The sequence below is a fragment of the Alkalihalobacterium elongatum genome (assembly GCF_019024285.1).
Lineage (GTDB): Bacteria > Bacillota > Bacilli > Bacillales > Bacillaceae_F > Alkalihalobacterium > Alkalihalobacterium elongatum.
The window spans coordinates 1-57,671 of record NZ_WMKZ01000015.1 but is presented as its reverse complement, the minus strand read 5'-3'; the positions used below and the strand labels follow the sequence as shown (position 1 = coordinate 57,671).

The following is a 57,671-nucleotide window of genomic DNA, read 5'->3' as shown; positions in this document are numbered from 1 at the left end:
ACCTCCAAGATATTAAACATTGTTGGCCATCCCGATTATTAACCCTACAATCAACTAATCATAAATCAACCAATTCTCTTATTCATTCCACATTAAAACAGGCACTCTCTACCGCAAATTCAAAAAAATCAATCGAATTCTTACTGCTTCACCGATATGATAAATTTCTAATTTACCTTCTAAACCAATTTGAACAATCCCCAACATTAATATCAGATATTATAAACTATTATGTTAAACATAAGGCGTATGGTGAAGCTGAGATTTTCCTTACTCAATTGTCTAAAAAGTGCTCTCTTTCAAATGTATCTTTCATAAACCAATTATTAGATGAAAGTCGAAAGATAAATAAAGAAAACAAGCAATTGACTATTTTTAAACAGGTATTTTTAATGATCTATCAACGCGGCAAAAGAAAATACAAGAAAGAAGTGACTACGTGGCTTAGTTCTATTACAAACGAAAGAAGAAATCACTTAAAAAAAGATATTCTTCAACTTATCAAAGATAAGAAAAGTAATGAAACTGGTTAACGACAGTAACCCCTCTTTCCTACTTTAGGTTAAGTTGAAACCCAATAACTATAAAGTGGAACTTTTTTCACTAGGCTTTCTTTCATCTCCCACTGAAAATATTTAAATAAATTAAATAAACTCTCGTAAAATAATAAATACTATAAGCGCTAGGAAATTGCCTTCTCCTAGCGCTTATTAGATTTTTCAATAGATAGCGCATAATATGTAAACAAACTTTAGACCTCTGTAAAAATGCCCATTGACCAATTAGGAAATCACTTCCATAATACAAATCGTAATGATTACTATTTACAAAAGGAGGAAAACTAAAAAGTGAAAATTTATTTACTAAACTCTAAGTTTTTTGTCGGTCTTACTTTAATAGTCATCTTCTTATTAATTGTTGGTTGTAGTACGAATACAACATCAACAGCAGATGAACAGACAGCTAAAGATGCGGATGAAGCTTTAGAGTTTATTCAAGATGAGGTTCTAGAAGAGGAAGAAGAACTTGAAGAAGATATAGGAAAAGCTAATAACAACAGTCAAAAGGATGAAAAGAACGGGACGCGTATTGCGATTGGTTATGATGGAGGTGTCATTGTAGTAGATGGTAACTTCCAAGTCATTGAAACATTCGAAACAGAAACCAGTGCAATGGGGCTGGCTGCTGATCATCGCCATGTGTTTCTAAATAATCGTGAAGAAGGTCATTTAAAGCTACTCGATCTTGGAGTGTGGGAAGAAAATCATGGCGATCACGGACATACATATGTCGAAGCTCCTGTTGTTTCAAAGTATGAAATTACGGGTGAAAAGCCTACACATATTGTCACTCATAGTGGGGAGACAGCAATCTTTTACGATGGAAATGGTTTTGTTGAGGTCTATCCGAACAAAAGTTTAAAAACAAACAAAAAACCAGATCCAGTCGCGACATTTTCAGGGGTAGAACATCATGGTGTAGCAGTACCATTATCAAATGGTACTTACGCTGTTTCATATACTGATGAGGAGGATCCACAACCGCTTCCAGAGGGTATTATCATTTATGATGAAGCAGGCGAAGAACTGTCACGGATCCCATCATGCCCTCGTCTTCATGGTGAAGCATCCATTGGTTCTAAAGAAGAAGAAGTTATTGCATTTGGATGTGAAGGCCAAGTCCTTTTATACCTCCCTTTTACAGATGAAGCGGTAGAAATTGTATTACCTGATGAAGAAGCTCGTGTGGGGACAATTAAGAGTCATAGCGAAAGTCCTTATTTTCTCGCAAACTATAGTAGTAAAGAGAAACCAGAACTCGGACATAATGTTAGCGTTATTAATACAATCGAAAAGTCACTTAAATTAGTTGATATCTCAACACCTTATATTAGTTCCATGGTAGTCAATGCAAAGGGTGAAGGATTTGTATTAGGTATCAATGGATTACTTTATCAACTTGACCTAGCGAGTGGAACAATCCAATCTGAACTTAAAGTCATTGATCCATTTGAATTAGGTGAGGGCCATGGACATGATTATGTATACCCTAGTCTCGCTTTAGTAAATGATCATATTGTCATAACTGATCCAACGAATAACGAGCTTCTTATTGTCCATGATAATCATGTTGATACGGTATTAACTTTAGAAGTGCAACCAACAGGTATATTATCGGTAACTGCATTTTAATAACTGACTGTTAAAGGATCGTGTAAATTCCAATTATTGTTTTCTTTTTTCTTCTGTAACGGATAAGATATTAGCGTCTGTTCCAAATTCTTTTCGAATGGTTTTTCTTGCATCCACAGGGGTTCGGGCTGTCACTGACTTGATTTGCTTTTCGCCCTTTAGTTCCATCTCAACAAGAAAGCATTTTGATCCACATCTCATGTAAATCCCTCCTTCAAACGAACACTGCGAATAAATTAAAGAAAGAACCTTTAATCCGTAGTTAGCTAGGATTAAAGGTTCTCTGTTTAATATTTTCTCACTGATTGGACGCTCAGTCTCTTGACATTTTACAATACCCTTGGTTTCATTTCCAAAGAATTAATTAAAGACTAGTTCTTTTTCAGTTAGACCGAGTGTCTCTGCTGTTGATTTATGAATTTCGCGCAGAAGCTCTGGATTTTCCATTAATGATAAACCATACGATGGAATCATTTCTTTAATTTTACCTTCCCACTCTTTAACATGTTGCGGGAAGCATTTTTCAATGACCTCAAGCATAACGTGAACTGCAGTTGAAGCACCTGGGGATGCCCCTAGTAATGCTGCGATCGAACCATCAGAAGCAGTAATTACTTCCGTCCCAAATTGCAGTGTTCCCATGCCATCTGGAGTATCTTTAATTACTTGAACACGTTGGCCCGCTACGACTAACTCCCAATCCTCACTTTTAGCGTTCGGGATAAACTCACGTAGCTCTTCCATACGCTGTTCTTTCGATAACATGACTTGCTCGATCAAATACTTTGTCAATGACATTTCTTTTGCTCCTGCTGCCAACATCGTTAAGACATTATTCGGCTTTACAGAAGTAACTAAATCTAGTAATGAACCATTCTTTAGGAATTTTGGTGAGAAGCCTGCAAATGGTCCGAATAGCAACGCTTTTTTATTGTCGATATATCTTGTATCCAAATGTGGAACAGACATTGGCGGAGCTCCAACCTTTGCCTTTCCGTAAACTTTTGCATGATGTTGCTCCACAACTTCTTGATTTTTACAAGCCATAAAGATTCCGCTTACTGGGAAGCCTCCGATATTCTTTCCTTCAGGTATACCTGACTTTTGTAATAAATGCAGGCTTCCTCCTCCGCCTCCGATAAAGACGAATTTTGCCGTATAACGTTCAACCTCACCAACCGTGTCATCGTGGACTTTTACTTCCCACAATCCGTCACTGTTTCGTTTAATATCTTCAACATTATGTTGATATTTTATCTTAACATTTTTATTCTCTAAGTGATTAAACAACATGCGCGTTAAAGCACCAAAGTTGACATCCGTACCAGAGTCAATTTTTGTTGCAGCTATAGGTTCATTGTCTTTGCGATCTTGCATGATAAGTGGAACCCATTCCATTAGTTTTTTGGGATCCTTTGTAAATTCCATCCCATGGAATAGAGGATTATTTGAAAGCGCTTCAAAACGTCTTTTTAAAAATTCTACATTTTCTTCCCCTTGAACTAAACTCATATGAGGCAATGGCATGATAAAGTCATTTGGGTTTTGAATTAGCTTGCTGTTTACGAGATAAGACCAAAACTGCATTGAAACCTGGAACTGCTCATTAACTTTAATAGCTTTACTAATATCTACAGATCCATCTGGCTTTTCGTTCGTGTAATTCAACTCACACAATGCCGCATGCCCTGTACCCGCATTATTCCATTCGTTAGAACTTTCCTCTCCTGCGCTTCCGAGCTTTTCAAACACTGTAATTTCCCATTCTGGAACTAATTCTTTCAAGAGAGTCCCTAAAGTCGCACTCATAATTCCTGCGCCAATTAAAATCACATCTGTTTTAATTTCCCTGTTGCTCATTTTTCCCCCACCTTTTCCCCTAAATTTGCAGAAAAGATGTAGGCATCACACCATGCAGAGGCGCGACCTCGTCAACACACCTTTTCTGTTTCATTAATCACTGTCTCAATTATAACCCTATCATAGTGTTTTTCAATTGGTTATAGATTAATATATCTCTTATTATATGATAATTTTCAATGATTTAAAATATAGTAAAAATTGAGAACACAGTCCAAAAGGCATTAAAACGCATAAAACCAAGCCTAAATTGAGTTTTTTCAAGGAATAAAGCTTTGTTTTTCCTTACCCGTGGACCATCATCTCCTATTTTTACCCTTACTTATCATAGCACATCATGAACCATATAATCACCACTGGGTTGATCAATCAATCTAAAAATCCACCTTACATCTTTTAAACTATTCCGAAATCTCCTATAATATCATTATTTACAATAAGAAAATGCCAGATCAAATTATTTCGCTTTTAATTTTATCATATTTCCTTTATTGCAATTCACTAAATTTTAGCGATAAATTGTTTTTGGTATTGATTAAAAAACTGCACCAAATTTCTCTGCATACAAAATATAATGCCTGCCCCCTATTAGTTTTGAGGACAGGCATTATTTATTAGTACTACTTGTATCTTTGTGGGAGAGATTAGTTCCACACAGTCTTTAATGTTCTTTGAAAAAGTTGATCAAACGCATCTGTATCAGCTTTCTTATTTTCTTCTAGTCGCTTTACATAATCAGTAAGACATCCAATTTGTTCCTCAATAAATTTTTGAATCGCCCCTAATTCATTTATGCTAATTTCTTTTTCTCGCTTCAACTTCTTTTCCAATATAGCTTCGACTTCAGTACGGAGAACGCCAGATTTAGGTATATGATCCATTAAATAAACAAACTCATTCGGGGGCATAGAATGATATTTTTTTATCCATCTACAGGCCAGTAATGGTTTAACTACATTCAAAACAAGTTTTACATTAGCATATGCATCTGGAGAATGAAAACTCCCCTTTGCATTTCGTTTTGCCATGTTGAGGTAATGATACAAACAGGTTTTTTCAGAAAAGGTCTTCTTTGAAAGCGACTTACATTCAGCTACAATTAAAGGATTTTCGTGATAGACAATTCGTGATTGTAACCATTCAAGTATGGTTGGATTTGATTTCTTCAGTAATGCTAACGTTTTTCTCATATCCCAACCGACCATATCTAATTCGGCCGTCAATTGAATATCCATAACCTCACGCTTCTGTTCAATGGACAAATACCAACTAACAGGGTGTATATAAATAAACCGAACGTCATAATCGCTTTCTTCTGAAGCCGTTCCCCACGCTCTACTTCCTGCTTCACAAGCATAAATAATCTTCACTTCATGCTCTGCTTCAATTCTGGAAAGTGCTTCAACAATTTTCTCCTTCATTCGATCACCAAATTATTTTTGACCTTCAATTTCCTCAATTAATAGTGAAAGTTCCTCCCAGCGCTCCATCGCTTGCTCTAATTCTTCTTCTTTTTGTTTTTGTTCATTCATTAATTCTTGAATTTTACTAAAGTCACTTCCAGCAGCAGCAATATCTGTTTCAATTTGTTCGATTTTAGACTCAAGCTGTGAAATTCGCTCTTCAATTGTATTCCACTCTTGTTGATCTTTATAGGAGAGCTTCTTTCGCTGTTCTCTCTTTTTAGGTTGGACGTTAGTTTCTTGCACTTTTGCTTTTCGTTCTTGTAGCTCCATTTCTTTTTCAAGTTTCTTATCTTCCATAAATTCTGAATAAGACCCCTGATAACGACTTATTGAACCTTCACCGTCAAATACGAGCAAATGATCGACAACACGATCTAAAAAGTAACGATCATGGGAAACCGTTAACACAACACCTGGAAACTGATCTAAATAGTCCTCTAATACACTAAGCGTTTGTGTATCAAGATCATTTGTTGGCTCATCAAGAAATAAAACATTTGGCTCTTTCATAAGAACACGGAGTAAATAAAGGCGGCGACGTTCTCCCCCTGACAATCTACGAATATACGTCCATTGCATTGCTCGAGGAAATAAAAACCGTTCTAACATTTGCTCAGCCGTAATAATTTGATTATCAACGGTTCGAACGATTTCAGCACCCTCTTTAATGTAATCAATAACTCGTAAATTCCCATCAAGCTCCTCGTCATCTTGAGTATAATAGGCGATTTTTACTGTTTCACCAACTTCAATGTCACCTGCACTCGGCTCTATTCTACCCGCTAAAATGTTTAATAATGTTGATTTTCCAGTCCCATTCGGTCCAATGATTCCTAACCTTTCACCTGGAACAATTAAATAATTCAAATTATGAAACAACTGGTGATCTCCATAAGACTTAGATATATTTTTAACTTCAATAACTTTTTTACCCAGTCGTTGTGTGCCAATTGCAAAATCGACATCACCTTTTTGAGTTGGTCCCTTTTGATCCCTTAAGTCCTCTACTCTTTGGATCCGGGCTTTTTGTTTTGTTGTTCTTGCTTTTGCACCTCTTTGTAACCAGGCTAGCTCACGCCGCAATAAATTTTGTCTCTTTGCTTCACTTTGCTCGGCAAGTGCTTCTCGCTCAGCCTTCTTTTCAAGAAAACTTTCATAATTGCCTTCGTATGTATAAAGTTGTCCTTGATCTAACTCATAAATCCGATTGGTGACGCGGTTAAGAAAATACCGGTCGTGCGTTACCATGATAAGAGAACCTTTATACTGCGCTAAATAGCTCTCTAACCACTCAATCGTCTCATTATCTAAATGGTTTGTTGGCTCATCTAATATTAATAAATCTGCAGGCTGAATTAACGCTTTTGCAATAGCTACACGTTTCTTTTGACCACCAGATAAATGCTTTATTTTCTTCGTGAAGTCAGTTATCCCAAGACGCGTGAGGACCGTTTTGGCAACAGTATTTGCCTCCCACGCCTCACAATCATCCATCTTCGCTTGAACTTTTAATAGACGTTCTTGACGTTGATTGCTTTCAGGTTGACCTTGAAGTTCATATAATGCTTGTTCGTATTCCCGCATCACCTTCATAATAACGGAGTCACCATAATATATTTGTTCTAATGTAGTCAGGTTCTCATCTAAATCAGGTTGTTGCGGTAAATACTCAATCTGAAGTTGATTAGAATGAGTAAGCTTTCCTTCTTCCATTCCCTCTTCTTTGGATAGAACTTTTAATAACGTTGATTTTCCTGTTCCATTCACGCCTATTAAACCAATTCGCTCACGTTCTCCAATGGAAAACGAAATACGGTCGAATAATACTTTCTCACCATATGATTTACATAAATTTTCTACTGTAAAAATACTCATCTTCTCAATCCTAACATTTCAAAGTGTTTCCTCTATTTTATATGAAAAAAAGAAGAAGTGCGAAGAAAAGTGGAAGACGCCTGATTATCGGCGACAAGCGCTGGAGGGCCAACAATACGTGTCCTGCTCTTTGGACACATTTGATGGACCGAAGCGACCTCGAGCCGATGGCGCCTGCAACTAGACAAAGAAAAGTGGAAGACGCCTGATTATCGGCGACAAGCGCTGGAGGACCAACAATACGTGGCTTAATTTGGAACCAGCTTAGAAAAAATTCACCTTAAGGTACCTCGTTACCAATTGACGCCTCCCAAACTTCAAACCACTGCTGCCTTGTTAATTTTAATTGTAATGCCTCTACAGAACGCTTTATTCTCTCTAGGTTCCCTGTTCCAATTATCGGTAGGATATTTGCTGGGTGTTCTAGCAACCAAGCTAACATCACCTGATCAATTGAAACTGCATTGAGTTCTTCAGCTAATTTTGTTAATATTTCCCGAACCCGTACCGACTGTTTATCTTCGCTAGAAAAAATTCTTCCACCAGCTAATGGTGACCACGCCATCGGTAAAATTTTTCTTTCTAAACATTGATCAATCGTCCCATCGAGGAAAGGATTTGTGTGAAGCACCGACAGTTCGATTTGATTGGTTACTAACGGAAATGGCAAATAAGAGTCAAGCATTGCTACTTGAGATGATGTAAAATTAGATACACCAAAAGCCCTTACTTTCCCTTCGTCCTTTAGACTGACAAACGCCTCTGCAACTTCACTAGGATCCATAAATGGATCTGGGCGATGTATGAGTAAAACGTCAATATAATCGGTTCCAAAATTTTGTAATGATTGATTTACGGACTTGATAATATGATCTTTACTTGTATCGTAATGTTTAATGTAATGGTCTGTATGCTTTTTAGATAATAGCTTTATCCCACACTTTGTCACGATTTCTATTTTAGTACGTAAGCTAGGGTCAAGCTTTAATACCTCTCCAAAACGTGCTTCACATGTATAATCTCCATATATATCTGCATGGTCAAAAGTGGTTATTCCTTGCTCCAGGCAACTATGTATTAAATCCAGTAATTCATTTTGTGTTAATTTCCAGTCATTTAGTCTCCAATGACCATGAACCATTCTTGAGAAGGATAAGCCCTCTCCGATATTCGTTCTTTCCATTGTGTTCACTCCTCGTTGATCATAAGTATTCATTTTATCTGACCTAGTATCTCACATCTTTTTAACTTTTACATAACATAATTAATGAAATGTCTGACTTCTACTCCTTCTAGCCTATTCTAACGAAATTTATTACTCTGAATTTCCTATTTTACAGATTACTAGTTTAGTATTTAAAAAAGTGGAAATACTGTTAGTGAAACAAATTCTTGTTATTTATTAAGGGAGGAATACCAAGATGAGTTTAAATGAGTATATTGAAACGATTAATGAGATGTTAGAAGAAGCGAAGAAGGAAACGACTGAAGACGCATCATAGATAATAATAGATTAGTAAATGCAAAAGGAAGAGCTCGAACGATACATATCGTTCGAGCTCTTCCTTTTTACAATCCGATATGCTCTTCAATATAAAAAGGAAATCCTGAAAATAATTATCGATGCCTCTTTTCACAAATACTTGTGCGACTCTTTACTTAGCAATCCGATTAGCTACTCGAATTTCACCAAAAATCTCTTGTGCTAACTCACTTTGATAATGTATTTGAATTAGCCCTTTATCTTTCGCAAATACATACTTTTCATCGCCCTCTTTTACCTCTACTTCAATTGCTTCCCACTCCTGGTTATTCCATGTCACCGTCGTTGTGCTTGGGGGAATTTCTGAAGTGAAAAATAATTCATTATAGTTAGCATCTTGCGACTCAACCCATTCAAATGCAGCCTTTTCTCCTTCTTCTTCGATCATTGTTTGAAGATCCTCATAAATCTCATACTGTTCTTCAGAGTATTGATGTGTGATGATCACTTTTTGTTGCTCGTGATCAACTTGAAGTAAACGAAAATGTCCTAGCGCGTGTCCTTGATGTCCCCTAACAAACGCTAGATCCTCTTCTTTATATAGGACATCCATTCCTAAGCCTAATCCAGTTCCTGGACCATCTGTTTCAAAACTTGAAAGAACGTTATACTCACTAACAACATCTTCAAATGTTATCTCATTTTCTGGCCCAGCAGTTTCTTCCGTTTCATTCAACTCTTCGTCTGTTGGCTCTTGAATTGGTTCTTCAATTGGCTCCTCTTCAGCAGGGAACTCTTCTGAAGGATCTTCTATACTTCCACACGCCGTAATAAAGAAGATCATACAAATACTTATCATTAATTTTATCCAGTTCATGTAACCTCTCCTTTCCTCCTTATCGGTATTGCCTAAATAAGCATAGGAAAAACATAGGTTAATATTTAAAGGTAGAAGGAGCTCTTAATAATAATGTTGCCCCAATTTTATTACAGATTGTTACGTAATGCATCATCGTCAGCAGGACAACCCCTGTGTTCATACCTATAATAACACCTTGCATTTGCAATTGTTCCATTGATCCGAGGAAATACATTAAAGCAAAGGAAATTAGTGTCGACCAAACTGCATGAAGAAAAGCATCCTTTACTAAACCGAGACCAATTAAATAGGCTTGCATTGGCATGACAAAATAGTGAAATAAAAAGTATAGACATAATAACTGCAAATAACCAGCAGCACGGGATGACTCGAAAAACAAAGTAGTAAGTGGCTCAGCGTACACATAAAAGATGATGACAGCTACTAATCCATAAAAGAAAGTAAACAGCATCACTTTCTGTAATAATGTTTGTAGTTTGATAAAATCTCTTTTTGCGTAAGCCTCCGAAACAGTAGGAATTAAAACGATAAGTAACGAATGAGCAATAAATGCAGGAAAAAAGCCAATGGTAAACGCCACCCCAGCTAGTTTGCCGTATTGAGCCATAGCAACTGCTTCCGTCAATCCAGAATTAAGTAAGGCCATTTTTATTAGAAATGGTTTAATAGCAAACGTTACCGCATGAAAGATTCGAACTCCTGTTGTTGGGATTGAAACAGCTAACAACTGCTGTCGTACAGTTTTCCCACTAATTTTTTCACTCGGCTCTTTTTTCAAAGAGTTCAACTGTAAGAAATAGGCGGTAATTAAATATAAAAATACGATTAATTCACTACCAATCAGCGTACAGATTGCAATTAAAATAGCTAGCTCATGCTCAAATTGAAACCATTGAAACAAAATGACTAATAATATAAGCTGGGCTGCTCGACGTAAGAAGTTTGATAGTGCAATTTTCCCCATTCGATGCGATCCCATAAAATAGCCTCTAGCAACTGAAGACAATGAAATGATCGGAATTAATATTATGATTAACCAGCGAATCATTGGATGATACTGGTCAAAAACAGGAATAAACGGTAAAACAATCGTTACTAGAATGAAAAAAATGATAGTAAAAATGAGTGTAAATCTCAAAGTATGCTGTAACATGTTGAGATGATATTTTTTGTCCTGCTCAGCAATGAATTTAGAAATTGAGATCGGCAGCTCTATACTAGCAAGAACAACGATTAATATAATTGTTGGAAGGATAGACATATATCGTCCTAAAGCTTCATCTCCTAATTCTCGAGCCAATACCATGTTAATGACAAATTCAAGGCACTCACTTAAAAATGCCGCTATAACTAAAAGAAGTGCACCTTTAAAAAATGTTTTCATGACTCTCTCCTTATCTATACATACTTCTATATAGATATGAGACAAGTCTTAATAATATTTAGTTATATTTTCTTTTTTACTCTTTTAAAATTAGACTCTACTAAAATCGTAGACAATACATGAACATATATTATATATTTATCATACAAAATATAGTACAAATAACCTAGGAAAGTTGGGAAACCATGTTATTTCAACTGAAAAAGAAACCAGATTATCAACCAAATCTTAAATTTTCAACAGGCACACCAATTCGTTTATCGGATAAACAAAAAGAACTCCGTCTTCATTACATGACATTCCATAAAGAACATGCACAATTGTTAAAAGAATTACAGCCTATCGTTTTGCAACTTTCTGATCAATTACTTAATAAAACACTCGATCATGTTTTTCAATTTCCAATGTTGGAGAAAATAGCCACTGCTCATTCTTCTCGGGAGCGTTTATATGAAGTATTTCAATTTTACTTGAGATCACTTTTCTCTGGAGAAATTACTGATGAATTCTTGCAACAAAGACAGAAAATTGGCGGTGCACATAATAAAGGAGAACTTCCTATCGGTTGGTTTTTAGCAACCTATCAACTATTTTTGACCCTACTTATTCCACAAATCGTGAAGCATTTTGAGCATGAACCTGAAAAGCTAAGTAAGGCAATTATTGCCGTCACCCATGCGATTAACTTTGACTCTCAATTAATCGTTGAAACGTATATCCAAAGTCGCGTTGATGAAATCCAAGCACTGAACGATGCTAATTACCAACTTCAAGAAGAACTAACCTCTATTAGTCAAGAGTTAGCAGCAACAATTGAACAAACAGAAGCAATTACAACAGAAACGGCTGAAAAAGCGACAAAAATAGGGAAAGATACAGAAAATACGGTTAAGAGCAGTCAAAATTTAAAAAGGTTAGTGACTAAAAGTGAGCAAGATATGATTGAAATGGAGAACGCTTTTTCAACGTTATTGGAGAAGGTCAATGATTCCTTAATAAAGGTCGATGAAATGAACAGTATTTCTAATAAAATCAATACGATGACATCTGAAATTGAAAAAATTGCAGACCAAACTAATTTACTTGCTCTAAACGCTTCCATTGAGGCTGCCCGTGCAGGAGAACATGGGAAGGGCTTTTCTGTCGTAGCAACTGAAGTCAGAAAGCTCGCTGAATCATCTAAACAATTAAGCAATGATATTTTTTCACTTGTAAAGGAGAGCAATCAAAATACTTCAAGCATTATTAATACTATGAATCTCATGACACAATCTACTGAAACTTCAAATACTAGCTTAAAAACAGTTAAGAATGGCTTAATTACTGTAGGAATGGAAATGGAGCAGTATTCATCAATGTTTCAGAATAACAAAAAGGATATTGATGAAATTATTGCAGCCATTCAAGACATTAACAAAGCAACCAGTGACCTTTCCTTTTTGGCAACTTCTCTTACTGAAAAGGCAGAAAATCTTAATTCAAGTGTAGGACAGTGAAAGTAAAACAATTGATAGTTGAAAACAGGCTGATAAACAGCCTGTTTTCAGCTAGGTTTTTATAAGTGATCTAAGGCCTTTTTAATCGTTCGAATGATGAAGTTTATATCCTTATTATCAATCGTTAGTGGAGGTGATATAGAAATAACATTATTGTACCCAGCAACTGTGGCACCATTTTTAGCTAAAATTAATCCTTCTTGTTTACAAGCATTTAACACTTTGTTTACTAAATTAATATCAAGAGGTTCTTTTGTCTCCTTGTTATCGACTAACTCTATTCCCATCAATAGACCTTTTCCTCTAATATCACCAACATATGGATGGTCTTCTATCGACTTTCGAAGATCTGAAATCATCTGTTTCCCTACTTCTTTTGACCGTTCAAATAATTTTTCTTTTTCCATTATTTCTAGATTTTTCAATGCAACTGCACAAGATGCAGGACTTCCACCGAATGTATTTACATGACGAAAGTAATCATATTCATCGGTTCCTTTAAAAGCTTCATAAATCTCCCGTTTTACCGCTGTTGCAGACAATGGCATGTAACCACTTGTTATTCCTTTTGCCATCGTTATAATATCAGGTTTTACCCCGTAGTTCATGAAACCAAAAGGCTCACCAGTTCTTCCAAAACCACAGATTACTTCATCAACAATTAAGAGTGCACCATGGTCCTCACATACCTCTTTCACACCTGACATATAACCGTCTGGTGGAATTAAAATGCCACCCCCTGTTATGATTGGCTCCATAATTACAGCTGCGACCGTTTCACTTAACTCCCAAGTCATAACTTGTTCAATAGCTTGAACAGATTTTAATTCTCTAGGAGTTGCATTTGGATCTTCTGGCGACCGGTACGAGTCGGGTGGTGGTACGTGGATAAAGCCTGGAGCTAGCGGTTCATACTTATACTTACGTTGAGCTTGACCTGTAGCAGCAAGAGTTGCAATCGTATTCCCGTGATAGCTCCTGTATCTCGAAATGATTTTATGACGTTGGTGATCACCTTTTTGCGCATGGTACTGCCTAGCTATTTTAAACGCTGTTTCATTCGCTTCAGAACCACTATTTGAAAAGAAGAAAACATAATCGCCTTCTAACATCTCATTAAGCTTTTCCGCTAGTTCAATAGCAGGCAAATGACTTTGTGTTAACGGATAATAGGCTAATTTCGTTAACTGTTCATGGGCTGCTTCAGCGAATTCAGTTCTTCCGTATCCAGCATTAACACACCATAATCCCGACATAGCATCTAAATATCTTCTTCCATCGGTATCTGTTATCCATGCACCTTTCGCTTCCTCTACTACCATAGTTGCCCCAGGATTATAAGGTTTCATTGAATGCCATACATACTTCTCATCTTTTGCCAACATTTGATCCTTTTCTTTCATCTAAACGTCTCCTCCTCAATTTCATAATTCAATCTTGAGGGTTTGATGCTGTTATGTTTACTAAATCTAGATCAAGCTTTATCTAACGTTTATTTGAAATACCCTTATTAGAACGTATGAAACTAAAAACATTTGATGACTGGATATGGAAATTGCAAAAATCCCCTAAGCATTTATAGGGGATAAACTAACAAGAGTTAGTAGTTTTTCATAACTAATTTCTTCTGTCGAATGTACGTGCCAGTCCGCACTTTTTACAGCGGCATGCTCACCTACTCCTATTGAAAACATCGGTGTTTGTTTAATCGCCTTAATCCCAGCTTCACTATCTTCAATGGCAATACACTTATCATACGGAACGTTTAAAGCATCTGCTGCTTTTAAGAAAATCTCTGGATCTGGCTTCATTTTTTTTACGTCATGAATATCAACGATATGATCAAAGTAGTGACTTATTTCTAGGTTATCTAAAACCGTTTTTGCATTCGAGCTTGCAGAAGCAATCGCCATCTTCATATGATTTTTCTTAAGTGTTGTTATGAAGTCAGACATTCCTGGTAAAATATCATCTTTGGTAATTCTACTAATTAGTTGTTGATAATTAGCATTTTTTTGATTACCTAATTCAGCTTTTTGCAAAGGCGTATATGATCTGTCACTTTTCCTTACAAGTTCCTCGATAAGCACGGTACGACTCATCCCTTGCATTCTTTGGTTAAGCTCTCTATCAAAAGGAATATTCAATTTATCAGACACTTGTTTTGTAGCCAAATAGTGATACTCAACAGTATCCGCAAGCACCCCGTCTAAATCAAAAATAACAGCATGATATACTCTTTTCATAGTATTTTAACCCTTTATTTTTTTAATAAATACGACCTTTAAATAATTACCTTCTGGGAATTTCTTAATTGTCTTAAAGTCACTTGGAAGTGAATACTCCTCTAAGTATTTGAACTTTCCGTTCATCTCTTTGAATGCCTTTTCAATCATACCTTTAAATTTACTCATTCCAAACGAACTACTATTTGTCGAAGCAACGATGACCCCATCATCTTCAGTTATGGCAATTGTTTCTTTCAGTAAGTTTGTATAATCTTTTGCCGCGCTAAACGTATGTTTCTTTGATCTCGCAAAACTAGGAGGATCTAAAATGACCATACCAAACTTTAAATTCTTTTTCACTGCGTATTTAAAATAACGAAAAACATCTTCAACAATAATATCCTGTGCTTCATAATCAATTCCGTTAATACTGAACTGTTCAATCGTTTTACTCAAACTACGATTAGCTAAGTCTACACTCGTTGTTTTCTTCGCGCCACCTAATGCAGCAAACACCGAAAAGGCACCCGTATACGAAAATGTATTTAAAACGGTCTTACCTTTGGCGTATTTATCACGAATTACTTTTCTTACTTCACGTTGATCTAAAAAGACGCCGACCATCGCTCCTTCATTTAAGTAGACCGCAAAGCGCACGCCATTTTCTTTAACGAAAATCGGGAATTGTCCTTTTTCACCCGTTACAAAGTCGTCTTGTTCAATATATTTGCCATCTGTTGCAAATCGCTTCTTCTGATAAATCGCCTTGTACTCTGTTACTGCTTGTAGTGAGCGTATGATTTCATCCTTAAATTTATAGATACCTTTATTGTACCAATGGATCAAGTAGTAGCCATCAAAATACTCGATCGTTAAGCCGCCGATGCCATCACCTTCCCCATTGAAGACCCGAAAGGCGGTTGTTTCTACATCATTAAATAAATGGATACGATGCTTAAACGCTTCAGAGAGTTTAGCTTGAAAAAATGCTTGATCAAAGGTTTCGTTCTCACCTTGTGAAAGAATCCAGCCGAAGCCTTTATTTTGCTCACCGTAATAGCCTTTGGCAATAAACTGATTTCGTTCATCGACTAATTTTACGACTGTGCCTTCAACTGATACCTCATTTAGATTGCTTATCGCATCCTTTGAAAGCAGTGGATATCCAGCTCGATACTCTTTGGCAAACTTTGGTTTTATCTTTAATTTAATTTCTTGGCTCATCGTTTCATCCTCTAATTTTTCTTAATTTAGTTCTAACACTGCAACACTTTCAACATGCATTGTATGAGGGAACATATCTACTGGTTGAACTTCCTTCGTCTTATAGCCACCATCTTCTAGCACGCGTAAATCGCGGGCCAATGTTGCTGGATTACAGCTGACATATACTACACGCTTTGGCTTCATTTGAATAATCGTATTTAATAATGCTTCGTCACAGCCTTTTCGAGGAGGATCTACAACGATCACATCTGCATGAATGCCTTGAGCATACCACCATGGAATGACTTTTTCCGCTTCACCGACAGCGAAATCGACATTTTCTATATTATTTAATTTAGCATTGCGCTTTGCATCATCAATCGCTTCTGGTACAATTTCAACCCCATACACGTGCTTCGCTTTTTGAGCTAAAAATAATGAGATCGTACCAATACCACAGTAGGCATCAATCACCGTATCATCACTAGTTAACTGCGCATATTCTAATGCTTTATCGTACAAAACTCTCGTTTGCTCTGGATTGGCTTGGTAAAAAGATCTAGCGGAAATAGCAAATTTTACGTGACCGATATAGTCGTATATATACTCTTCACCCCAAAGAACCTTCGTTTGTTCACCAAAGATGACATTTGTCCTCTTGCTATTAATGTTATGAACAATTGACTTGACTTCAGGTAATCGAATTTTTATTTCCTTAATAATCTGCTCTTTATTAGGTAGGTCGTTTGTTCGTGTAACAAGTACTACCATTACCTCTTTTGTCACTAAGCCATACCTTGCGACAACATGACGCAATACACCTTTATGCTTTTCTTCGTCATACCCTTTAATGTGAAGTTTATTAGCAATTTCTTTTACTACTTGAACCACTTTATCATTCGCATCTTGTTGAATTAAACACTCATCCATATCAATGATATGATGGGTTCTTTCTTGATAAAAACCAGCCACAAGTCCACCTTCCCTTGTAGCTACGGGAACTTGTGCCTTATTACGATATCGCCACGGATTGTTCATTCCAATCGTAGGATGGACAGGGATACCAGAGATCTTGCCGATTCGTTCAAGTACATCTCTTACCATCTTCTGTTTTTGTTGTAATTGCGCATCATAACTTAAATGCTGCAGCTGACATCCCCCACACTGATGATAGACAGGGCAAGGTGGTTCTGCACGATGCTCACTAGTTTCTATCTGTTCCATTAACCGGCCAAATCCATAACCTTTATTTACCTTTGTCACTTTTACTAATCCACGTTCACCAGGAAGAGCTTTTGGTACAAAAAGGGTATACCCTTCTATTTTTGCAACAGCCGCTCCCTCATGAGTTAAATCTTCAAAGACTACTTCATACTGTTTGTTTTTTTGTACAGGTATATTATGTTTACTCATCTTAATCTCTTCCTTTACGTCCGTTTATGCTTTCATGATTGTAGCATAACTCATTACTTAGAAAAACTTTGTATCCTTATTAAGGCCAATATTGTGTCTTTTTTATAGTATTACCTCTTATTTACTGCTAAAGACCAACAAAAAAAGAGCATTTGCTATGCTCTTCTTTTTCTACCTTTTGGGTGGACACAGGATTTGAAAATGTTGGTAAAGATTAACAAATTCTCCGGGCAGCATCCCACCATATTCACCATCGAGATTTAGTTGCATATCTCCTTCAACATATACCTTAATTCGATTGGCTTGTGTATAAATGACTTTCGGATGATTCATATGTTCTCCTCGCATCGCTAAGCCACCGATTCGAATAAATTCTGGAAAAGACGTCTTTTTAACAATAATCAGATCAAATAACCCATCTTGAATCGACGCATCTGGTGCTAGCTTTTCGAAGCCACCCACTGAGTTCGTATTCGAGACAAGAAACATCATAATTTCACCTTCGAAAAGTTTTCCATCATACTCGATTCTTACAGAAGTCGGTGAAATCGACGGGAGCTTTTCTAGACCTTTTATATAATAAGCAAGTTGTCCCACTAATGTTTTAAGTTTACTAGGAACTTCATACGTTAGCTCTGTTAGCGTTCCACCAGCTGCTATATTAATAAAGTACTGACTCCCTACTTTGCCAATATCAATAGGCTGCTGGTGTTCTCCACATAATACATCACAAGCTTCTACAATATCCCTTGGAATATGAAGCGCTCTGGCAAAATCATTCGTTGTGCCCCCAGGAATTAGTCCTAAAAGCGGACGATTTTCTAATTCGGCTAGACCATTGACTACTTCAAAGATGGTTCCGTCGCCACCTGCAGCAATAACTAAATCAAAACCTCTCTCGCCTGCTAACCTTGCAGCCTTTATTGCACAGCCTTCACCTGTTGTTGCATGTGCAGATGCTTCATAGCCAACTTTTTCGAGTCGCTCCAGAACATACGGCAAACTTTTACGCATTTGCTCTCTTCCTGAAGTTGGATTATAAATAATTCGGGCTCGTTTCATACTATCTCCCACTTTTATGAAGTAATATCCATCTTATTACAATCTATTAACTTGTATGATAAGGGATACATACAACTTATACAAGTACTATCTCAAAAGTGACTTTTTCCAGTGAGGGTTTCCTTCATCCCTCACTGAAAATTAGTTGAAAAGGATTATATTTTTGACATTGTTTTGAAACATCATATATTATCTGTTTTCTTGTTCGTACACAATATTCCCATCTACAAATGTTTTCCATGAATAACTATTTTGTTTTAGCGGGTGTGCATCCCAGATGACGATATCTGCATCTTTTCCAACCTCAAGAGTACCTGTACGATCTTCTATACCTAGTACAGCAGCAGCGTGTTCCGTAACTGACTTTAACGCAGTTTGTTCAGAGAGACCTTCTTTGACTGCTATACTTACAGAGGTTTGTAAATACTGTATCGGAATAACAGGATGATCAGTCGTCATTGCAAAGGGAACATTTGCCTGTTCTAACGCCTTATACGTTTGCCACCCTTTATCTCTTAGCTCCACCTTACTACGGCTTGAAATCGTTGGTCCTACTGTAAACTTCGCACCACTTTCTGCTAGTAAGTGAGCAATTTGATGTCCTTCAGTCGTATGCTCAACACTTAAATCTAAATCAAATTCTTTTGCAATTCGAATAACTGTCATTATGTCATCGGCGCGGTGGGCATGAGCGCGAACTGGAATTTTCTTTTCTAGTGCCAACTGTAGAGCTTCTAATTCAAAATCAAATACATTTTCACCTTTTTGCTTTTTCTCCATATAATTCTTCGCTTTTGAAAATTGTTCACGCAGAATAGCTGCGACAGCCATTCTTGTTTTAGGTGCTCGTCCATGATTACCGTGAGCTCCCTTTGGATTTTCTCCAAGTGCAATTTTTAGTCCAGATGGCTGACGGATTACCATCTCATCTACTGATTTTCCAAGCCTAATTTTAATACAGACTGTTAAGCCACCAATGACATTTGCGCTACCAGGTAAAACTTGAGCCGTTGTCACACCTGCAGCGACTGCATCGTGAAACCCTTGATCATACGGATAAATTCCGTCCATCGCGCGTAAATGTGGTGTAACAGCTGATGTCGTTTCGTTATAATCTTGTCCTTCCCATCGAACCCCTTCTTCATCGATACCTAAATGGGTGTGTGCATCAATAAATCCTGGCGTTACATATCTACCGTTGGCATCAATAATTTCTGCCTTATCTGGAATTTCAACCTCTTCACTAGTTCCAATCTTCATGATCTTACCTTCTTCAAAGACAATTGTCCCATTCGAAATTTCGTTATCTCCTAAAATATGTGCATTAATAATTGCTTTCATGAATACAGCTCCTTTAATCATTGTATTGATTACGCATATTTTTGATAAATGTTAAACCTAAAATGTAGACTGAAAGATATGAACTTTGCATTTCACACGATAAGCCAAAAATCAACGATTATCTACAGACACTTTAACACTTCCAAAAAAATAAAAAATCGATACCTCTATTTTATTACGGGCATCGAAATAATTCAAAGACAAACTGTATTTTTCTATTTATTTTCGTATAACTACTAACTTGTATATGTCGTAGCTTCATTTTCTCTTTTAGTTTTAATTTGGTTTTTTATGAAAAAGCCAATGACAGCTATTGCAAAAACAATGATTGAAACAAAATAAATATTGTGCTGTTGTAAACTCTCTATTCCAGTTACTACAATAAAACGACCAAATCCAAATAAGATAGAGCACCATATGAAACAACTAGTATATGAAACTAGCGCAAACGTTACATATGAAAGTTTTCTAGTCCCGCATAAAAAAGGTATCGCGTGTCTTAAACCAGCAAAAAAACAACAGAAAAAAAGTGCATAAGTACCGTGTTCGTCAATCAGTTTCTTACCCTTTTTTATTGGAGCTCGATTTTTTAATTTACTAAGAAGTGGGGCTCCAGCAAAGCGACCAATTAAAAATGTCGTTGTCGTAGCGGTAATAATCCCAAAGTAAGCTGCCGCAAATGCAGGAATTACTTCTAAATAGCCGTTAGATAACCACCCGATGCTAATTACAATGACTTCATTAGGAACAGGAAAAATAAACATACCTAACCAAAGCCACAGAAATAGACCTCCATAACCAAAATCATATAAAACTGAAACAATCATTTCCCATTCCATTTTCGCACCCTCTCCTATTTATTCGGAAAAAGACATGCTGAATTTCTTTCGCTCGCTTTAGTACCAATTTACACCATTATAGAAAATAAACCAATTAATGTGCTCTAGATTGTCCTGAAAAAAATTTAGCGCTTTTACGATTTATTTATAAATATGCAACCCTACTACATATTACCAGTCGCCTTGGAAACACATAAAGAGCATAAAACCATGAAAAGCTATAGTAAAAAGAAGGAGCGTGTACATATGGAGAAAGCAACTAAGGTATTCTGGATATCTGTTGTAATTGCAATTGTATTCGTACTTTGGGGTGTCCTATTACCAAATCAGTTAACTAGCGTTATGGATGTTACGTTAAGCTTCTTTTTACAGAACTTTGGTTGGTTCTACCAACTTTCTGCTACTTTTTTTCTTATCTTTGCTTTGTTTCTTATTTTCAGTCGCTACGGTAAAGTAAAACTCGGGAAAGATGAGGATAAACCAGAGTTCAGCCGACCGACTTGGTTTGCGATGTTATTTAGTGCTGGGATGGGAATTGGATTACTTTTTTTCGGCGTTTCAGAGCCAGTCTCGCACTTTGCTAACCCGCCTTTAGGTGAAGCTGGAACAAGTGCAGCAGCTACGCAAGCTTTAAGGTATACATATCTCCACTGGGGACTCCATGCTTGGGCGATATACGCAACGATTGCGTTAGGATTGGCTTATTTTAAATTCAGAAAAGGCTATCCTGGGTTACTTAGTGCTACGTTATATCCAATATTAGGAGAGAAAACAAAAGGACCGATTGGCGGAGTTATTGATGTCGTTGCGGTATTTGCTACCATCTTTGGAGTCGCTGCTTCCCTCGGCTTAGGTGCAGCTCAAATTAATGGAGGATTAAGCTACGTAACAGGTATTCCAAATACATTTGGTATCCAACTGTTAATTATAGCAATTATCACAGTCCTTTTTCTCATTTCAGCTGGGACTGGAATTAAAAGAGGAATAAAATATTTAAGCAATACCAATATGATACTAGCTGTGCTTTTATTTTTCAGTGTACTTTTCCTTGGACCTACAGTGTTCTTGTTAGAGCTTTTTACTACCACTTTAGGTTCTTACATTCAAAATTTACCTGCAATGGGCTTACGTTTGGCACCTTTTAATGCAGATAATGCAGCTTGGATACAAGGATGGACTATTTTTTATTGGGCATGGTGGATTGCGTGGGCACCGTTTGTCGGGACTTTTATTGCTCGTGTTTCTAGAGGGCGTACCGTTAGAGAGTTCGTAGTGGCTGTTTTATTCATTCCAACGATTGTATGTGCTCTATGGTTTGCCGTTTTCGGCGGTACTGGTATTCATCTTGAATACAATTTAGGTATTCCAGTCTCCGAACAAACCCTTGAAACAGCTTTATTTCTAGTTTTTCAACAGCTGCCGCTAAGTGCTCTATTGATTATCGTTACCCTGTTTTTAATAACCGTTTTCTTTATTACATCCGCTGATTCGGCTACATTTGTCCTTGGGATGCAAACGACAAATGGAAGTTTAGAGCCGCCCAATATTATCAAATATGTGTGGGGGATCCTATTAGCAGCCTCTGCTTCTATCCTAATGTATACTGGTGGATTAGCTGGCTTGCAAACGGCGATTATCGTTAGCGCCTTTCCACTAACCTTTGTACTAATTGCAATGGCGTTCTCAATGGTCAAATCTTTAAATGCCGAACTTGGACCTAAAAAACAAAAAGAACGGAAGAAAGAAGTTGTAGTGAAAGAACGACCCAACCCAACATAAGGTTTATTTAAGAAAAGCGCAAGCGCCCATTTAGCGAAGTCTCGCCGGGCGCTTGCGCTAGACGTTTTCAGTTTTTAATGTATATAAAAACTGCATTTTTTTAAGTACTCATTACTTTTTTTACGGACTCATAAGGCCCTTATTTTAACGCGAATCACCGTTTTGGGCAAGATAAGGGCCTGTGTGTACCCTATTTGCATATTACACCGTACCAAGCCTATCGTTTGCCAATTTCTTCAGCAATTAACTTATTAACCATTGGTGGGTTTGCTTTACCTTTTGTTTCCTTCATCACTTGGCCGACTAGGAAGCCAATTGCTTTTTGCTTACCTGCCTTAAAGTCATCTACAGACTGTTGGTTATTATTAAGGATAGTTACGACAATGCTTCGTAATTCACCTTCATCTGAAATTTGTACGAGACCTTTTTCCTTTACAATCGCTTCTGGGTCGCCACCATTTTCGATCATTTCTTTGAAGACCGTTTTAGCAATCTTAGATGAAATTGTCCCTTTTTCAATTAAAGAAATCATTTTTGTAAGATTTTCTGGCGTTAATGGTACGTCGCCAATTTCTTTGTTATTCGAATTTAGGTACGCTGATACATCTCCCATTAACCAGTTGGCCACTTGTTTCGCATCTCCGCCTTGTGCTAATGTTTTTTCAAAGAAGTCAGACATCGCCTTAGATGCAGTTAAAACTTGTGCATCATATTCGGAAAGATTAAGGTCTGCTACATAACGTGTTTGACGTTCATGAGGAAGCTCTGGAATTTGGCTTCGAACTCGCTCCTTCCACTCCTCATCGATAAAAATAGAAACAAGATCTGGGTCTGGGAAGTAACGGTAATCGTCAGATCCTTCTTTAACTCGCATTAAGATCGTCTCTTTTTTTCCATCGTCCCAACGACGTGTTTCCTGATTGATTACGTTTCCTTCTAGTAATTCCTTCTCTTGACGAATTTCTTCATAAGCTAATCCCTTTTGAACGTTGGCAAATGAGTTTAAATTCTTCAGCTCTGTTTTTGTACCGAACTCTTTTTGACCAACTGGACGAAGTGAAATATTGGCGTCACAACGAAGCGATCCTTCTTCCATTTTACAATCTGATACTTCTGTATATTCAAGGATAGCTTTCAGCTTTTCTAAGTATGCATAGGCTTCCTCTGGTGTACGAATATCTGGCTCAGATACAATCTCAATTAACGGAGTTCCTACACGATTAAAGTCAACTAACGAGTAGTCCCCGTACTCGGAGTGTGTTAACTTCCCTGCATCTTCCTCAAGGTGAATACGAGTAATTCCAATCGTTTTCTTTTCTCCGTTCACTTCTATTTCAATCGAACCGTGTTCACCAATTGGTTTATCAAACTGGGAGATTTGATAAGCTTTTGGACTGTCTGGATAAAAATAATTTTTACGATCAAACTTTGTTTCTTCAGCGATTTCACAATTTAAAGCAATCGATGCTCGCATCGCATATTCAACCGCTTGTTTATTTAAAACTGGCAGTACTCCAGGGTGTCCTAAACATATTGGACATGTATGTGTATTTGGCGGGGCACCAAATTCTGTCGAACAGCCACAGAAAATTTTTGATTTAGTCTTTAACTCGACGTGGACTTCTAATCCAATTACCGTTTCGAAATTCATTTGTATATCCCCCCTTAAAGTTCCGGCTTCGCTTTATGATGTTCAGTTGCTTGCTCAAAAGCATGAGCTACACGATAAACTGTGTTTTCATCAAAATGCTTACCAATAATTTGCAATCCAATCGGCATACCATTTTCACCTAAACCGCAAGGAACTGATATAGCTGGGACACCAGCTAAGTTGACTGGAATTGTGAGAATGTCGTTAGCATACATCGTTAGCGGGTCATTAACTTTTTCACCAATTTTAAATGCTGTTGTCGGTGCCGTTGGTCCAATAATGACATCATAGTTTTCAAACACATCTTCAAAGTCTTTTTTAATTAACGTACGGACTTTTTGTGCTTTTTTATAATATGCATCATAATAACCAGAGCTCAGTGCGTAAGTTCCAAGCATAATGCGGCGCTTAACTTCATCACCAAACCCTTTACTTCTTGTTTCTTTATACATTTCAATTAAGTTTGCAGCATTATCCGAACGAACACCGTAACGTACACCGTCAAAACGAGCTAAGTTAGCAGAAGCCTCGGAAGAAGCTAGTAGATAATACGTAGCAACCGCATATTTAGAATGCGGTAAAGACACTTCCTCCCAAGTCGCACCCATTCCTTCAAGTACTTTAAGTGACTCTAAGATACGGTTTTTAACATCTTCATGGACACCTTCAGCTAGGTATTCTTTTGGTACTGCAATTTTTAAGCCTTTTACTTCACCGGTTAATGCTGATAAGTAGTCAGATGTTTCTACATTAGCTGAAGTCGAATCCATTTTGTCGTAACCAGCGAGCACTTGAAGAACTAAAGCATTATCTTCAACTTTACGTGTAATAGGACCTATTTGATCTAAAGAAGATGCAAAGGCAACTAGTCCAAAACGAGAAACACGTCCATAGGTTGGTTTAAGTCCAACCACTCCACAATAGGATGCGGGTTGGCGTATTGATCCTCCAGTGTCCGATCCTAATGAGAATACAACCTCTCCTGCGGCTACAGAAGCTGCAGAACCTCCACTAGAACCACCAGGGACATAATCTGTATTCCACGGATTTTTTGTATTAAAGAAACCAGAGTTTTCTGTTGAAGAACCCATTGCAAATTCATCCATATTTAATTTACCGATCGTTACAGACTGGGCACCTTGTAAATGCTCAATAACTGTTGCGTTATGCATTGGTTCAAAATTTGCTAACAGTTTACTTGAACATGTTGTTGTTAAACCTCTTGTAACAATATTATCTTTTATTCCAGCAGGAATACCAAAGAGAAGACCTCTTTCATTATTTGCGCTTAATGCTTCATCTAACGATTTTGCATAATTTCTTGCTCTTTCCTCATCTAATGTAACAAATGCCTTAATTTTGTCGTCAACTGCGTTAATTCTTTCGTATGAAGCACTAACTAGCTCTGACACAGACATTTCTTTATTATGTAAACGATTATGTAATTCCGAAATACTTCCTTCTAATATCGACATTTATACCCCTCCTCTACTCAAGGATCGACGGAACTTTAACTTGTCCATCCTGCTCATCTGGTGCGTTCTTCAATACCTCTTCCCTTGGTAACGATTGTTTTACTTCATCCTCACGTAAAACATTTCGCACATCTAATACGTGTGTCGTCGCCTCGATACCATCAGTATCTAATTCATTAAGTTGTTCAGCAAATGTGATAATTGCATCTAATTGTTGTGTAAACATCTCCGCTTCTTCCTCTGTTACAGACAAACGCGCTAAATTAGCGACATGTTTCACCTCATCTTTTGTGATACGTGCCATCTTCCCACCTCCAAAATCGTTCATTTTCACAATAAGTAGATCATACCAAATTACGTTCTAATAGGCAATAAACCCCATTCTAACAACACTTGACAAATTATCGAAATATTACGGAAAGTGTAGGACTTTCTATTCTTTCACTGTATAAAGGTTTTCCTCTTTTATACAACAAATAAAAAGAACCTAGAGGACACTAGCTCCTACCCTCTAAGTTCTTCTCTCAATTGAATATTAGTTTGATATCGCAAATGCTAATGACTCATTTTAAAACGTTATAAATTGCTCTTTTTAGCTTCTACGATAATTTCGCTTGTTCAAATTCCTCTTGAATTTCTTGACTAGGTTGTTTTCCTATTAGACTCACTACAATGATTGCAATAACTGCAAAGATAAACCCTGGTACGATTTCATAAAGTCCAAATGGGATAATGGCTTCTGATTGTGGAAGAGGATTACCATCAGGGCCATTTGGAGGGGTTGATAATAGATCCCATAACACAACAGTTATTCCACCTGTTATCATCCCAGCAAGAGCTCCATTCCGTGTCATCCTTTTCCAAAATAAAGAGAAAAGAATGAGCGGCCCAAACGCTGCACCAAATCCTGCCCAAGCATACCCTACTAAATTTAACACTGAATTATTAGGATTATAGGCAAGGAGAATAGCGATAAAAGCAATTGCCACAACACCTAACCTACCAACCCAAACTAACTCTTTATCTGAAGCATCCTTTCGAATAATACCTTTATAAAAGTCTTCAGCTAAAGCACTTGATGAAACTAGTAATTGTGAATCAATCGTACTCATAATCGCAGCTAGAATAGCAGCCAGGAGAAAACCCGCTACCCATGGGTCAAATAAAACTTGAGTAAACAATATAAATACTGTTTCGTGAGCACCAGCCGAAATTACTAATCCTGGTCCATTGATCGAAAAATAGGCAATTCCAACAAAGCCTGTAAAAATTGCACCAAATAAAGCTAGGACCATCCAGGTCATACCAATAAATCGTGCTTTCGGGATTTCTTTTACTGATTTTACAGCCATAAATCTAGTAACAATATGGGGTTGACCAAAATAACCTAATCCCCAAGCTAATAATGAAACCACTCCTAAAATGGTGGCTCCTTGGAACGCATCTAAATAGGCAGGATCAATTTCGCCAACTGCATTTAACGTTGATTGCCAACCTCCTAATTTAGATATAGCAACAACTGGAACGATTATTAAAGCAAGGAACATCAGTATGCCTTGGAAAAAATCTGTCCAACTTACCGCTAAAAATCCACCTAAAAAGGTATATGAAATGATAACAATCGCACCAATCCAAAGTGCTTGTGTGTACGTCATCCCAAAGGAGGCTTCAAACAACAATGCTCCACCAACAAGTCCAGCTGAAGTATAAAATGCAAAAAACAGTAAGATAACAAGTGCCGACACTGTTCGAAGAACTTTAGTTTTGTCATGAAATCGATTTTCAAAGAAGTCTGGTAGAGTAATAGAATCATTTGCGACTTCCGTATATTTTCTTAACCTAGCTGCAACAAACTGCCAGTTTAGATACGCACCAATTGCAAGGCCTACCGCTATCCAAATCTCACCCATTCCACCAATATAAAGGGCCCCTGGTAAACCTAAAAGTAACCAACTACTCATATCAGAAGCCCCAGCACTTAATGCGGCCACACTTCCTGATAGCCTCCGACCACCCAATACGTAGTCTGATAAATTATTAGTTAAGCGATAAGCAATAACTCCAATTACTAACATCCCTACAAGATAAACTATAAATGTAAATAACGTAGCGACCTCCATAGTTTATTCTCTCCTTTCTCTAATTAAACTTACCAACGACAAAAGTATTAATAAAAGCATTGGTACCCAAAGTAAAACAGATGTAGCCAGCGTTAATTGATGATCCATCTCTTCACCTCCTTTATGCAAAATCTATGCATAAGGCCCCCTGATAATGTTCAACTTTCCTTTTTCTATTTATCGTTATAAAAATCATCACAATATGAATTAACATGGACATGCGAATATAAATAAACGAACACCCACAACATCGTTTTCTACAGACAATAGGTAAAAGGCAGTCAACGACTGCCTTTTTGAGAAATTCATTCTATCGATAAATGTGTATAAACGGATCTTCATTTGGATTTCGAACAATGATAGCTTCCTGACCAGAAACAGAAGTAATATAAACTTGAATTTTTAAGTTACTTGGAAAACGTTGTGCAATTCGGTCAGCTGAAAATTGAGTAAGTGCAATGATTTCAGCCTTACCTTGGAAACGAATTGGAATTTCAATCGTCATTTCAGTAAGCTGTTCATCTTTGTAAAAACCCTTACCTACTACACCGATATAATTATCAAAAAAGTCGTTAATTTCTTCCTTAAATTTCAAAAAACGTTCCGCATCATTTCTTTGCTCATTAGTAGCGAGAGTTGAAGGATAAAAATAATACTTTTGATTAATGGCTTGCCATTTATCAATTTGTCGCTGTGGTTCAGCAACACCCTTCATGATAAAGTTTCCTGGTACAATGGCTTCTCTTTTTTCCTCTTGAAATAAAGCAACGATAATTGGAACATTTTCTAATGATCCTTCTTCACGATTAGGTGATCTCAGGCGAGAAACAATTTCTTCTGCCATCCGCTTACCTTCCTCTTCCATTTTCTTCCGATTAATGTCGACTTCGTATCGATAAATTCTTCCTTGATCATCAAAAATACGATAGTTATATACGGTATTCATAGAAAGACCTATGACAACCCCACCTAACTCAAGCTGACCGTTCGCATTTTCTACTAAATAATTATGTTCTAACAGATGAGATAAATAACGGGGTTGGCTTTCCTCTTGTTCCTTTAAATTATTTCCTGATCCTAGAGGTGGATTTAACCCCAGAGGGTTTTCATCTTCCTCAAAACGCATCAACCAGTTGTTGAGTTCATTACGAGAAATAAATTGCCCTTCTCTGAAGTAATATTTTTCTGGATCAAACCTTTCATTCGCAATCTCCATTAAGCCTAATTCGAGTTGTTCTATATCGAGGCGATTGTAAACGACCGCATTACTAAAGCCTCTGCCTTCACCATGAGTGTAGGAACCATCATATAGAACACTACGGTAGTAGTTTTCAGATGTGTATACTTCTGGACTCAATTCAACAACTTGATCTTCCCCATGTTCTTCCTCTTCTATTAACTGTTCCTCTGGCTGCAAGAAAGGGAAACAACCTGACAAAAAGATGACGCTACAAAGAGCAATTGGTATCGCTCGTTTTATCATCTTCATCACTCCTACTCCATATTTCTTTGGATAATGTTTAGAAAAGAGGCTATGGACCTTATAACCATCATTTTTAAACAAACGTTTATTTAAGAGGAGAACTATTCTTCAACAACATCTAGTCAGCTGTTTCCTGAATGAATTGTTCTTCACTCCAAACTGTAATCCCCAATTGCTGCGCTTTAGCTAATTTGGAGCCTGCATCCTCTCCAGCTATAACTAAATCCGTTTTTTTACTAACACTACCAGTTACTTTCCCACCTAGTGCCTCTATTTTTTCTTTGGCTTCATCTCTAGTTAACTGTGCTAACTTCCCTGTAAGAACGACCGTTTTATTCAAGAACGGACTTTCTTGGACCTCTTCGGTTGAAGGTAATTTCGGCCCTTTATATGTCATATTAATTCCAAGGTCCTTGAGTTCATTGATCAATTCTATTACTTCTTCCTGCTCAAAGTAATTAACAATTGAGTTTGCCATTTTCTCACCAATTTCATTGACAGCTGTAAGTGTCTCGAAATCAGCCTCTTGGATCGCTTCTATCGTTTCAAAGTGCATGGCTAACGTTTTTGCTGCTTTTGCTCCAACAAATCGTATACCTAAACCAAAAAGTAATTTCTCAAGTGAATTTTCTTTGGTAGCTTCTATTGCACTTAATAAATTTTCAACGGATTTTTCGCCCATTCTTTCTAGTTGAAGCAGTTGTTCTCGCTCTAACTTATAAATATCAGCGACATCCTCTACAAGCCCTTCAGCAAAAAGCTGAGCAATAACTCGTTCTCCTAAACCATCAATATTCATGGCATTACGGGCTACAAAGTGTGTCAAACCTTCACGAATTTGAGCTGGACATTTAGGATTAATACAACGTAATGCAACTTCACCCTCAAGGCGTACGAGCTCGCTTTCACATTCTGGACAGTGTGTCGGCATGTGGAAATCTTGCTCTTCTCCAGTACGTAATTCTAGTAATACATTGACGACTTCTGGGATGATGTCACCCGCTTTTTTTACAACAACGGAATCACCGATTTTAATGTCTTTTTCTCTAATTAAATCTTCATTATGCAAAGAAGCCCTCTTCACAGTTGTTCCAGCAACGGTTACAGGTTCTAAGAGTGCTGTTGGAGTTACTACTCCTGTTCGCCCCACATTTAAATCAATCCCTATTAATTTCGTAACCACTTCTTCTGCTGGGAATTTATATGCAACCGCCCAGCGAGGACTCTTTGCTGTAAACCCTAAAGCCTTTTGTTGATCAAGTTCATCGACTTTGATAACAATGCCATCTATTTCATATGGTAAATCTGGACGCTTTCCAACCCAGCTCTCAACATACTCAATTACTTCATCAATGTTTTTACAGTGACGATTTTCCTGATTTATCTTTAAGCCCAAATCTTTTAAATAATTTAAAGCTTGATGATGTGATGTAATTTGATCATCTTCTATTCGTCCGAGTGAATATAGAAAAATATCAAGGTTACGTTTTGCAGCAATTTTTGGATCTAACTGACGTAAAGAACCAGCGGCTGCATTTCTCGGATTTGCAAACTTTTCTTCGCCCGCGGCTTCCTTCGCCTCGTTCAACGCCTGAAATGACCTTTTTGGCATAAAAGCTTCACCACGGACTTCTAATGTGACCTCTTCTTTAAGTCTCAGTGGTATCGAACGAATGGTTTTAAGGTTTTGAGTAATATCTTCACCGACAGTACCATCTCCACGTGTTGCTCCACGAGTAAATTTCCCTTGTTCGTACTTTAGAGAGACGGCTAGTCCATCTATTTTTAACTCGCAACTATACGTTGGTTCACTATCGTTTAGACCTTGTTTCACACGGCGGTCAAAATCTCGCAAATCTTCTTCATTAAACGCATTCCCTAAGCTTAACATAGGAACATCGTGTTGTACCTTATCAAAAAATGGCAGCGGTTCTCCGCCAACTCGAACGGTTGGAGAGTCATCGGTTAAATATTCTGGGTATTGCTCTTCTAAAGAGACAAGTTCTTGCATTAGCTGGTCATATTCCGCATCAGATACGATTGGCTTGTCTAGTACATAGTAATGATGACCATATTCATTTAGAAGCTCTCTTAACTCATCTATTCGAGATTTCGCTTCATGTTTATCCATGTTATCGTCCTTTCATTACACCTTTTTAATTGGAGCAAATTTAGCAACTAATCGCTTTACACCGACTGGCTTTGGAAAAGCTATATCGAGCTCAATATGTTCTCCTTCGCCTTTTGTGCTAACTACGGTACCGATACCCCACTTACCATGTTCCGCCTTATCGCCTACTGACCATTGGAAGCCTTCTCCACCTGATGTCGAAGCGACTGGACGAGTAGCGGCAACATTTCGTTTTGGCGCACCATATGAGCTTGGACGTGATGTTTTTGCCCACATCGGCTCTGGTTTTGCCATTTCTTCTAAACAGTGCTCTGGAATTTCTTTTAAGAAACGAGAAGGCGCATTTGTACTTGTTCGTCCAAATAATGTACGACTTCTTGCATTAGTTAAAAACAATTGTTGCTCTGCTCGTGTTATTCCTACATAAGCTAGACGGCGTTCTTCCTCCATTTCTTCTTCTTCAAAGAGAGAGCGGCTATGAGGAAAGACGCCTTCTTCCATGCCGATAATAAATACAATTGGAAACTCCAAACCTTTCGCCGAGTGCATCGTCATCAAAGTGACTACTTCAGACGGGTTTTCTTCATCATTATCTAGCTGATCAATATCTGCGACAAGTGCTAGGTCTGTTAAAAACGCAATGAGAGATTTATCCTCACTTCTTTTTTCAAACTCTACAGTAACGGATAAAAACTCATCAATATTTTCTAAACGGCTTTGAGCTTCTAACGTTTTTTCATTTTTTAACATGTCGCGGTAGCCTGATTTCTCAAGTACTTCTTCTACTAGTTCAGTAACCGATAAGTACTCCTGCATATTGATCCAGTTGTTCATTTGTTTTGAAAAATCCTCAAGCTTACCTACGACTCGTGCACTTAAACCAACTTGTTCGATTTCCTGCAATACTTTAAACATGGAGATCCCTTGATTCGCCCCATACTCTAAAATACGGTCAACCGTTGCGGCCCCAATGCCTCGTTTCGGAACATTAATAATTCGTTGTAAACTGATATCATCATCTGGGTTCCCAATAAGTCGTAAATAGGCTAGCACGTCTTTAATCTCTTTACGATCGTAGAATTTCGTTCCGCCGACAATGTTATATTCAATATTTGATTTTACTAGCAATTCCTCCATTACACGTGATTGTGCATTGGTACGATAAAGTATTGCTATATCTGAATTGCTGTTACCATTACGTGTTACTTCTTTTATTTTGCCGATGACATAGTATGCTTCATCTTGCTCAGTATCGGCTTCATAGCGGACAATTTTACATCCCTCTTCATTTTCAGTCCAAAGCTTTTTCGGCTTTCTTTTCATATTATTTTCAATAACCTTATTTGCCGCTTCTAGGATTGTTTTCGTTGAACGATAGTTTTGTTCTAATAAAATAACCGCTGCTGATGGATAATCTTGTTCAAAGGAAAGGATGTTTGCAATATCTGCTCCACGCCAGCGATAGATAGACTGATCGGAGTCCCCAACAACGCAAATGTTTTTATACTTTTCAGCTAGCATATTAACTAATACATATTGTGCTTTGTTTGTATCTTGATACTCATCTACATGGATATATTGAAACTTTCTTTGATAAAACTCAAGGACTTCAGGTACAAGCTTAAATAATCGAATTGTTGTCATGATTAAATCGTCAAAATCCAATGATTGGTTTTTCTTCAATTGCTTCTCATATTCCACATATACTTCTGCAGCTGTTTGATCATATAGTCCACTCGCAGTTTTGGAGAATTCTTCAGCACGCTTTAACTCATTTTTAGCTGAACTAATCGTACCAAGAATACTTCTTGGTTCAAATTTTTTCGGATCTATATTTTTTGTTTTTAAAATTTGTTTAATTACTGACAGCTGATCTGCTCCATCTAATATCGTAAAGTTTCGACTAAACCCAATTCGATCAATATCTCTTCTTAATATACGAACGCACATAGAGTGGAAAGTCGAAATCCAAATATTCTCGGCGGTCCCACCAACAATTTGCGCAACTCGATCTTTCATTTCACGTGCTGCTTTATTCGTAAATGTTATCGCAAGAATATTATAAGGTGCTACACCTTTTTCTCGAATAATATAAGCAATCCGATGAGTTAATACTCGCGTTTTTCCACTTCCAGCACCAGCCATTAATAATAAAGGACCATCTGTATGCTGAACGGCTTTTCTTTGTTCAGGATTTAGTCCTGATAACATTTTCTCCATCAATTTACTTTGCACTTTTCCACCACCAAACATATGTTCTCATTCTATTTTACTTTACTTTTTGTTTTGCAACAACTCTATTTTTTGACTGCATTAACCGTATCAAGTGCAGCTTTTATATTATCATAAATAATATTTCCTACAATAATCGTATCAGCAAACTTTGCCATCTCTTTTGCTTGTTCTAAATTCGTAATGCCCCCACCGTAAAATAACCGGGTATCTTTCAACACCTCTTTAACGGCTTGTACTACAGAGACTTGGCCAAATATTCCGCTGTATTCAATATAAAAGATAGGTAGTCGATACATATGCTCCGCTATTCTTGCATAAGCAACAACATCTTCTTCTTGAAGTTTCGTTTCTGAATTCGTTAATTTGGCAACTTTTGCATCTGGATTAAGAATACAATATCCTTCCATAACAATTTCATCCCAATTCATAATGGGGCCATATTCTTTTACGGCTTGATGATGAAGTTTGGTGATCCACTGTGTATCGTTACTGTTTAAAACAGTAGGAATAAAATAATAATCAAATCCTGGTGTTAATGATTCAATATTTGATACTTCTAAGCCGCAAGGTACGGAATAACGGCGTATTCGCACTAATAAACTAAGAGTATTATCGAGTGTCACTCCGTCTGATCCACCTACAATAATTCCATCTGTTCCAGACTCACAAATTGCCTCTAAATCTTCATCGCTAATTTCTTTATTCGGGTCTAATTTAAAGGCATGCTTCCAATCTTTATATTCAAGCATGACTATTTCCTCCATCATCGAAAACATTTATCTCACTGAATGATTATATCAAAAATACGACAGCAATCTAAGGGTACACCCTTTAAAAAATTATTGGTACATTTTTGGACTAAAAACTAACATTTTAAAACCTGGGTTGGTATACTATACAAAATGATTTGACAAGGTAAGATTAATAAGGAGGTCTTGAAGTGTCTATTGGCAATAACATATATAATTATATTCACACTGCAGCCAAAACTGAAAAAGCAGATCTCGTAATTACAAACGGAAAAGTGATTGATGTTTTTAATGGAGAAATTATAGAAGAAGACGTTGCAATTACAGGCGGGAAAATTGTTGGGATCGGCTCCTATGAGGGTCATACAACTTTTAATGCAAAGGGCGGGTATATTTGTCCTGCTTTTATTGATGGCCATGTCCACATCGAATCTTCTATGCTAACCCCACTACAACTTGAAGAAGTTCTCGTTCCTCATGGGGTGACTACACTTATAGCGGACCCACATGAAATTGCTAACGTATCTGGAAAAGAAGGAATTCAATTTTTAATTGACAATAGTAGAAAATCCTTGCTAGATATATATTTTATGATCCCTTCTTGTGTACCAGCAACTCCTTTTGAAAATGCAGGTGCAACTCTTGAAGCAGAAGATATCGCCCCGTTTTATACTAATCAAAACGTATTAGGTCTAGCTGAAGTAATGGATTTCCCATCTGTTTTAAATGGAAGTGAGAAAATGGTTAATAAACTAACTTCAGCGATGAAACACGGGAAGCTCATTGACGGCCATGCAGCTGGCTTAGATAAATATGGAATAAATACATATCGTGCAGCTGGTATCCAAACCGATCACGAAGCAGTTAATGCCGAAGAAGCAAAAATTCGTTTACAACGTGGAATGTATCTTATGATAAGAGAAGGATCTGTCGCCAAAGATTTAGAAGCACTTCTCCCTATTGTTACGGAACGGAATTCTAGGCGTTGTTTATTTGTGACAGATGATAAACATCTTGATGATTTAGTAGAAGAAGGAAGTATCGATCATAATGTACGATTAGCCATTTTAAATGGTTTAGATCCAATTCTAGCTATTTCAATGGCAACTATTAATACTGCGGAATGCTTTCAATTAAAAAGCAAGGGCGCTATTGCACCAGGTTTTGATGCTGATCTACTTATCTTATCTGATCTACATCAAATTTCTATTGAACATGTATTTTTAAAAGGTTCGCATGTCGTTGAAAGAGGGGTGCTTCAATCTCAATATAAAAATAAGATGGAAATACCTATACCTCGTTCGCTAACAAAAAGTGTAAATACAAAACCAGTTACTGAAAATGACTTGAAAATCTCCATTACACATAACAAAGCTAATATTATTGAAATTATACCGAACTCTTTAATTACCAACCACATTAGCGAAGCTGTGGACACTATTGCGGGCAATTTTACGCCTTCTATTGAAAAGGACCAACTAAAATTAGCAGTCGTCGAACGACATAATCAAACAGGAAATATTGGTCTCGGTATTGTAAAAGGTATGCGGTTAAAAGGCGGGGCAATTGCCACAACTATAGCACATGATTCACATAATATTATTGTGTGCGGCACAAATGATCAAGACATGGTAAAAGCTATTGCATTAATGGAGGAGATGCAAGGAGGAATTGTGATCGTTAAAGACGGTAAATCTGTCAGTAGCCTTCCTTTACAAATTAGTGGTCTTTTAACCGATCAACATTACGAGGAAACGTTAAAACAAATTAATCATCTAAATACGTCGCTATCTACAGTCGGATTTTCAGGTAGCTTCAATCCATTTTTAACATTATCCTTCCTCGCACTACCCGTCATCCCGGACCTTAAACTAACCGATACAGGATTATTTCAAGTCAAAGAGTTCAAGCATATACAAATATAAAGAAGAAGTGCCAGGCACCTTTAACACTGTATCGTGTTAAAGGTGCCTGGCACCGTTTTGAGCTTTTATTCTTTTTCTTCGTTTGTTTCCCCGTGTACTCGGTCTAACGTCATTTTGTAACCGTCGTTACCATAGTTTAAACAACGCTTTACTCGTGAAATAGTAGCTGTGCTTGCTCCTGTTTCGGTTTCAATTTTATGATACGTATAACCTAACTGCAGCATGCGAGCTACTTCAAGACGCTGAGCAAGTGATTGGATTTCATTAATGGTACATAAATCATCAAAAAATTGATAGCATTCCTCTAAATCATTTAGCGATAATATTGCATTAAATAGTTGGTCTAACTCTTTACCTCTTAACTTATTAATTTGCAATTTATTCACCTCTTTCTATTCTTCTATGACTACTCTTTGTTCAATGAACTCTGGAATAATATTAATCCAAGTTTGGCCTGGTAAGAATTTTACTACTTCACCATTATAGATAGGTAAGATCCTTCCATCTTCACTCACCCATTCAAGTTCAATAGCTATACCTTCTTGAAGCAATAGGGCTTTTCCACCAGATGTTAAATCAATTTTGCGTCGGCCTTGCTCGTCGATGACCTCATGCTTCGTTTCAACAACTAAAATGTTATTTATAGCGATCGGGTCTTGGGTTGCATAATCTACAGCATGATACGAACCATTATGCCTTGAATATGTTTTTTGACCCTCATCGTACTTGTAAGTTACATCATACAGTTTATGATAATCAATTGTCACGTCATGAGCAGTGACACCTTCAAGTTCAATTTCATCATTCTCATAAAATGTTAACGGTTTTGGTTCTGCAATTAAGTTATAACCTTTACTTTCCAAACCCTTAATAATATTTCCATACGTAATATATGAATTATGCGGAGCTTTTCGGTCTGAAGATCGTTTAAAAAGTCCTCCATCATTATTGCCTTCCATCCCATTTAAATGTTCAGTTTCATTTTGAATGTATAACCTTTCTTTTGCTTCTGGGCTCCAGCCGTGACTTATGAAGAATGCATCATATCCCTTCGCTAAGTCGATATGATATCCTCTCGCACTTCGGACAGGTCCAACATTCGCTGGCTGCTTACTATGATAGATCGCTAACAAGCGGGTAATTTCATATTCTGAAAGAACTTCATACACGATATCTGCCTCTAATAAGCCTGACTGCGGCCTAGCTTGACGATGATTATTAATCGTGACAGCAAAAGGTCGGTGGTCGATTGAAGAATCCGTTGGAATTCCTGTTAATGGAAAGATGTTATCACTAACAACTACTTCTTCAGGCGTTTCCTCAACTGGATCAACATTTTCATGAACTGTATCCTTATCTTTATTACATCCTGTCATAGTAATAACTGCTGCTAAAACTGCGGTTAAAAGAATTTTAGATGACTTTTTCAATGATTACACGACCTTTGACCAAAATAATAAAAATGTTCTTTAATAGTTTAACGCATAATTGAAGGAAAGAGTACTTTTTTATTATAAACATCATATATTCCATGCTGCGTTACCCGGATATAAGGTAAATGAGTTGAAGAGAAAAATAATAAACTGTAAATTGGGTCTTCATACGAATACCCACGTTCCTTCAGTTCTTTAACTAGATGTTTTTCACTTTCAATCACTAATTCCATTGACTGATTGGACATAATTCCCATTAAACCTAAAGGAATGCTACTAATGACTTCTCCATCTTCTACAAGGACGATGCCTCCTCCTTGTTGTTTTAACTGTTCAAAAGCAAACATCATATCTTTTTTATCTTTACCGATTAAAACGATATCTCCTGTATTTGAAAATGAACTAGCAAAACCAGAAATCTTATTTCCGAATCCTTTAATAATTGTATTAATTCTCCACTTACCCTTACGATCGAGTAAAACAAAAAAACTCTCACAGTGATCCATAGATAAATGTTCGCCTGTACCTTCAACTGAAATTTGAAAAGGCTTCAGAATGACTGAATTAACAAGTTCAATTCCCATCGGCATTGAGAAATGAAGGTCCTCCTCCGTTATGTCCCAATCCAACTCTAATGGATGCATATCGTATTGAGCCCATGGAAAGCTTTCATATTCTTCAACAACTTCATTATCACGTAAAACCCATTGCCCTTTTGCCATGACTGATACAGGTACAGGATTTTCTTTTGCTGATAAAAAGTTAAGATGAGCAATTCTACCTGGGGCAATCATTCCGATTTTGTAATCTAAATTATAATATTTAGCTACATTATAAGTTGCCATGTTATAAGCCTCGACTACAGGAACGCCACTTTCAATCGCAATATTAATTAAATGATCAATAACCCCCTGTTCATAAAATGTTGGGGTTGAACCATCCGTTGTATATAAACAGTTTGAAAAATCATCCACACCTAATTCAAGCATTTCTGTTAGTAACTTTGGTAAATCTGGACGAATAGACGAATGACGCAAGGAGGTTGTATAGCCTAAATTTAATCTCATCACTGCATCTTCACCTGTCATCGCTTCATGGTCAGACGTTACTCCCAATAATGCCATTTGAGTAAGCGTTCGTTCAGAAGCACCAGGAAAGTGTCCTTCTATCGGTTTACGTAACCGGCGCGTTTCTTGCATCCAATGAAGAATGGAATCGTCTCCACTTAACACTTTTGGCCAAGACGTTAGTTCTCCCCCTTGGACGACGAGATGGTGTTCTAGCCACGCTTTCATTCTTGAATTCGAAAAACATTCTTCTTCTCCGTCTAGTTCCGTCTGTGCATCGTAACGGCACCACCAGTACATTGAAGTCGGTAGTTCGTCTAGTTCCTCAATTAGCGTAAGCGCTTTCTTTTTTTCAAGATGTAAAAAGAACATCAGATTATCATTAATCAATGTTGTTGTCCCACGAGTCGATGCATATTTAGCAAAGCTATGGGGATTATATAACTGAAAAGGATGTGCGTGAGGTTCAATATATCCTGGTACGATATATTGGTCACTGCAATCAACGATAGAAGTCCCTTTCACTTGTGTAGGCATTTGGTCGCCAACGTAGACTATTCGATCTTGAAAAATCCATATATGGGCTTTAAGCCATTTCTTTCTTACACTGTTAAGATAAGTTGCATTTTTTAATACAACAGTAGGGGCTAACTCTCCACGAATGACCGCTAGTTGTTGTCTTAATAGTTTCTTTGTCCAACGATAGATACGTTCAGCCATTTTATCTTCACCCATTTCTAATTTGAGCTATTTATATTATCGTACCATATTTTCACCGTTTAACACATTAAAGTTGTACAATTTATAAGAAATTTTACAAAATAGTCTGTCAGAAAGGTGTTGTCTGCTCAATGAAACCAAATATTGGAATGATTAATGCATTTGTTCGAATTACTTGTGGCTTTACAGTACTTGCATACGCAACGGCAAGGTTAGTTAAAAAGCCATATAGCAGTATGCCATTGTTCGCCGCAATGATGGGTGCAATGAAAGTTGCAGAAGGTTTTACTCGTTTTTGCCCCTTAACATATTTGTTTGAGGAACAAGTTGTACAAATTAAAAAACAAAATAATAATAATGAAGAGCAAACGACTGTTGATAGTGAAAAACTTCAGGAATCGATGAATCCTTTTTAAGGTCATTTATTACTGTATGAGCTAACTATATAAATCATGTTAAAAAGAGGCTACTCAAATAGATTGAGTATGCCTCTGTTATTAAAAGGAGATGAAATTTCATGGAATTTGCAATTGATTCTTTATTTATTTATGCCTCAATCATAGGTTCAATCGTTGCGATAATTTATCTATTTATGAGGAAAAAGCGCGCCCGATAGCCTTGTTTCCAATGTCTTTTCGGTAAAATAAGCCATCACTTTTAACTTTTGTAATCTCTTCGTACACTTTTTCTTGAGCTGCTTGTAAGCTACTGTCTTTACGAGCTACTAGTAAGACTCTTCCGCCATTTGTTACAAGCTGATCTTTTTCTAATTTTGTTCCAGCATGGAAAACAAGTGTTTGTGAATCTACATCTTCAAGTCCATCAATTACAGCACCTTTTTCATAAGCTAATGGATAGCCTTTTGAAGCCATTACAACACCAACAACAGCTTCCTCTGACCATGTTAATTCAACTTTATCACCAGCTAGAAGACCATTAATAACATCAACCATGTCTGAAACTAAACGAGGTAATACCACTTGAGTTTCAGGATCACCAAAGCGAGCATTAAATTCAATTACTTTAGGTCCTTTATCAGTCATCATTAGGCCTGCATATAAAATTCCAGTAAAGCTACGTCCTTCAGCAATCATAGCATTAGCCATTGGTTGCAATACCTTTTCAACCGCTTCTTGAACTGAAGCGTCATTAAATTGTGGAACTGGTGAATAAGCTCCCATACCACCCGTATTTGGTCCTTCGTCATTATCATATGCTCGCTTGTGATCTTGGGCGCCTACCATTGGAAGGACAATATCATCATGAACGAATGCCATTAAAGAAAGCTCTTCTCCTGCTAGATACTCTTCAATAACTACTTTTGCACTTGCTTTTCCAAATTGATTGTTTTCAAGCATTTCGTATAGAGCTTTTGTCGCCTCTTCAATCGTCATCGCCACGACAACACCCTTACCAGCTGCCAACCCATCAGCTTTAATAACAATTGGTGCTCCCATTTTCTCTACATATGCTTTTGCTTCTTCGTACGAAGTAAATGTCTCATAATAACCTGTTGGGATATTGTATTTATGCATGATTTCTTTAGCAAACGATTTACTTCCTTCGATTAAAGCCGCTTCTTTTTCTGGACCAAAGATCTTTAAGCCTGCGTCTTTAAAACGATTGACAATCCCGTCCAACAAAGGTGCTTCAGGTCCAACAATCGTTAAATCAATTTGCTCTTTTTTTGCAAAATCAATTAGTTGTTCGTGATCATTCTCCGAAATCTGAACAATTGTAGCTACATCCTTCATTCCTGCATTTCCTGGTGCAACAAATACTTGTTCTACTTTTGGGCTTTGTTCAACTTTCCAAGCCATTGTATGCTCACGACCACCACTACCTACGATTAGTACTTTCATGAAACATTTCCCTCCTTCTGATTAGTGTTTAAAATGACGAACTCCTGTAAATACCATCGCAATGCCTAACTCATCGGCTTTTTTAATGGAATCTTCGTCACGAATAGATCCACCTGGTTGAATAATCGCAGTAATTCCTGCTTTTCCTGCTTCTTCTACTGTATCACTCATTGGGAAGAAGGCATCTGAACCCATTACAGCTCCGCTTGCTTCTTGTCCAGCTTGTTCAATAGCAATTTTCGCTGCACCTACTCGGTTCATTTGACCTGCACCTACACCAATTGTCATTTCATTTTTAGCTAAAACAATTGCGTTTGACTTTACGTGCTTTACAACTTTCCAAGCTAATTTTAGTGCCTTCCACTCTTCTTCAGTTGGCTCACGCTTTGTAGGTACACTAATTGTAGCTTCATCTAAACCAAAAGTATCTTCCTCTTGTACGAGTGCACCGCCGTGGATCGTTGTTAGTTTCATCTCAGCCTTATTAGCTTTTTCAATTGGTAACGTTAATAGTCGTAAATTTTTCTTCGTTGTTAATATTTCTAAAGCTTCTGCTGTAAATGAAGGCGCTATGATAATTTCTAGGAAAATTTCTTTCATTTTTAGAGCAGTTTCACGATCTACTTCGCGGTTAGCCGCAATGATGCCACCAAAGATAGATACTGGATCTGCTTCATATGCTTTATCATACGCTTGTTCAATTGTTTCTCCAACACCAACACCACAAGGGTTCATATGCTTAATCGCAACTACTGCTGGCTCTTGGAATTCTTTAACGATGGCTACTGCTGCATCAGCATCGTTAATATTGTTATAAGACAACTCTTTACCGTGAAGTTGCTCTGCTTGTGCGATTGACGTTGTCGGCCCAAGTGGTTTGCGATAAAAGGCAGCTTTTTGATGTGGGTTTTCCCCGTAACGAAGATCTTGTTTCTTCTCAAACGTTACTGTTAATGATTCAGGGTTTTCTTCCTTTACTTCTTTAGTTAAGTATTCAGCAATTACCGCATCGTAAGCTGCTGTATGACGGAATACCTTAGCAGCTAATTTTTTACGAGTATCTTCTGCAACTTTACTATCTTCCTTTAGTTGAGCGATAACTGTCTGGTAATCGACTGGGTCTACAACAACAGTTACGTGTGCGTGGTTTTTCGCAGCAGCACGTAGCATGCTCGGACCGCCAATATCTATGTTTTCGATTGCATCAGCAAACGTAACGTCAGGCTTTGCAATCGTCTGTTGGAATGGGTATAAGTTAACAACAACTAAGTCAATCGGAGTAATATTATGCTCTTGAAGTTGTGAAAGGTGGTCATCACTTTCACGCATCGCTAAAAGACCACCGTGAATATTAGGATGTAATGTTTTTACACGTCCGTCTAATATCTCTGGAAACCCTGTTACCTCAGAAATTCCAATGACATTAACACCAGCTTCTTCTAGGGCTTTTCTTGTTCCTCCAGTTGAAACAACCTCTACACCTAACTCCACTAATTGTTGAACAAAAGGAACGATCCCTTCTTTATTTGACACACTAACTAATGCACGTTTGACTGCCATCTTAGTGTCCTCCCTTATATCGATAAAAGATCTTTTAAAGTTTTATAATACAGGCGATGCTCTACCTGTTGAATTTTCGTCGTTAATGTTTCTCTTGTTTCATTTTCGTCTATAGTAACCGCTTCTTGAGCAATAATTTGTCCAGTGTCCATTCCTTCATCAACATAATGGATCGTAACCCCTGTTACTTTTACACCTGCAAGAAGGGCTTGTCCAATTGCATCTTTTCCAGGAAAAGATGGCAATAAAGAAGGGTGAATATTGACAATTTTTCCTTCATAGGCACGCAATAGCGTAGCGCCAATCAGTCGCATATATCCTGCAAGGACGATAAACTCGACATCTCTTTTTTGTAATTCATTAATAATTTCTTGTTCAAATTCTTCTTTACTCGCATAGGCTTTTGGGTTAAAAACAAACATGTCAATTCCGTGAGTTTCTGCCCTTTCAATAGCCTTGGCTTCAGATTTATCACAAACGAGAAGAGCGATGTGAGCACTTAGCTCCCCTCGCTCAATCTCATTAATTATCGCTTGAAAATTAGACCCACTTCCAGAAGCGAAAACGGCTATTTTTTTCATTACTCGAGTCCTCCAATAGAAACTCCCGCTTCTTTAGTTACTCGTCCAATAATATATGCTTTTTCACCAGACTCATTTAACTTTTGAAGAACAGGGTGCATCTCACTTTCAGAGACGACGACCGCCATACCGATCCCCATGTTAAATGTTGAAAACATATCTTTATTTGTTATTTCACCTTTTTGTTGGATTAATTCGAAAATTGGGTGTATAGGCCATGAACCAAAGTCAATATGGACACCTACACCGTCTGGTAGCATTCTCGGAATATTTTCATAGAATCCGCCACCAGTAATATGTGCAAGACCTTTAACTTCGTAGTTTTTCATCACTTCAAGTAGTGGTTTCACGTATATTCTCGTAGGCTGTAATAATTCTTCACCTAAAGTTCTTCCTAAACTAGAAACCTCTTCTTGTAATGGCAATTGTGCTTGTTCTAGTAAAACCTTTCGTACTAGTGAAAAACCATTAGAATGAAGCCCATTAGAAGCAAGGCCAATGATGACATCGCCTTCTTCAATATCATTACCTGTAATTAGTTTAGACTTTTCCCCGATTCCAACAGCAAATCCAGCTAAGTCATACTCTTCTTCAGAATACATTCCAGGCATTTCTGCAGTTTCTCCACCAACGATCGCACAGCCTGCTTGTTCACAGCCATCTGCTATACCTTTAACGATCGCTTCAATTCGTTCAGGTACAGCTTTTCCACAAGCGATGTAATCAAGGAAATAAAGTGGTTCAGCTCCTTGAACGACGATATCATTAACACACATTGCAACGGCGTCAATTCCAATTGTATCGTGTTTATCCATCATAAATGCAAGCATGAGCTTTGTTCCTACTCCGTCCGTTCCAGAGACGAGTACAGGTTCCTTAAAGTTAAACTTTGAAAGGTCAAACATTCCTCCGAATGATCCTAAGCCACCTAAAACTTCAGGACGTTTCGTTCTAGCTACATGCTTTTTCATACGTTCTACTGCTTCATAGCCAGCTTCTATATCGACTCCAGCTTTTTTATATGCTTCAGACATCGTTTTTCCTCCTGTCCACGTACTCTAGCACTTATCGTGAGGGTGCATAGTATGAGGATAAATTTCTGTTGGGTAACTTCCTGTAAAACATGCTACACATTGCCCGCAATTGGTATCTTCATTTGATCTACCAATTCCTTCAAGCATTCCTCCAACACTTAAAAACTCTAAGCTATCTGCTCCCATCATATCTCTCATTTCTTCAATACTATGACTAGCAGCAATTAGCTCTTCTTTTGTAGATGTATCTATTCCATAAAAACAAGGGTTTGTAATCGGTGGTGAACTGATACGAACATGAACTTCCGTTGCCCCTGCTTCTCTTAACATTTTTACGATTCTTCGACTAGTTGTGCCACGTACGATCGAATCATCAATCATTACTACACGTTTACCTTCTACTACACCCCGTACAGCAGAAAGCTTCATTTTTACACCTTGTTCACGCAACTCTTGTGAAGGCTGAATAAATGTACGACCAACGTAACGATTTTTAATCAATCCTAGTTCGTATGGAATTCCCGTTTGCTCTGCATATCCAATCGCTGCTGATATACTTGAATCAGGTACTCCTGTCACGACATCTGCCTCAATCGGTGCTTGCAGGGCAAGTTGTTTCCCTAAATTTTTTCGCGCTTTATGAACATTAATCTCATCGACATTACTGTCAGGACGAGCAAAGTAAATATATTCCATACTACAAATTGCTCTCCCAGAGGACTGAGCAAATACTTCAGTTCTCATTCCCTCATCGTCAATAATGATGATTTCACCTGGTTTTACTTCTCGTTCAAACTTTGCTCCAACTACATCAAAAGCACAAGTTTCAGATGCTACGACATACGCATCTCCTAGTTTCCCTAAAGAAAGTGGTCTTAACCCATTCGGGTCTAATGCGACCATCAATTTATTTTCGGTTAACACGACAAAAGCATATGCTCCTTTTATCATTGTTAAAGAGTTCATCATTTTATCTTCTAAACGAGGATAAGTACTTCTTTTAATCAGATGAGCTAATACTTCAGTATCTGATGTTGATTGAAAAATACTTCCCATGCTTTCGAGTTGGTGCTTTAATTGATTGGCATTAACTAGATTCCCATTATGTGCAATAGCGAGACTACTTGTCTGTGAACGGAAGAGAAGCGGCTGAACGTTAGCGATACCGCCTCCTCCTGCAGTTGCATAGCGAACGTGGCCAATTGCTGCCTTTCCATAAAGCGATTCAAAGTCCTTTGAAGCAAAAACCTCGTTAACAAGACCTAACCCTTTATGAGCTGTTAATGTTTCACCATCTGTAACGACAATCCCTGCACCTTCTTGGCCGCGGTGTTGCAAGCTATGCAAACCGTAGTACGTGATTTGAGCCGCATCTTTATGTCCCCAGACGGCAAATACCCCACACTCTTCATTTAAGCCTTTGATTTCAGCAAGCATGGAATAGCTCCTTTCCAAGCATTAGCAAGTTCTTCTTGTGTTGCAGTAAACAATACATCGTTAACTGAAGCGATAGATAATAATTTATCGTTAGTTACTTCTCCAATAACTTTCGCATCAACGATTTGTTCGAATTGTGCTTGATGTTCTTTTTTCACGGTAACAATAAAACGAGATTGAGACTCTGCGAAAAGTTCTGTAACGATATCTTCACCAATGTTTACAGAAGCTCCCACTTCTCCGTCGATCATACTTTCTGCCACCGCTACCCCTAATCCACCTTCTGCAATATCATGAGCAGATTGAACAAGTCCAGCACGGATCGCTTGTAGTAATTGTTGTTGACGTTTCTTTTCTTCTTCAAGGTCAATCGTTGGTGCTTTACCTGAAATACGACCTTCCACCAACTTTTGAAGCTCACTTCCACCGAATTCTTTCTTCGTTTCACCTAGAAGGTAAATCACATCTCCAGCTTCTTTGAAGTTCTGTGTTGTAATATATTCTGTTTTTTCAATTAAACCGACCATCCCAATTGTAGGTGTTGGGTATACAGCTTCTCCACTTCTTTCGTTATAAAGAGAAACGTTACCACCGATAACGGGAACTCCAAATGCTCGACAAGCTTCGCTCATTCCATCTGTTGACTTTTCTAATTGCCAGAAAATTTCTGGTCGTTCAGGGTTACCATAGTTTAGGCAGTCTGTAATTCCAAGTGGCTCTGCACCAGAACATACGATATTACGTGCTGCTTCTGCAATGGCAATCTTACCGCCCACTTCTGGATCTAAATATAAATAGCGAGAGTTACAGTCCGTTGTCATCGCTAATGCTTTTTCTGTTCCACGGATACGAACGACTGCTGCATCAGAACCAGGTGAAACGACTGTATTTGTTTGAACCATGTAATCATATTGATCATAAACCCACTCTTTACTAGCAATCGTAGGTTGTGAAAGTAAGTTGATTAATGTTTCCTTAGCATCCGTAACTTCAGGAGCCACGTTTTCTTGTGCTTGGAATTCGCTATAGTAAGCTGGCTCTTTAGATGGTTTGTGATAAACAGGCGCATCTTCAGCTAGTGCATCTACTGGTACATCGGCAACCACTTCACCTTTGTGTAGAAGGCGTAACTTTTTATCATCTGTTACATAACCAATCTCACGGCACATTAAGCCCCATTTTTCAACGATCTCACGGATTTCAGCTTCTCTTCCTTTTTTAACAACAATTAGCATACGTTCCTGAGACTCGGATAACATCATTTCATAAGGTGTCATATTCTTTTCACGTTGTGGAACTTCATCTAAGTTCATTACGATACCTGAACCTGCTTTACTCGCCATCTCTGCTGAAGATGATGTAAGACCAGCAGCTCCCATATCTTGAATCCCAACTAATGCGTCTGATTGAATGATTTCAAGGCTTGCTTCAAGTAATAGTTTCTCCATGAACGGATCACCTACTTGAACCGCTGGACGTTTTTCTTCTGACGCTTCGCTCAGCTCTTCTGAAGCGAAAGTTGCCCCGTGAATACCGTCACGCCCTGTAGAAGCACCAACGTACATCACTGTGTTTCCTACACCTTTTGCTTGTCCTTTTTTTATATCCTTATGGTCAATTAAACCAACACACATAGCATTGACAAGCGGGTTTCCTTCATAACAAGGGTCGAATTGAATTTCCCCACCAACTGTCGGTACACCAACGCAGTTACCGTAACCAGCAATTCCTGCAACAACTTCTTCAAATAAATATTTTACTTTTGGTGAAGTCAGCTCACCAAAACGAAGTGAGTTTAAGATTGAAATCGGTCGAGCTCCCATAGAAAAAACGTCACGAAGGATTCCACCTACACCTGTTGCAGCTCCTTGATAAGGTTCAATTGCAGATGGATGGTTGTGACTTTCAATTTTAAATACAACCGCTTGCTCGTCACCAATATCAATAATTCCCGCACCTTCACCAGGACCTTGAAGTACTTTTTCACCAGTGACTGGAAACTTTTTTAGAAGAACTTTAGAGTTTTTATAACTACAATGCTCAGACCACATAACGGAGAATAGACCGATCTCTGTATAGTTAGGCAATCGTCCTAAGATAGACTCAACCATACCAAATTCTTCGTCTGTTAATCCCATTTCTGCATATACTTTTTGTTCCTTAATCATTTCAGGAGTTGGTTCACGATGTAGCGACATGGGTTTCCCTCCAATTTCGCAAAATTGATTTAAATAATTTAAGTCCATCTTCACTTCCAAGAAGAGGCTCTACCGCACGCTCTGGGTGAGGCATCATACCAAGTACATTTCCTTGTTCATTCATAATTCCAGCAATTTGCTCTAGAGAACCGTTTACGTTCGTACGGTAGCTGAATACAATTTGCTTGTTTTCTTTTAAGCCAGCAAATGTTTCCTCATCACAATAGTAGTTCCCTTCACCGTGAGCTACAGGAATAGAAATTACTTGGCCTTGTTCATATTCTGAAGTAAACATCGTTTCATTGTTTTCAACAACTAAATCAACAGGACGACAAATGAACTTTAAGTTTTCATTACGCTTCATTGCACCTGGTAATAATCCTGCTTCAAGAAGAACTTGAAACCCGTTACATACACCAAGTACAGGCTTACCTGCTTCTGCAGCTTTAATGACTGACTCCATTACATTTGCAAAGCGAGCGATTGCTCCTGAACGTAAATAGTCCCCGTACGAAAAGCCACCTGGTAATAAAATTCCGTCAAATCTATCTAAGTCTGTTTCTGCATGCCATACATATTCTACTTCCTCACCAAGCGCATCTGCGATAGCATGGTACATATCTGCATCACAGTTTGAGCCTGGGAAGACAATAACTGCAAATTTCATAGAGATTAAGCCTCCTCTACTTCAAAGCGGTAATCTTCAATTACTGTGTTAGCTAAAAGCTTTTCACACATTTCTTTTACTCTTGCATCGATGTCTTGTTCACTTTTTTCAATTAATAATTCCATATATTTACCGATACGAACGTCTTCTACTTCGTTATACGTTAATGCATGTAAAGATCCTTTAACTGCAGTTCCTTGTGGGTCTAATACGCTTTCTTTTAATGTGACGAATACTTTTACTTTGTACATGATGTTCCTCCTAAACGATTTAAAATTTCTTGATATCCATCTTGTAAGTTTCCTAGGTTACGACGGTAAACGTCTTTATCAAATTTTTGGTTTGTATCTTTATCCCAAAGTCGGCATGTATCAGGTGAAACTTCATCTGCAAGAAGCAGCTCACCATCATTGGTCATCCCAAATTCAAGTTTGAAATCTACTAAACGTATATTAATCGTTGCAAACACTTCTTTTAAAACTTCATATACTTGCAAACCTTTTTCACGCATTGCTTCAAGCTGTTCTGGTGTTGCAATATTCAACACTTGAATGTGATCTGCTGTAACGAGAGGATCTCCTAAATCGTCATTTTTGTAGTAAAATTCAACGATTGGTGTATCCATTACTGTTCCTTCATCCATACCTAGACGCTTTGATAAGCTTCCTGCGATAATGTTACGAACAACGACTTCAAGTGGAATAATCGTTACTCTTTTTACAAGTTGTTCTGTTTCTGAAAGTCTTTTTACCCAATGATTTTCAATACCTTTTTCTCTCAATCTCTCAAAGATTATCGAAGTAATTTCATTATTTAAGCGACCTTTACCAATGATCGTGTCCTTCTTCTCACCATTAAATGCTGTGGCTTCATCTTTATACTCTATCCACAGAATATCTTGTTCATCTGTTTCAAATATTCTTTTTGCTTTACCTTCGTATAACATGCCTCTTTTTTCCACGTGAAGCCCTCCAAATTGTAGTTAAGAAAGTTGAATGGATAAGGGGAGAATAACTCCCCATCAATATTAAACTAATCCTAAACGTTCAAAAATCGTATCGACATGCTTTAAGTGATGATTGTAGTCAAAACATTCGTTAATTTCTTCTGGTGAAAGCAGTGATGTAATTCTTTCTTCTTGTTCCACTAGCTCACGGAACTGGATACCTTTTTCCCAAGCTTCCATCGCTTTAGGTTGCACAAGATCATAGGCTTCTTCACGAACCATACCTTTATCGATTAACGAAAGAAGGACGCGTTGAGAATAAATAAGGCCATACGTTCTATCCATATTGCGCTTCATGTTTTCTGGGAAAACCGTTAAGTTCTTAACGATATTTCCAAAGCGATTTAGCATATAGTTTAGAGCAATCGTTGCATCTGGTAAGATGACGCGCTCTGCTGAAGAATGTGAAATATCGCGTTCGTGCCATAATGGAACATTTTCATATGATGTCATCATATAGCCGCGAATTAATCGTGACAAGCCTGTCATGTTTTCAGATCCAATTGGGTTACGTTTATGTGGCATTGCTGAAGATCCTTTTTGACCTTTTGCAAAAGCTTCTTCTACTTCACGTGTTTCACTTTTTTGTAATCCACGGATTTCTACTGCAAATTTCTCAATAGATGTCGCAATAAGCGCTAGTGTTGCCATATATTCAGCATGGCGGTCACGTTGTAGTGTTTGTGTTGAAATCGGTGCTGCTTGAAGCCCTAATTTCTCACATACAAACTGCTCAACAGCTGGATCAATATTTGCATACGTACCAACCGCTCCTGAAATTTTTCCGAAGCGAACACCTTCAGCCGCTAACTTAAAACGTTCTAAGTTACGTTTCATTTCTTCATGCCAAAGTGCTAGCTTTAAACCAAATGTTGTTGGTTCCGCGTGTACACCGTGAGTACGTCCCATCATGACCGTCGTTTTATGTTCAATCGCTTTATTTTTCAGTATTTCAATAAAGTTTGTTAAATCTTTTTCAAGAATTTCGTTAGCTTGCTTTAATAGGTATGAAAGTGCTGTATCAACTACGTCCGTTGAAGTTAATCCGTAATGAACCCATTTTCTTTCTTCACCTAATGTTTCTGAAACGGCACGTGTAAAGGCAACCACATCATGGCGAGTTTCTTCTTCAATTTCAAGAATGCGATTTACATCAAACCCAGCATTTTCTCTAATTTTTTGAACATCCTCTTTAGGAATAATGCCTAACTCTGCCCAAGCTTCACATGCAACAATTTCTACTTCTAACCAAGCTTGATACCGGTTTTCGTCCGTCCAGATTGAACCCATTTCAGGTCTTGTATAACGTTCGATCATTTAATTTCCTCCATCATCTATTAAAAAATATATTACGATGCCATTCTAGCACAATTACCAAATTTCAAGGGCTGTTACTTTTCCAAGTGCTTCTTCTGTTGAATTAGCTAAAACGTTAATATGGCCCATTTTACGACCCTTTTTTGCTTCTGCTTTTCCATATAAATGAAGCTTCATATCTTGGAACTGACCAATCTTTTGTAGTACTTGTGGAAGATGCTCACCAAGAATATTCACCATCACTACAGGCTTTAGTAATGTCGTATTTCCAAGCGGCCACCCACATACAGCACGAATATGCTGTTCAAATTGAGAGGTCTCACATGCATTCATCGTGTAGTGACCAGAATTATGTGGCCTTGGAGCTAGCTCATTTATATAGAGTTCTCCTTCACTCGTATAGAACATTTCAACCGCGAGTGTACCGACCATCTCCATCCCACTTGCTAAGCGGAGAGCCATCTCTTTTGCCTGTCCTTGAATACATACCTCAATCCTTGCAGGAACAATCGTTTGATGCAAAATATTATTCACATGAATATTTTCAGCAACTGGAAAGGTTTCAGCTTGTCCAGTAACACTACGCGATACAATGACAGATAATTCTTTTTCAAAGGTAATCCATTTCTCTAGTACAAGTTCACCACTTGCTTTTAACGTTTCAAATGCCTCTTGCACTTGGTTTTCTGCCTTAATCACATACTGACCTTTTCCATCATAGCCACCACGACAGGTTTTTAATACGGCTGGCAGACCTAACTCCTGTACTCCTTGTTCTAAATCTGCTAATTCATTAACAGCTTTATAAGGAGCTACTGGCAAACCTAAACTTTGTATCGCTTTCTTTTCCATTAAACGATGCTGTGTTGCTTCTAAAAGCTTATACCCTTGTGGTAAGTATAAGTTTTCATCAAGCCACCTTGCAGTTTCACTATCAATATTTTCGAATTCATAGGTCAGCACATCACATTTTGCCGCTAGCTCTTGCGCTCCTTGCAGGTCATTGTAATTCGCAACGACTTCTACATCAGCAATTTGCCCACATGGTGAATTTTCTTGTGGTTCTAAAACAGCAATTTGATATCCCATTTCTCTAGCAGAAAGAGCCATCATCCTTCCGAGTTGACCACCACCAAGTATTCCAATTGTTTGCCCTGGCTCTATTAAACGGTTACTCATAGTTGCTCACTGCTTTCTAATACTTGCTTTTTTGTAGCTTCTCTTCGCTCTTCAAGCTTTAAGCTAACTTGGCCATCGTAAGCACCGATGAACTGTGCTGCGAGTAAGCCCGCATTCGTTGCTCCTGCTTTCCCAATTGCAACAGTTGCGACTGGTACTCCACCTGGCATTTGTACGATAGAAAGGAGAGAGTCAAGACCATTTAATGCTTTTGACTGAACTGGCACACCGATAACTGGTAAGATCGTTTTGGCAGCAACCATACCAGGTAGATGCGCAGCTCCACCAGCTCCAGCAATAATAACTTTTAAGCCCTTCTCTTTTGCTGTTTCAGCATATTCAAACATTAAATCTGGTGTACGATGTGCAGATACTACTTGCTTTTCATAGGCTATCCCTAACTCATCTAATACATCACAAGCATGTTTCATCGTTTCCCAATCTGAAACACTACCCATTATAATTCCGACCATAGGTTTCACTCTAAGTCCCTCCATAATCGACCTTTTATTTTCTCTATTTTCCCATAAAAATAAGCCTATACTAGGTTTCTACTTGAGAGAAAGTTAACCACAGTAAGGCTTAAAATAAAAGTTACCTGGAAGCCCCTGAATAACTTAGGGCCTTAAAAGCTACTTTCCCTCATAGTCTGACAATTTACGGTTATCAGGTAGAAACTTTTGAGCCTATTCTCAAATTTATATGAGGTACGTTCATATTCAATTTATATATTTATCTTAGCAGTATGTCAGATTACTTGTCAATCGAAAATCGAACGATATTTTTATTTATAAAATTAATGTTCGTGTTTTACGCTGTTTTTTACAATTATCGCTGAAATGCGACTATTCTTCTTCCTTTAGTATACCTTCAAAAACAATTTTTTGACTCACTGGGACTACCTCTATTTTTCCATTCTTAGCTACTTCTTGGAAAACAGGTTCTTCCATTCGCCTTGTCGGACGATAGCCCTCCTTGTCCATACGTTCTAGACATTGCGTAATCGATTCTGCCTCCCCTACTTCAAAACGCAGTTTTTTCCGCTTTTTACTCATCGTTACCTCCTAATTCCTTTAACCCAGAACCCTCCATAAAAGGTTTTAGGTTCATGAGAAATGATAAATGCTTTAGGATCTAAATCTTTTATCGTCTTATATAAATGATCCTCTGACTTACGTGATGTTAAAATTTCCATCATCAACCGTTCTCCTTCACGGCCGTATGCTACCCAGTTTGTTACCCCATACCCTTTATCACGAAGAGCATTTGGAATGTCTGGCTCATATTCTTTCGTGATCACATTAACAGTAATATAACCTAACGCTAGTTTTTCTTCTACTCTCATTCCTATAAGTACACCTATAGCATACCCGACAGCATACGCAATTAAATTTTCGATACGATCGAGGTTATCTAATACAAGACCAAGACCAACTATATAAATGATGACTTCAATAATACTTACCCCTGCAGCAAAATACCTTTGTCCTTTTAATGTAAAAATCATTCGAATTGTAAATAGTGTGACATATATAATATTTATCACTAAAATTATGATAATGATCATGAACCAATTATCAAGTATCCAGCTAATCATATTAAACACTCCCCTCCAACTAATTTTCTTCCTACAAATTTCCCAAAAGACGCCTTAAATTTTGTTAGTATAACAAAAAAAATATCCAAAAGATAGACTTTTTACCTTTTGAATATTTTTCCTAAATATGAACTTTTGAAACCTTAATCATTCTTTTTCTATAGTGGGAAAAAAACGAAATCTACTAGAAAACTTTTCCTGATAATCTGTTGCCTCTTGTAAAGCGGCTTCCTCCTGACAAATACGAACCGATAATACTAAGGCATTAGCAATCGTAAAAAAGATAGCTGTAGCATACGCTTGAAAAATTAACGGTAACATTAAAATCTCTACCGATACAATCACATAGTTAGGGTGCCTCATAAATTTGTAAGGCCCTTTCGCAACGACGTTTGCTCCTGGAAGGATAATGATTTTTGTGTTCCAAAAACGTCCCAAAGAAGATAGACTCCAAACTCTCATTGATTGGGCAATAATAAAGAAGGCAAAAGGTACCCACCACCAACTAGCCAGTGTTTTTTGTAAAAAGACAACTTCAGAAATCAAACTGATAAAGAAGAACACGTGCACGAGGACGATATATTTATATTGCGCTTGTCCAACTTCATATGCCCCCCTATTTCTCATCCACTTTTCATTAGATTTAGCAATAAGTAACTCAACTAATCTTTGTGTTATTACAACAAAAAGGATAATAAAAAAAACCATCTACTTCCTCCTAATTACTCCATTTAAGTAATAGTAGTTCTGAACAGAAGCCAGGTCCTAAGGCACCTACAAGTCCCCACTCTTCTGAATTATGATCTAATTTCATTATTTCTTTTAAAACGTATAATACAGTTGGCGAAGACATATTCCCATTCGCTTGAAGCACTTCTCTTGAGTATCTCGTAAATTCTGGACCAAGTCCTAAAGCGTCCTCATATGCTTCAAGTACTTTTTTCCCTCCAGGATGTGCAACAAAATAAGCAATATCCTTCAACGTAAGATCATGTCCATCTAAAAATTCCTTGATCACTGGTTGTAACCACTTTCTAATGATGTTTGGGATATCTCTTGAAAAGACAACGTATAATCCTTCTTCTTTTATATCCCACCCCATAACATCTTCAGACTTTGGCATTAAACATGATTGTGTCCCTATAATAGATGGAACTTTTTGATGTGCATATCGTTGAACCTCTACTTGATCTCCACAAACTAAAGCACAAGCAACTCCATCTGCGAAAAGGGATGTTCCAATTAAATTGCTTTTTGTGCGATCATTTCTTTGAAACGTTAAGCTGCATAACTCAATACATAGTACAAGCACTTTGGCTTCTGGATAAGCAAGACAGTATTCATAAGCTCTGCTCAAACCTGCGGCTCCACCAGCACACCCTAACCCCCATATTGGAATTCTTTTCGTATCAGGAGAGAAGGGAAGGACATTCATAATTCTAGCGTCAATACTAGGTGTTGCCATTCCTGTACTGGAAATAAATATGATCGCATCAACTTCTGAATAATCAATAGAGGTATGTAAAAAATCTCGGCTCGATAAGCAGGCGGTCATGGCTTCAGCACCAAACTGCACGGCTTGATCAATATATAAGTTATTTTTTTCTTCTAGTGTGTGATCTTCCTTAAACCATGTCAAAGGTACAGAGAAATTTCGTTTTTCAATTTGTCCATTTTGAAAGGCCTTTAATAACCTCTCAATATCTTGAAAGTCAGACTCAAACAACTCCTTCGCAAATTCAGTTGTCACATCTTGCGTTATTGTATGAGGTGGATTTACTGTACTTACAGATAATATAGATGGCATTTATTACACCAACTCTCTATTTTTTCCATTGTATACTCTACCTCATAATATTTACCAATCCCCTCAAAATAATGCATTGAGTTAGAAAAAACCATCTAAATCAAATAGATGGTTTAGGGTAATCATAGTTCTAGTATTTGTCGATCTCTACTACATTCTTATTAACAAAAACCTAAATAAGAACAAATGAACTTCCTTTGAAAATTCATTCGTTCTTATCCACTACTAGGAAGCTCTTCACGTTCACTAATAAGCAATTCCCTCGTTAGCACCAACGCTTGTATAGTAGTCCCTAACACTTGGATCCAATTACCAATCGCTGATAACTGTAGGCCCAATCGGTCTAAGCCACGAATTTCCTTTAAGCCTCCAAGGGCTTCAATTGCAGCTCCAATCGATTGTAGATAGAGACCTACAAAAATTTCTTTATTATCTTCTACAGAAGCAGAAATAGCTGGTCCTAAAGATTGTAATGAATCCCCTAGAACTTCCAATCGTTGGTACTCGAGCTTTTCCTCACCGAGTTGTAACGCAACAGCTATAGAAGTCGTTGCAGCACCACCTGCTTCGATCCAATCACCTGTTCTAGCTATCGGATCTTCCTCCACAACGGCCTGCAGTGCATTTCCAACAGCCTGGACCCCTTCACCAATGACAACTTTTCTTAAATTTATGTCCCTTTCCTCTTGTAACTGTAACGTATAACCGATGGCTGAAAGAAACTGACCGATCGCATCTAGCCAACTCCCAGATACCGCTATGTGCTGTCTTGTCATTCTATACTCCCCTCACTCTAGGGTACTCAAATATACTATGTCTTTAATAAAGGCTTTGATTATGTCTTCAGTCTAAAACAAATAAAAATAAACAAACTTGCGGAAAATGGTTATTTACCCAAAATCTATTTCTTTTAATTCTATAGGTAAATGACCGTCCAAGATGATATATCATGACATAACTTATAAATAATTCATTTTATTTACATTTAGGAGGCTAATCAATATGTTTCCACCAAATCATAAACACCACCCTTTATTAAAACTGCTAATGGGCTCTAATCTGAATGAATTTAGCGAGCATAAAGCTGATAATTCTGGAAGTGCTGCGAGAACAGGGTTTAATCCATTTGACTATGATAACCACCAGTTTGAAGAGGAAAATCCGTTTTCACCCAATTTTATGTATGCTTTACCCCCTAAACCAAAAGAACAAAACCAACAGCCAAAAGCATCTAAAGATAAAAAAGTAGAGACTAAAAAAACAGCTCAAACACCTAGTATTCCAAAACAGATCCAAAACATGTTTTGTGATGAAGATGGCATAGTCGATATTGACAAAGTGGAAAAAAACTATAATAAATTTATGGAATATGCAATGAAAGTAAGTCCAACTATGAAAAAAATTAATGACTTCTTAAAATAGTATGCTAGAGATCTGATATATCGGTGTAACCTTTTGTTTATCGGCACAGTTTTTGGTTATATCGGCGTAAATTTTAATATATCGGCGTAACTTTTAATATATCGGCGTAACAGTATTTTTGTAATTTTAAACACACAAAAAAAGCACAACCTCATTGTGCCTTGCTCCTAGCGACGTCCCTTTAGACCCTTTCTTTCCTACGGGGACGTTTTTCCAAGTCGCCACTTCTTCGATGGCCCTTCATGTTGTTCTACAAAAAGAAAGGTTTCCTCTCACAAGGGGACTTGATGTTATTCCCTAGTTGCTTTCTCACGTCCATCGGCATATACTTCGAAGTTGTTGTCTCTTACGAGCCAAAAGCTCTTTATCACCTGTTGCTTACTCAGTTTTTTTGCATGAAAAAAGCACAACCCATTTGGATTGTGCTTTGTGCATAGCGACGTCCTACTCTCACAGGGGGAAGCCCCCAACTACCATCGGCGCTGAAGAGCTTAACTTCCGTGTTCGGCAT

At 37.6% G+C, this 57,671-nt stretch carries 50 protein-coding genes, 1 rRNA gene, 1 pseudogene and 1 riboswitch (1 of these 53 running past the window's edge); of the genes and pseudogenes, 9 read left to right on the top strand and 43 right to left on the bottom strand.

Annotation, left to right across the window (positions count from 1 at the left end):
• Positions 1–533, top strand: partial view of a hypothetical protein gene (locus GKP30_RS14810; RefSeq protein WP_216830231.1) — the 3' portion only. 349 nt of this gene lie to the left of the window's left edge; only the last 533 of its 882 coding nucleotides appear in the window; its start codon lies beyond the left edge, outside the window; it ends in the stop codon at positions 531–533.
• 315 nt (positions 534–848) lie between these two features.
• On the top strand, positions 849–2,192 hold the full coding sequence (locus GKP30_RS14805; RefSeq protein WP_216830230.1) for a hypothetical protein: 1,344 nt from the start codon (positions 849–851) through the stop codon (positions 2,190–2,192).
• 33 nt (positions 2,193–2,225) lie between these two features.
• Here GKP30_RS14805 and GKP30_RS14800 read toward each other — a convergent pair whose 3' ends face one another.
• From GKP30_RS14800 to GKP30_RS14770, 7 genes are all read right to left on the bottom strand, one after another.
• Positions 2,226–2,393 (bottom strand): hypothetical protein, encoded by a 168-nt coding sequence (locus GKP30_RS14800; RefSeq protein WP_216830229.1) that lies wholly within the window; start codon positions 2,391–2,393, stop codon positions 2,226–2,228.
• A 159-nt stretch (positions 2,394–2,552) separates the two neighbouring features.
• Positions 2,553–4,052: a malate:quinone oxidoreductase gene (locus GKP30_RS14795; RefSeq protein ID WP_216830228.1), complete on the bottom strand. Its 1,500-nt coding sequence runs from the start codon at positions 4,050–4,052 to the stop codon at positions 2,553–2,555.
• 644 nt (positions 4,053–4,696) lie between these two features.
• Complete coding sequence (locus GKP30_RS14790) at positions 4,697–5,473, bottom strand: nucleotidyltransferase domain-containing protein (protein WP_216830227.1); 777 nt, start codon at positions 5,471–5,473, stop codon at positions 4,697–4,699.
• A 12-nt stretch (positions 5,474–5,485) separates the two neighbouring features.
• Positions 5,486–7,393 carry an ABC-F family ATP-binding cassette domain-containing protein gene (locus GKP30_RS14785; RefSeq protein ID WP_216830226.1) on the bottom strand — a complete coding sequence of 636 codons (1,908 nt, stop codon included), beginning with the start codon at positions 7,391–7,393 and terminating at the stop codon, positions 5,486–5,488.
• A gap of 280 nt (positions 7,394–7,673) precedes the next feature.
• The gene (locus GKP30_RS14780; protein ID WP_216830225.1) at positions 7,674–8,576 is read right to left on the bottom strand and encodes an aldo/keto reductase; all 903 of its coding nucleotides are present in this window, start codon (positions 8,574–8,576) and stop codon (positions 7,674–7,676) included.
• 472 nt (positions 8,577–9,048) lie between these two features.
• Positions 9,049–9,753 (bottom strand): hypothetical protein, encoded by a 705-nt coding sequence (locus GKP30_RS14775; protein WP_216830224.1) that lies wholly within the window; start codon positions 9,751–9,753, stop codon positions 9,049–9,051.
• A gap of 58 nt (positions 9,754–9,811) precedes the next feature.
• The gene (locus tag GKP30_RS14770) at positions 9,812–11,140 is read right to left on the bottom strand and encodes a polysaccharide biosynthesis protein (RefSeq protein ID WP_216830223.1); all 1,329 of its coding nucleotides are present in this window, start codon (positions 11,138–11,140) and stop codon (positions 9,812–9,814) included.
• Positions 11,141–11,325: 185 nt separating this feature from the next.
• On the opposite strand from GKP30_RS14770, the pseudogene GKP30_RS24035 reads away from it, so the two are divergent.
• Positions 11,326–11,853, top strand: a pseudogene (locus GKP30_RS24035) (protoglobin family protein); the annotation flags it as partial.
• 225 nt (positions 11,854–12,078) lie between these two features.
• Positions 12,079–12,636, top strand: coding sequence for a methyl-accepting chemotaxis protein (locus tag GKP30_RS24030; protein WP_407928623.1), 558 nt, complete (start codon positions 12,079–12,081; stop codon positions 12,634–12,636).
• 59 nt (positions 12,637–12,695) lie between these two features.
• On the opposite strand, the gene GKP30_RS14760 is transcribed toward GKP30_RS24030, so the two are convergent.
• The 7 genes from GKP30_RS14760 to GKP30_RS14730 all read right to left on the bottom strand — a co-directional run bounded on the left by GKP30_RS14760 (position 12,696) and on the right by GKP30_RS14730 (position 20,725).
• On the bottom strand, positions 12,696–14,039 hold the full coding sequence (locus GKP30_RS14760; RefSeq protein WP_216830221.1) for an aspartate aminotransferase family protein: 1,344 nt from the start codon (positions 14,037–14,039) through the stop codon (positions 12,696–12,698).
• A 165-nt stretch (positions 14,040–14,204) separates the two neighbouring features.
• Positions 14,205–14,882 (bottom strand): beta-phosphoglucomutase, encoded by a 678-nt coding sequence (gene pgmB / locus GKP30_RS14755; RefSeq protein WP_216830220.1) that lies wholly within the window; start codon positions 14,880–14,882, stop codon positions 14,205–14,207.
• Positions 14,883–14,888: 6 nt separating this feature from the next.
• Complete coding sequence (locus GKP30_RS14750) at positions 14,889–16,088, bottom strand: class I SAM-dependent rRNA methyltransferase (RefSeq protein WP_216830219.1); 1,200 nt, start codon at positions 16,086–16,088, stop codon at positions 14,889–14,891.
• A gap of 21 nt (positions 16,089–16,109) precedes the next feature.
• Positions 16,110–17,483, bottom strand: a complete 1,374-nt coding sequence (gene rlmD / locus GKP30_RS14745) for a 23S rRNA (uracil(1939)-C(5))-methyltransferase RlmD (RefSeq protein WP_216830218.1) — start codon at positions 17,481–17,483, stop codon at positions 16,110–16,112.
• 171 nt (positions 17,484–17,654) lie between these two features.
• Positions 17,655–18,545: a diacylglycerol kinase gene (locus GKP30_RS14740; protein WP_216830217.1), complete on the bottom strand. Its 891-nt coding sequence runs from the start codon at positions 18,543–18,545 to the stop codon at positions 17,655–17,657.
• A gap of 189 nt (positions 18,546–18,734) precedes the next feature.
• Positions 18,735–19,886, bottom strand: coding sequence for an amidohydrolase (locus GKP30_RS14735; protein WP_216830216.1), 1,152 nt, complete (start codon positions 19,884–19,886; stop codon positions 18,735–18,737).
• Between the two features lie 236 nt (positions 19,887–20,122).
• Complete coding sequence (locus GKP30_RS14730) at positions 20,123–20,725, bottom strand: DedA family protein (protein WP_216830215.1); 603 nt, start codon at positions 20,723–20,725, stop codon at positions 20,123–20,125.
• A gap of 246 nt (positions 20,726–20,971) precedes the next feature.
• Between GKP30_RS14730 and GKP30_RS14725 the strand changes: the two genes are divergently transcribed.
• Positions 20,972–22,504, top strand: coding sequence for a glycine betaine uptake BCCT transporter (locus GKP30_RS14725; RefSeq protein WP_216830214.1), 1,533 nt, complete (start codon positions 20,972–20,974; stop codon positions 22,502–22,504).
• A 217-nt stretch (positions 22,505–22,721) separates the two neighbouring features.
• Here the strand turns inward: GKP30_RS14725 and gatB are convergent, their stop codons facing one another.
• The 8 genes from gatB to pcrB form a co-directional block, all read right to left on the bottom strand.
• Positions 22,722–24,155, bottom strand: a complete 1,434-nt coding sequence (gene gatB, locus GKP30_RS14720; RefSeq protein WP_216830213.1) for an Asp-tRNA(Asn)/Glu-tRNA(Gln) amidotransferase subunit GatB — start codon at positions 24,153–24,155, stop codon at positions 22,722–22,724.
• Between the two features lie 14 nt (positions 24,156–24,169).
• The gene (gatA, locus tag GKP30_RS14715) at positions 24,170–25,630 is read right to left on the bottom strand and encodes an Asp-tRNA(Asn)/Glu-tRNA(Gln) amidotransferase subunit GatA (RefSeq protein WP_216830212.1); all 1,461 of its coding nucleotides are present in this window, start codon (positions 25,628–25,630) and stop codon (positions 24,170–24,172) included.
• A 13-nt stretch (positions 25,631–25,643) separates the two neighbouring features.
• A complete protein-coding gene (gene gatC, locus GKP30_RS14710) occupies positions 25,644–25,934 on the bottom strand; it encodes an Asp-tRNA(Asn)/Glu-tRNA(Gln) amidotransferase subunit GatC (RefSeq protein WP_216830211.1) in 291 nt (96 codons plus the stop codon).
• 295 nt (positions 25,935–26,229) lie between these two features.
• Positions 26,230–27,750 (bottom strand): sodium/proline symporter PutP, encoded by a 1,521-nt coding sequence (gene putP / locus GKP30_RS14705; protein ID WP_216830210.1) that lies wholly within the window; start codon positions 27,748–27,750, stop codon positions 26,230–26,232.
• Positions 27,751–28,060: 310 nt separating this feature from the next.
• Positions 28,061–29,239, bottom strand: coding sequence for a CamS family sex pheromone protein (locus tag GKP30_RS14700; protein WP_236035114.1), 1,179 nt, complete (start codon positions 29,237–29,239; stop codon positions 28,061–28,063).
• A gap of 112 nt (positions 29,240–29,351) precedes the next feature.
• Positions 29,352–31,364, bottom strand: a complete 2,013-nt coding sequence (gene ligA / locus GKP30_RS14695; RefSeq protein WP_216830209.1) for an NAD-dependent DNA ligase LigA — start codon at positions 31,362–31,364, stop codon at positions 29,352–29,354.
• A 15-nt stretch (positions 31,365–31,379) separates the two neighbouring features.
• Positions 31,380–33,584, bottom strand: coding sequence for a DNA helicase PcrA (gene pcrA / locus GKP30_RS14690; RefSeq protein ID WP_456237153.1), 2,205 nt, complete (start codon positions 33,582–33,584; stop codon positions 31,380–31,382).
• A gap of 77 nt (positions 33,585–33,661) precedes the next feature.
• Positions 33,662–34,348 carry a heptaprenylglyceryl phosphate synthase gene (pcrB, locus tag GKP30_RS14685; RefSeq protein WP_216830207.1) on the bottom strand — a complete coding sequence of 229 codons (687 nt, stop codon included), beginning with the start codon at positions 34,346–34,348 and terminating at the stop codon, positions 33,662–33,664.
• Positions 34,349–34,545: 197 nt separating this feature from the next.
• Here pcrB and ade point away from each other — a divergent pair, with 197 nt between their 5' ends.
• Positions 34,546–36,273, top strand: a complete 1,728-nt coding sequence (ade, locus tag GKP30_RS14680) for an adenine deaminase (protein ID WP_216830261.1) — start codon at positions 34,546–34,548, stop codon at positions 36,271–36,273.
• A 65-nt stretch (positions 36,274–36,338) separates the two neighbouring features.
• Here the strand turns inward: ade and GKP30_RS14675 are convergent, their stop codons facing one another.
• The 3 genes from GKP30_RS14675 to GKP30_RS14665 are packed head-to-tail and all read right to left on the bottom strand — an operon-like array spanning position 36,339 to position 39,493.
• Positions 36,339–36,650 carry a YerC/YecD family TrpR-related protein gene (locus GKP30_RS14675; RefSeq protein ID WP_216830206.1) on the bottom strand — a complete coding sequence of 104 codons (312 nt, stop codon included), beginning with the start codon at positions 36,648–36,650 and terminating at the stop codon, positions 36,339–36,341.
• A 15-nt stretch (positions 36,651–36,665) separates the two neighbouring features.
• Complete coding sequence (locus tag GKP30_RS14670) at positions 36,666–37,703, bottom strand: DUF3048 domain-containing protein (protein WP_236035113.1); 1,038 nt, start codon at positions 37,701–37,703, stop codon at positions 36,666–36,668.
• 47 nt (positions 37,704–37,750) lie between these two features.
• Entirely contained in the window at positions 37,751–39,493 is a 1,743-nt protein-coding gene (locus tag GKP30_RS14665) for an adenine deaminase C-terminal domain-containing protein (RefSeq protein ID WP_216830205.1), read from the bottom strand.
• A 131-nt stretch (positions 39,494–39,624) separates the two neighbouring features.
• Here GKP30_RS14665 and GKP30_RS14660 point away from each other — a divergent pair, with 131 nt between their 5' ends.
• Together GKP30_RS14660 and GKP30_RS24025 are read left to right on the top strand one after the other, a co-directional pair.
• Positions 39,625–39,909 carry a YgaP family membrane protein gene (locus GKP30_RS14660; protein WP_216830204.1) on the top strand — a complete coding sequence of 95 codons (285 nt, stop codon included), beginning with the start codon at positions 39,625–39,627 and terminating at the stop codon, positions 39,907–39,909.
• A 101-nt stretch (positions 39,910–40,010) separates the two neighbouring features.
• Positions 40,011–40,109, top strand: a complete 99-nt coding sequence (locus tag GKP30_RS24025; RefSeq protein ID WP_407928622.1) for an EYxxD motif small membrane protein — start codon at positions 40,011–40,013, stop codon at positions 40,107–40,109.
• On the opposite strand, the gene purD is transcribed toward GKP30_RS24025, so the two are convergent.
• The 17 genes from purD to GKP30_RS14575 all read right to left on the bottom strand — a co-directional run bounded on the left by purD (position 40,084) and on the right by GKP30_RS14575 (position 56,514).
• Positions 40,084–41,355, bottom strand: a complete 1,272-nt coding sequence (purD, locus tag GKP30_RS14655; RefSeq protein ID WP_216830203.1) for a phosphoribosylamine--glycine ligase — start codon at positions 41,353–41,355, stop codon at positions 40,084–40,086. The genes GKP30_RS24025 and purD overlap by 26 nt on opposite strands.
• 21 nt (positions 41,356–41,376) lie before the next feature.
• Positions 41,377–42,915 (bottom strand): bifunctional phosphoribosylaminoimidazolecarboxamide formyltransferase/IMP cyclohydrolase, encoded by a 1,539-nt coding sequence (gene purH / locus GKP30_RS14650; RefSeq protein WP_216830202.1) that lies wholly within the window; start codon positions 42,913–42,915, stop codon positions 41,377–41,379.
• A 14-nt stretch (positions 42,916–42,929) separates the two neighbouring features.
• Positions 42,930–43,496, bottom strand: coding sequence for a phosphoribosylglycinamide formyltransferase (purN, locus tag GKP30_RS14645; protein ID WP_216830201.1), 567 nt, complete (start codon positions 43,494–43,496; stop codon positions 42,930–42,932).
• Positions 43,496–44,530 (bottom strand): phosphoribosylformylglycinamidine cyclo-ligase, encoded by a 1,035-nt coding sequence (purM, locus tag GKP30_RS14640; RefSeq protein ID WP_216830200.1) that lies wholly within the window; start codon positions 44,528–44,530, stop codon positions 43,496–43,498. Before purM ends, purN begins: the two co-directional genes overlap by 1 nt.
• Before the next feature lie 24 nt (positions 44,531–44,554).
• Positions 44,555–45,967, bottom strand: coding sequence for an amidophosphoribosyltransferase (gene purF, locus GKP30_RS14635; protein ID WP_216830199.1), 1,413 nt, complete (start codon positions 45,965–45,967; stop codon positions 44,555–44,557).
• Complete coding sequence (gene purL, locus GKP30_RS14630; protein WP_216830198.1) at positions 45,943–48,165, bottom strand: phosphoribosylformylglycinamidine synthase subunit PurL; 2,223 nt, start codon at positions 48,163–48,165, stop codon at positions 45,943–45,945. Before purL ends, purF begins: the two co-directional genes overlap by 25 nt.
• On the bottom strand, positions 48,149–48,832 hold the full coding sequence (gene purQ, locus GKP30_RS14625) for a phosphoribosylformylglycinamidine synthase subunit PurQ (protein WP_216830197.1): 684 nt from the start codon (positions 48,830–48,832) through the stop codon (positions 48,149–48,151). The genes purL and purQ overlap by 17 nt, the downstream gene beginning before the upstream one ends.
• A gap of 5 nt (positions 48,833–48,837) precedes the next feature.
• Positions 48,838–49,083 carry a phosphoribosylformylglycinamidine synthase subunit PurS gene (gene purS, locus GKP30_RS14620; protein WP_216830196.1) on the bottom strand — a complete coding sequence of 82 codons (246 nt, stop codon included), beginning with the start codon at positions 49,081–49,083 and terminating at the stop codon, positions 48,838–48,840.
• Positions 49,071–49,793: a phosphoribosylaminoimidazolesuccinocarboxamide synthase gene (gene purC / locus GKP30_RS14615; RefSeq protein WP_216830195.1), complete on the bottom strand. Its 723-nt coding sequence runs from the start codon at positions 49,791–49,793 to the stop codon at positions 49,071–49,073. The genes purS and purC overlap by 13 nt, the downstream gene beginning before the upstream one ends.
• 66 nt (positions 49,794–49,859) lie before the next feature.
• Positions 49,860–51,155, bottom strand: coding sequence for an adenylosuccinate lyase (purB, locus tag GKP30_RS14610; protein ID WP_216830194.1), 1,296 nt, complete (start codon positions 51,153–51,155; stop codon positions 49,860–49,862).
• A 54-nt stretch (positions 51,156–51,209) separates the two neighbouring features.
• A complete protein-coding gene (purK, locus tag GKP30_RS14605) occupies positions 51,210–52,334 on the bottom strand; it encodes a 5-(carboxyamino)imidazole ribonucleotide synthase (RefSeq protein ID WP_216830193.1) in 1,125 nt (374 codons plus the stop codon).
• Positions 52,331–52,816, bottom strand: coding sequence for a 5-(carboxyamino)imidazole ribonucleotide mutase (gene purE, locus GKP30_RS14600; RefSeq protein WP_216830192.1), 486 nt, complete (start codon positions 52,814–52,816; stop codon positions 52,331–52,333). Before purE ends, purK begins: the two co-directional genes overlap by 4 nt.
• Before the next feature lie 143 nt (positions 52,817–52,959).
• A riboswitch (purine riboswitch) is annotated at positions 52,960–53,060 on the bottom strand.
• 119 nt (positions 53,061–53,179) lie between these two features.
• Entirely contained in the window at positions 53,180–53,389 is a 210-nt protein-coding gene (locus GKP30_RS14595; protein ID WP_216830191.1) for an NETI motif-containing protein, read from the bottom strand.
• A 2-nt stretch (positions 53,390–53,391) separates the two neighbouring features.
• On the bottom strand, positions 53,392–53,931 hold the full coding sequence (locus GKP30_RS14590; protein ID WP_216830190.1) for a DUF2179 domain-containing protein: 540 nt from the start codon (positions 53,929–53,931) through the stop codon (positions 53,392–53,394).
• 147 nt (positions 53,932–54,078) lie between these two features.
• On the bottom strand, positions 54,079–54,639 hold the full coding sequence (locus GKP30_RS14585; RefSeq protein ID WP_216830189.1) for an isoprenylcysteine carboxyl methyltransferase family protein: 561 nt from the start codon (positions 54,637–54,639) through the stop codon (positions 54,079–54,081).
• A 10-nt stretch (positions 54,640–54,649) separates the two neighbouring features.
• Entirely contained in the window at positions 54,650–55,738 is a 1,089-nt protein-coding gene (locus GKP30_RS14580; protein ID WP_216830188.1) for a type III polyketide synthase, read from the bottom strand.
• 215 nt (positions 55,739–55,953) lie between these two features.
• Positions 55,954–56,514 (bottom strand): DUF6944 family repetitive protein, encoded by a 561-nt coding sequence (locus GKP30_RS14575; RefSeq protein WP_216830187.1) that lies wholly within the window; start codon positions 56,512–56,514, stop codon positions 55,954–55,956.
• 226 nt (positions 56,515–56,740) lie between these two features.
• On the opposite strand from GKP30_RS14575, the gene GKP30_RS14570 reads away from it, so the two are divergent.
• The gene (locus tag GKP30_RS14570) at positions 56,741–57,160 is read left to right on the top strand and encodes a YppG family protein (RefSeq protein ID WP_216830186.1); all 420 of its coding nucleotides are present in this window, start codon (positions 56,741–56,743) and stop codon (positions 57,158–57,160) included.
• A 431-nt stretch (positions 57,161–57,591) separates the two neighbouring features.
• On the opposite strand, the gene rrf is transcribed toward GKP30_RS14570, so the two are convergent.
• Positions 57,592–57,671: ribosomal RNA gene (gene rrf, locus GKP30_RS24085) — 5S ribosomal RNA — on the bottom strand; the annotation flags it as partial.

Excerpts from the sequence above, each read along its gene's own strand:
- purM (WP_216830200.1), bottom strand. The coding sequence starts at position 44,530 with ATGTCTGAAGCATATAAAAAAGCTGGAGTCGATATAGAAGCTGGCTAT.
- purK (WP_216830193.1), bottom strand. The coding sequence starts at position 52,334 with ATGAGTAACCGTTTAATAGAGCCAGGGCAAACAATTGGAATACTTGGT.
- gatC (WP_216830211.1), bottom strand. The coding sequence starts at position 25,934 with ATGGCACGTATCACAAAAGATGAGGTGAAACATGTCGCTAATTTAGCG.
- GKP30_RS14785 (WP_216830226.1), bottom strand. The coding sequence starts at position 7,393 with ATGAGTATTTTTACAGTAGAAAATTTATGTAAATCATATGGTGAGAAA.
- GKP30_RS14780 (WP_216830225.1), bottom strand. The coding sequence starts at position 8,576 with ATGGAAAGAACGAATATCGGAGAGGGCTTATCCTTCTCAAGAATGGTT.
- gatA (WP_216830212.1), bottom strand. The coding sequence starts at position 25,630 with ATGTCGATATTAGAAGGAAGTATTTCGGAATTACATAATCGTTTACAT.
- pcrA (WP_456237153.1), bottom strand. The coding sequence starts at position 33,584 with ATGGAGAAAATGTTATCAGGACTAAATCCTGAACAAAGAAAAGCCGTT.
- purH (WP_216830202.1), bottom strand. The coding sequence starts at position 42,915 with ATGGCAGTCAAACGTGCATTAGTTAGTGTGTCAAATAAAGAAGGGATC.
- GKP30_RS14760 (WP_216830221.1), bottom strand. The coding sequence starts at position 14,039 with ATGAAAGAAAAGGATCAAATGTTGGCAAAAGATGAGAAGTATGTATGG.
- purS (WP_216830196.1), bottom strand. The coding sequence starts at position 49,083 with ATGTACAAAGTAAAAGTATTCGTCACATTAAAAGAAAGCGTATTAGAC.
- purB (WP_216830194.1), bottom strand. The coding sequence starts at position 51,155 with ATGATCGAACGTTATACAAGACCTGAAATGGGTTCAATCTGGACGGAC.
- purD (WP_216830203.1), bottom strand. The coding sequence starts at position 41,355 with ATGAAAGTACTAATCGTAGGTAGTGGTGGTCGTGAGCATACAATGGCT.
- GKP30_RS14800 (WP_216830229.1), bottom strand. The coding sequence starts at position 2,393 with ATGAGATGTGGATCAAAATGCTTTCTTGTTGAGATGGAACTAAAGGGC.
- GKP30_RS14790 (WP_216830227.1), bottom strand. The coding sequence starts at position 5,473 with ATGAAGGAGAAAATTGTTGAAGCACTTTCCAGAATTGAAGCAGAGCAT.
- ligA (WP_216830209.1), bottom strand. The coding sequence starts at position 31,364 with ATGGATAAACATGAAGCGAAATCTCGAATAGATGAGTTAAGAGAGCTT.
- GKP30_RS14725 (WP_216830214.1), top strand. The coding sequence starts at position 20,972 with ATGGAGAAAGCAACTAAGGTATTCTGGATATCTGTTGTAATTGCAATT.
- GKP30_RS14585 (WP_216830189.1), bottom strand. The coding sequence starts at position 54,639 with ATGGTTTTTTTTATTATCCTTTTTGTTGTAATAACACAAAGATTAGTT.
- GKP30_RS14750 (WP_216830219.1), bottom strand. The coding sequence starts at position 16,088 with ATGAGCCAAGAAATTAAATTAAAGATAAAACCAAAGTTTGCCAAAGAG.
- GKP30_RS14575 (WP_216830187.1), bottom strand. The coding sequence starts at position 56,514 with ATGACAAGACAGCACATAGCGGTATCTGGGAGTTGGCTAGATGCGATC.
- GKP30_RS24030 (WP_407928623.1), top strand. The coding sequence starts at position 12,079 with ATGATTGAAATGGAGAACGCTTTTTCAACGTTATTGGAGAAGGTCAAT.
- GKP30_RS14730 (WP_216830215.1), bottom strand. The coding sequence starts at position 20,725 with ATGGAATGGGAAATGATTGTTTCAGTTTTATATGATTTTGGTTATGGA.
- gatB (WP_216830213.1), bottom strand. The coding sequence starts at position 24,155 with ATGAATTTCGAAACGGTAATTGGATTAGAAGTCCACGTCGAGTTAAAG.
- GKP30_RS14795 (WP_216830228.1), bottom strand. The coding sequence starts at position 4,052 with ATGAGCAACAGGGAAATTAAAACAGATGTGATTTTAATTGGCGCAGGA.
- GKP30_RS14660 (WP_216830204.1), top strand. The coding sequence starts at position 39,625 with ATGAAACCAAATATTGGAATGATTAATGCATTTGTTCGAATTACTTGT.
- GKP30_RS14570 (WP_216830186.1), top strand. The coding sequence starts at position 56,741 with ATGTTTCCACCAAATCATAAACACCACCCTTTATTAAAACTGCTAATG.
- GKP30_RS14740 (WP_216830217.1), bottom strand. The coding sequence starts at position 18,545 with ATGAAACGAGCCCGAATTATTTATAATCCAACTTCAGGAAGAGAGCAA.
- GKP30_RS14735 (WP_216830216.1), bottom strand. The coding sequence starts at position 19,886 with ATGAAAGCAATTATTAATGCACATATTTTAGGAGATAACGAAATTTCG.
- GKP30_RS24025 (WP_407928622.1), top strand. The coding sequence starts at position 40,011 with ATGGAATTTGCAATTGATTCTTTATTTATTTATGCCTCAATCATAGGT.
- putP (WP_216830210.1), bottom strand. The coding sequence starts at position 27,750 with ATGGAGGTCGCTACGTTATTTACATTTATAGTTTATCTTGTAGGGATG.
- GKP30_RS14665 (WP_216830205.1), bottom strand. The coding sequence starts at position 39,493 with ATGGCTGAACGTATCTATCGTTGGACAAAGAAACTATTAAGACAACAA.
- rlmD (WP_216830218.1), bottom strand. The coding sequence starts at position 17,483 with ATGAGTAAACATAATATACCTGTACAAAAAAACAAACAGTATGAAGTA.
- GKP30_RS14590 (WP_216830190.1), bottom strand. The coding sequence starts at position 53,931 with ATGATTAGCTGGATACTTGATAATTGGTTCATGATCATTATCATAATT.
- purL (WP_216830198.1), bottom strand. The coding sequence starts at position 48,165 with ATGTCGCTACATCGTGAACCAACTCCTGAAATGATTAAGGAACAAAAA.
- pgmB (WP_216830220.1), bottom strand. The coding sequence starts at position 14,882 with ATGAAAAGAGTATATCATGCTGTTATTTTTGATTTAGACGGGGTGCTT.
- purN (WP_216830201.1), bottom strand. The coding sequence starts at position 43,496 with ATGAAAAAAATAGCCGTTTTCGCTTCTGGAAGTGGGTCTAATTTTCAA.
- purQ (WP_216830197.1), bottom strand. The coding sequence starts at position 48,832 with ATGAAATTTGCAGTTATTGTCTTCCCAGGCTCAAACTGTGATGCAGAT.
- GKP30_RS14775 (WP_216830224.1), bottom strand. The coding sequence starts at position 9,753 with ATGAACTGGATAAAATTAATGATAAGTATTTGTATGATCTTCTTTATT.
- GKP30_RS14700 (WP_236035114.1), bottom strand. The coding sequence starts at position 29,239 with ATGAAGATGATAAAACGAGCGATACCAATTGCTCTTTGTAGCGTCATC.
- GKP30_RS14595 (WP_216830191.1), bottom strand. The coding sequence starts at position 53,389 with ATGAGTAAAAAGCGGAAAAAACTGCGTTTTGAAGTAGGGGAGGCAGAA.
- GKP30_RS14580 (WP_216830188.1), bottom strand. The coding sequence starts at position 55,738 with ATGCCATCTATATTATCTGTAAGTACAGTAAATCCACCTCATACAATA.
- GKP30_RS14770 (WP_216830223.1), bottom strand. The coding sequence starts at position 11,140 with ATGAAAACATTTTTTAAAGGTGCACTTCTTTTAGTTATAGCGGCATTT.
- purF (WP_216830199.1), bottom strand. The coding sequence starts at position 45,967 with ATGCTTGCTGAAATCAAAGGCTTAAATGAAGAGTGTGGGGTATTTGCC.
- pcrB (WP_216830207.1), bottom strand. The coding sequence starts at position 34,348 with ATGCTTGAATATAAAGATTGGAAGCATGCCTTTAAATTAGACCCGAAT.